Source organism: Ruegeria sp. AE4 (assembly GCF_056542185.1).
Genome location: NZ_JBQFZK010000021.1, coordinates 1 through 56,190, shown reverse-complemented (window position 1 = coordinate 56,190; position 56,190 = coordinate 1). Strand labels below are relative to the sequence as shown.

The window sequence follows — 56,190 nt, the reverse complement described above, 5'->3', positions numbered from 1 at the left end:
TCAACGGAGTTCTGCGTGACAGACCGCTCGCCTCGGACGGTCGTTTTCACCGCCTGCAAAGCCCATTCACGAGCCACATCAGCGTGCAACCGGGCGCCGCGTTTCCGAACACGCCCTGCCGGTACCACCTTTACCTGTCCAAAGCCTGCCCCTGGTGTCATGGCATCGATCTGATTCTAACTTTGAAAGGCTTACGCAATGCGTTCAGCATCACATGGATGGACCCGGTCATGTCGGAAAACGGCTGGGTCATCGACCAGACGCTGTTCAACGATCAAAGCGGTGTAGAACGCACCCGCTTCCTTTACGAAGTCTATCAGCACGCCAAGCCGGATTACACGGGTCCGATCAGCGTGCCTGTGCTACTGGACAAGGTTACGGGCCGGATCGTCAGCACCGAATCGGCCGAGATCATGCGCATGCTTCAGACGGAATTTCTCGATGCTGCGGGACCCGATCTTCGCCCGTCCCATCTTTGCGACGAAATCGACCGGATCGCCGAACAAATTCAGTCACCGATCCGCGAAGGCGTCTATCGCGCCGGGTTTGCAACCAGCCAGATCGCGTATGGCGAGGCCGTAACGGCGCTCTTTGCCTGCCTCGACGCGATTGAAGAAACGCTTGGCCAACGCCGGTTCCTAGCCGGAGACGTGCTGACAGAGGTTGACCTGAAGCTGTTTCCGACACTTCTGCGGTTTGACCCGGTCCATGTGACCCACTTCAAGACCGACTACAAACGCATCAGCGACTATGTTGCCCTGTCCCGCTATCTGGCCGACATCATGCGGTTGCCGGGCGTGGCTGACACTGTGGACATGGCCCATATCCGTCAGCACTACTTCCTCAGCCATCGGCACATCAACCCCAGCGGAATTATCCCGATCGGCCCGGCTTCTCTGCGCTTAACCGATGTGCCGGAAATGGGGGCCGCGTGATGCCTGATATTGTCAGAAGATCCCCTGTATCCGCGCTGATCTTGGCCATCGGTGTCCTGGTGGGGGTCAGTTTCACTTTGTCCAAATTCGTCTCGATGGCAGGAATATCAGCTCTGACCGCTTTGTTCTGGCAGGTTTTGCTGGCCAGCATCGCGCTGTTGGCGTTGTGTTTGCTGTCGCAGAAGCGCGTGGCGCTCAACGCGCGGCACATTCCCTATTATGTCGGCGCCGGAGTTTTCGGTGTCAGCGGCCCCGCTGTGATCGGGTTTCTGGTGCTGGAGCATGTGAGCCTTGGGTTCTATTCCGCCCTCGTCACGCTGTCACCGCTGTTTACCTTTGCGATAACGGCACTGATCGCGCGCAGGATGCTGCCGTTGCACCGCCTGGTTGGTATTCTGATCGGCCTTGCCGGGGTCAGCCTTGCCACCATGGGTGGGTTTGACCTGTCGGGAGTCGAGCCGGCGTGGATTGCCCTGTCGCTTTTGGGGCCCTTGTTTCTGGCCTGCGGCAACGTCTTTCGCAGCTATGCCTACCCGCCCGGCGGCGATCCGTTGGGGCTGGCGACCGGAACGCTTCTGTCACAGCTGTTGCTGATTTCCGCCCTAATACTGGGACGCGGCACCACAATCAGCGACGTCTCGGTGCCCCCTGCCCTGCTTGGCGCAATCTTCGGCATCGGATCCATCACTGCGCTCAGCTATGCGCTGACCTTCGAAGTACAGCGGCGCACGGATGGCGTTGGGTTCGCCCAGGTCGGCTATTTTGCCACGCTTTCCGGCATCGCAATCGGGGCAATTGTCTTTCGGGAACCTCTTGGCCTTGGGCTGCTGGGGTCCCTCGCAATCCTGTTCCTTGGGCTAGCCGTCACCAACGGTCACCTGAAACTCCCAACGGTCCTGCATCGAGGGTCACAGGCCAACCAGACTTAGACCCACCGATAACTTTCAAACAGAAAAGGAAACCAAAACATGCAAATCACTGCCCCCACCACAGCGGCCCACGCGCCCCGGATCGCGTCCCTTTATACCGCGGTTGACGCGCTCGACGAAGCGGGCGTTGTTGAGCATGTCACCGAAGACGTGCAATTCCAGCTTGGCAATTTTGAACAGATTGACGGGTGCATAGCCGTGCAAGCCGCGAACGCGGATTTCTTTGCCACGATCCAGGGTATGCAACATACCATCACCGGCATCTGGTCCAGCGGCGATACCGCGTTCTGCGACGGCACCGTACACTATACGCGCAAGGATCAAAGCACACACGACGTGCGCTTTGCTGCAAGGTTCAACTTTCGCGAGGATAGGATCGCGGAATACCGAGTGTATGTGGATATCTCGGGTCTTTGACGCCCCTGGTTAGGGCGGCGCGCATTGCCTGCCGCTCTGGCCGACACAGACAGAAACGGCCATAATTGCGATCCAGCTTCGGAAGAGGGTTCGATGACCGATCGCAGCATTCTGGAACAGCTCATGACGATGTCCGACGACGTCTGGGACCGGCACACAAACCCGTGGAGCGGCTGGAGCCGCCTGAGCATCCCTCCCCTGTTCGTTCTTGCCTTTTGGAGCCGGGTTTGGCTGGGCTGGTGGTGCCTTGTTCCAATCGGGATTGTTGTCTTCTGGACATGGTGGAACCCGCGCGCCTTCAGCAAAACGGGCAACGCGGATAACTGGATGTCAAAGGGAGTGCTTGGGGAACGGATTTGGCTTGCGCGGGCGAAATCGCCAATCCCTGCAAGGCATCGCTGGGTGCCTCTTATTCTGGCCGCTGGTAGTGCGGTTGGTATCGGCCCCTTGGTCTGGGGTCTTTGGCAACTGCAAATCTGGCCAACGCTCTTGGGGCTGCTGCTGACTATGGGTAGCAAACTGTGGTTTCTGGACCGCATGGTCTGGCTGTTTGAAGACACTCGGGCAGCAAGCACCTGGCAAGGAAAATAGCGGCGCTGTGAAAACGGAAAGCAGGAGCATCAGATGCCCCTGCCATTCCGGGTCTGCCAGGACACGCTTAAGCTTGTGGACCCCCATGCGCCGAGGACCGCTGCGACAGCCCCAAAGACATCAGGGACACACCGGCGAAAATCAGGTTCAGGCCGGCAAGAACCCCCAGCAGAACAAGGGACGAGCCATTGACGATACCGGTCAGGATCAGGCCGCCAAGCAGGATGGCCATCGCGCCGGACGCAATCATCAGCGCCATGGGCCGCTCCTGACGCGACCGAATGGCAATTACGATCCGCAACACACCTTCGGCCAGAAAAACCGCGCCAAGCGCAAGGGTCAGTGCCAGAACGCCGCCGAACGGATCAAGCAACAGAACAAGCCCCGCAAGCGCGTTCAGAACACCGATGGCCAACAGCCAGAAGAACCCTTTCCACGCCTTTTCCGCAAATGCCTGAATCGCTGTGACGATGCCGCCGCCCAGCAGGGCCACGCCGACAAAGGCTTCGACAGCGAGCGTGGACATCAGCGGGAAGGCTACGGCGCACAGCCCTACACAGAGCATGGCGACGCCGAGCACAATCAGCCAGACCGGTCGAGGCTGCCAACCGGCGACCTCTTCCATGAGCGCGGGTTTCGGCACGGTTTCATTAACTGAATCAGTCATGTCGACCTCCAGGATCAGGGTCAGGCGACCGACTTGTCGAGATGATCGCGATAGGCGGCAACGGCGGCGTGCAAGGCTTCCCAATGGTTCTTCGCCTGATCATGCGCGTCCGTCACAGCGTCTTCGCCTTCTTTCTGGATGCGATCGGCAAGGTCAGTGACCTTGTCTTTTGCTTCCTGCAGATCGGATTGCAGCTTTGTCACCTGCTCCTGGGTCCACTTGTCGGTCGCGTCGCCCGCGTCCTTGACCTTCTGTTCGAACGATTTCAGCTCGTCCTCGACACGGGTATAGTCGTCTTTGGCTTTCTGTACGAATTCGGAAAATGTTGTCATGGTTCAGTCCTTTCATGGGTCATATGTTTGCTGGGCTCTTTTGAGCGCCATGGCCCAGACCCTCGCAGATCCACGGCCCGCATCCGAGTGAGTCACGGTTAAACCGTCGCGCTGTCTTGTGGCGCTGCTCGTCATCGGACAAAGTTGAGCGACGGAGGGAAACATGCTTGCCGAAGTAAGCTCTGCCATCGATCCAAGCGCTATTCAGGAACAGTTGAAGCGCGTCCTCGTCAGTCCGCATTTCGCGGATACCACGCGCCTGAACCGCTTTCTGTCGCATATTGTCGGCGAAGCGCTAGCGGGTCGGTCCGAGACGCTGAAAGGCTATGCAATCGGCATTGACGTTTTCGACAAGCCCGAGGATTTCGACCCCACCATCGACACGATCGTTCGGGTTCAGGCCAATAAAATGCGCAGCCGGCTGGATCTCTATTACGCTCAGGAAGGGCGCGAGGACCCGGTTCGAATACATATTCCCAAGGGGTCCTACGCCCCGGTTTTTGAGATCGCGTTTGACCCCGAACGCCGGACCGATGCCGAAACGCCCCCGGCGGCAACCGGACGGGTCGCGGTGGCCGTGATGCCCTTTGACAACTTGAGCGGAGACCCGTCGCAGGAATATCTGGCCGATGGGTTTACCGAGGAAATCATCTCGGCCATCGCCCGGTTTCGCGAGGTGAGCGTGCTGTCCCGGCACGTCACCTTTCGCTTTCGCGGCCGCGGCCGCGATCCGCGCGCGGTCGGAAGCGAACTCGACGTCCAATATCTGGTCGAAGGCAGCGTGCGACATTGGGACAACAAGCTGCGCGTCACCGCCCAGCTTATTGACGCGGAAACCGGCCAACAGGTTTCCGCGGACACTTATGACCGCGACCTGAGCGCGGACAGCCTATTTGAAATTCAGGACGATATCGCCGCCCGGATCGCCACGGAAATCGCGGAACCCCACGGAGTGATCCATCGAACAGGTGCAGTGCAGCGCAGGGCACAGACGCACACGCTGGATGCCTATCAGTGCAGGTTGCTGGCCACCGAATACTGGCGTGAACCCACGGTTAAAAAACACAAGAAGGTCCGCGACCTGCTGGAGCGCGCCGTTGAGATTGATCCCGAATATGCCGGCGCCTGGGGGATGCTCGCGATTGTCTACGGCGACGAACTGCGCGGCGGGTTCAATTTTCGCAAGTCCCCCCCGCCCTTTGATCGCGCGCTGGAGGCCGCACAGCGGTCGGTCGCTCTGGATCCGCTGAACGCAACCGGCCAGCACGCGTTGTTTTTGACCCATTTTCATCGTGGAGAGTTCGAAAGCTTTGAAGAAGCGGCCGCTAAAGCATTGCGGGCCAATCCGAATTATCCAGACATGTTGGCCGATCTGGCGGCCTGCTTTGCGTTGCGCGGCGATCTTGAACAGGCCGCGAGACTGAGCGCCCGCGCGATCGAGCTGAGCCCCAACCCGCCCGGCTGGTACCACGCAAGCACGTTCCTGATCTGTTTCATGAAAGATGATTACAGCGGCGCGCGTTCAGCGGCGCGCAAAGTCGGTGGTGGCATGTGGAATGGTTCTGAAGTGCTTGAGCTTATGTGCATCCCTTACACGGAACCGGACGCCGACCTGGATTCAACCCTGTTGGCCCTGAAGACCAACATTCCCGATGTTGACCGTTTTATCCAGACGCTCTACGCGATCTGGCATGTGCCATCTGACATCTCACAGAAAATGACTGAGGCGCTGCGCGCAACCGGGGCGCTGGACTGAGGTCCGGCCGTCAGGAATTTAACGGTGACTCACTCTGCCCGTTCGACCACTGTGCGTAGGCTGGTCCTGACATCGCAAACAGACCCGGAACCAACCAATGCTAACTCTGCCTCAGCGCCTTGATCTTATGAAACTCGCAACGGACATCGCAAAAACCAAGGCCAGCTGGTCCGAAGAAAAGCCGACCAAACTGGAAGAGGAAATCCTATCCATTTATGAGAGGCTCAGGCCAGGTGTTGAAAGCGGCAGCGCCTTTGAGAACACCAGCATGTCCGATGTAAAAACCGCGGTTGATGTCGCCTCGACCATCGACGAATTTCTCGATTAGCCGGCCCTACTTCACAAACCCAATCCACGCCGACTCTCATCAGGATGTTGTATGTGTGCAATTCCAACAACTATCAAGTGCGATCGCCTCAACCCGAACCTTAAGCATAGTTCTCTTACACGACGGTAGCGGCACGCTTTCCTGTATTCGCTGCGATTGCGAAAGCTAGCACCAAGATCGGATTTGAGATTTTTGACCCACTTGAGGATGCCTTTATAGACAATAGACTGCGAACCTTGCGACCGAGCATCAATTCTGGACGACACAGCACAATGCCCCAGTTGCATCGCATACCAGACCCTTCTCAAAAGTATTTTTATTTTTCTGATGACGAGCAAGCACGGAACCTGAGCCTGAGTTGATCTTGCTGAGCGCGTTTTCGAGAAATTGGACGCGAACACCCGGCGCCCACGCAACGTTGTTGTTGGGAGCTGCAGGTTCCGCTGCACATATCGCCAACACGTCCTTATTCAAACTAATCAGTCTCTGTGACGAAGGTACGTTTCTAGCAGGTGAGAGATTCCATCCGAACATTTGGTGGTAGAAGTTGTCCGGGAATGCGCCGCCGCGAGATAGGTAGTGTTCGTGCGTAAACTGACGAGCGGGGACAGGATAGTCGTGACGCGAAACAGATATACCGAAGAACGCGCCAAGCGGATCACGCAAGAGGCAGTTCTGACCAACCCCTGGAACTTCAAAGGGCGGTTTCACTACCGATCCTTTGAGATGGGCGGCGAGCTTGGCAGCCTGATCTACGTCTTCGACCTCAATATAAGGAATCCAGCCTTCAAAGGACACCTGATTTTGAGAAACGACCCCGGCCCCTGCCTCTCCATCGAGAGTGGCGAGGACAAAATCTCGATGGCCGCCGCCCCATGCGAAATCTGTGGCGTGTTCGACAATATAGCTCCAACCTGCCACGCTTTCGTAAAATGACCTGGAAGCTTCCACATCAGGCGTGAAAAGATCGTGCCAGACAACTCGGCCAACTTTTTCTTTTGTCACCGCGACTTCATCCAAACTGCTTCCGTTCGCCATAACTCTCGTTTGCGGTCCAAATATTGATGCAGATCAATTTGCGCGGTTCTGGTCCGTGAAATCACTTAATTCAGTGGCTCCGTTGGCGGTCAGCCATTCTGCAAATTTACCCATAGCATCCGTTGCGGGGCGATCCGAAGGCTAGGCGAAGCAATATTTACCAGCGTTAACGGCTTCACTGAAGGGTTGTATCAGGCGGCCGTGTTCGGTGTAGCGTTCGAACATGGGCACAGATAATAAGGCCGCCCCAGTACCAAAGGTGGCCAACTCGGCAAAGGCCACTGATCTGTCCAGAATTGGTCGCTTTACACGCGGGCAAATCGTTCCAACTGCTTCGAACCAACCTGGCCATCCGGCACCCTGAATTACGACGGTACCGCGTCGGCTGCATATTGAGACAGGAATTCCTCTGAGGGTGGGATCTGAGTGATAACATCAATCAGTACCCCGTTTGGATCGCGATATATCGCATGGCGTTGGCCAAACGGCTCGCTCACAAGTGACTTTGCCACCGGAACTCCTTCCGACCGAAGTCGTTCATCCACTTTGTCGACATCCTCGACTTCAAAATTGAGGATCATGCCCTTAGACGCACCGCGGGAAACCTCCGGGATCGTCTCGTGGTCCGACTGGACGATCGCGAGATTGACCGACGGATCCGCTTCACTTTGTAGATGCACATACCAATCCGCCTCGAACGCTGCGCGGAAGCCAAAGTGACGTTTATAGAACTCTGCCGTCTCAGAAACCGTCTCAGACTGAATGACCGGATAATATTGAGTGAAACGCATTTTTGATCTCCTTAACTTACATGCACTTTGTATGTATCATCAATTTGCAAATACATGCAAGATGTATGTAAGGTGCTTGTAGTGATATTCGGAGCCGTTAAATTTGCCCCCAGAAAAACCCGCCCGACGCAGCCAGGCAGACCGACGCGCCGAAACGCGTGCCAAACTCGTAGAGGCTGCCCGCAAATTGTTTGTGGATTCGGGATTTGCCGACACTGCAACCCCAGACATCGTACGTAAAGCCAGCGTCACCCGCGGCGCGCTGTATCATCATTTCAAGGACAAGGCTGACCTTTTCCGCGCCGTCGCAGAAGAGGAGGCCAAAGCAATCTCACACCATATTGACCAGGAAACGCGCAGTGTGGCCGATCCCGAACAGGCCATGATGGCAGGATCGAATGCCTTTTTTGATGCGATGTTGGTTCCAGGTCGGGTGCGCCTCCTGATGGAAGAGGCCCCAGCGGTATTAGGGCACAGCACCGCTGTCGCGTTGACCCGGGCCAATGGAACAGAGGAACTTCGTGAAGGGCTTTCGCGGGCTCTTCCTAAGCATTCACCAAAACAGATCGATGCTTTGACTAATTTGTTGTCGGCCGCGTTTGATCGCGCCGCTCTTGAGATCGCCTATGGGGGCGATCCGGAGGTCTACAAGGAGGTTATGAACCATTTGATTGGTGAAGTACTCAAGGGCAACTAGCAGACCTCGGAAGCCCCGCGGTATGGGTCCCTACCCTTTCTTCCGTGAGTTACTCGGCCCAAACAGGTCATTCACCGGCCGGTCACATGCTGTGGTCGCAGCCCGCATTGCGGACATTGGCGCTCGCGCGAAGTTCTCAGAGCTTTTTGATGACCAAATCGCGCACCAAGCAGTCATCCGAACTAAGTAATTCCACTTTCATCCAGCACGAATTCAACCCGTTCGTTCACGGATACCTTTGGTAAAACTAAAACCTCGTAACCAAGGTCATTCAAAGCACATTCTATGCGATGATACTCTTCTACCGCAGCTTGAAAATCATGTTTGCGTTCAGCGTCACTTTCGAAAATCTCTTTCCAAGGTGGAAACAAGAATACAGGCTCGGAGTAAACACGGGCTTTTCCAATCGTTTCACCTAGCGATGGTCCGCGCGAGTATTCTAATGCAACCGCCGCATCAATGAGCCCCCTGTCAAAAAACACTGAACCTTGATGTTGTCGAGCCGCTTCTAAGTCAGATCGAGCGATTTCGACGGCGCGCATGGCGAAGGCTTTCATGTTTCTCCAAGGCAGGGCTTTGCCGTCACCAGCAATTTCTTCCTCTACGATACGCCGACCCGGTTCCGATACGGTCGCGAAACCACGCTCACTCAAGGCATCGAGAAGCGTGGATTTTCCACCACCTGAACAACCCGTCAGCAAGATGAACCCATTTCTCAAGGATCAAACCTCGTCATCTATTCAATTCATGATCACGTTTGAAAACGCAGTGATATTTCAGGCTATGATAAGGCTTTAGTCCCACCTACGACAGTGCGGCCCGATAAAGCTGTGAACTCATTTCCCTTAAATCCAAAGCTGTAGGATCGAAACCAATAGGAGTGTCGCCATTGCTCCATTGAAGATGTGCCAATGACGGTCAGTACGCAATAAATCTGCGATGAACCCTCCTGCTAAAACCCAAAGCGACAGGGAAACACAAGCGCACGCCAGAAACACAGCGGCAAGAATGCTGCCAAGCAAAAAGGGATCTGAGACCAAGTTGGAGAAAGATGAAGCGACTCCCACCGCCATCGCCCAAGCCTTTGGATTGACAAGCAACAGCGCCGCCCCGACGAGGAAACTCATGGGTTGTGCCTCGCTTAAGCGCGTGGCCGAAGGTGATCCGGCCAACCCAATTTTCAGTGCCAGCCAAACAAGGTACGCTGACCCGATTGCTTTGATAGCAGAACTCAGAAAAGGCGTAGATTGCAGCGTGGCCGCAAGACCGGTTCCGGACACGGCCACCAGCAGCGCGAGTGCAATGGCGATCCCCAAAATCAAAGGCAGGCTTTGCCGATAGCCAAACCGCGCGCCAGACGCTGTTGCAAGCGCTGTTGCCCCGCCGGGAGAGCCGGTGGCAATTAGCGCAAAGAGTATAAGAGCCCAAATCTGATCCGGCATGTGTCATCCAGGTCAACGGGCCGCAGTAACTTCGATTTCAACGAGAAGATCTGGTGCTGCGAGGGCAGCAACGACCAGCGTAGTCACCGCCGGCGGGTGCCCTCGGTTCCAACGGGCCTGACGCAATTTGGAAAGCTCGGGCAGGAAAACCGCGTCGGTGACATAGTAAACAACGCGCAGAATGTTGGACGTGTCCAGATCGCCGTCTTTGAGAAGTGCCTCAACATTGTCCATTGCCTGATGGCATTGCTGCTCGAATCCCGTATGAGTTTTGCCATCCGGAGAGACCCCGATTTGTCCTGACAAAAACAAAAACGACCGCGGAGCAGTGATCTGGGTGCCGTGCACATAGATACCTTGATACTGTTCCGGTACAACGCGCAGCGAGGCCGGAGCCAAACGTTTGATCATCTGAGTTCCTTTGCGTGTTCACAGTGTTGTCACCAAAACTTGGGGCAAGACGAACATCTGCGCCAACAAAACGTCAGTGCATGACATCAATGGATTTTTTGGCTCGCTCAGCTCTGATCGGTAACACTGACGATCCGACCGTCTTCGACGCGAAACGCAGATGCGCCTCGGAATCGCAGCTGCTGCCCTGCTTTCCACCCGTTGGGAAGATCGGCCGAAACCACTGCCGTGTAGTCGATCTCGACCAAGGTGACGGTCCCGACCGAAATCATGTTTGTTACCGTTTGCTGACGGGTTTTGAACGCTTGCACACCTGCAGCGGCCAACTCGGAAAAGGCCTGTTTCCCTGACGTTTCGATCGTTACATCTGCGTCGACGATGTTTCGAAACACCACGTCATCAGAAAGGCATGCGATCATACCAGCCACATCCATCTGGTTGTAGGCCTCGATGTAGGCTGCAATTGCGTCGGGAAGGTCGCTCATATTATGTCTCGCGCAGTACCGGATACCCGCACCGAGTTTCCTCTGACGTCATCCAACGACACTTTGATTAGTGAAGGACTTCCCATGTCTTCACCCTGGCGGATCGTGAATTCACCCCCATGTGGCCAGTTGCTATCACGCAGATACCCTGCAAAGGCCGCCGCCGCTGCGCCCGTTGCCGGGTCTTCCAGAACACCCCCCGAAGCGAATGCATTGCGCGCAACGAATGTCTGATCGGTCTCTATGAAGACAAGCATCACTGTGACCAGATCATGATCGCGCATCACCTGCCGTCCCTTATCGAGATCATATGTCATTGAAGCCAATCGGGTTCGACTTTTTAGTGGCAGCACGACATGATCGGCGCCGCCATGGATATGAGCCGGGGCTAGGCGTGGATCAAGGTCATCCACCGTCAGATCAAAGAGCGCCAGGATATCGCGCGTTTCTGCGTCTGTCAGTGCGCGGCTTTTGGTCGGTGGTGATGACAGGGTGGCCACCACGCCGTCGGGTGTCGTGTCCGTATCCACCGTGATCGTGGCGTCATTCAGGGTCAGGGAATAGGTGCCGGCCCCACTATGTCGCCCGAGCGCGGCGCCCAATGCAATTGTCGCATGGCCACAAAATGGAACCTCAGATTCAGGGGAGAAATAACGAACGCGCCAATTCTTTCCTCCGTCATCCTGCGCGACGGCAAACGCAGTCTCTGAATACCCGACCTCAGCTGCGACCCGGGCCATTTCCTCGGCACTGGCTTCACTTTCCAACAACACAACACCTGCCGGATTGCCGCCTTCCGATCCTTGGCTAAATGCCGCTATACGTTGGATATCCATGTTTGTCTCCTTAATTCTGCTTGCGGCAAACTATCGGAAGGAACTGGGTTCTGTCCCAGCACTGATGAAGGGCAAATTGAAAATCTTCTTTCACATCATTGTCCGATTCTCTAAACTTCCTTCATGTCGAAAGAACTGGACCAAACAGACTGCCGAATCGTAGAGCTTCTCGATTCTTATGGCCGTACCAGCCTCGCAAACATTGGAAAGAACGTAGATCTCTCCGGCCCTGCCGTCGGAGAACGCCTGCGCCACCTTCAGGAAAGCGGATACGTCACGGGCTTTGGTGCCCGGATCGATTTGAAACGTTTTGGCTATACAATCCAGGCTCTTGTCAGGATCAAACCAAGAAGTGGGCAGCTTCACATTGTAGAGAAGATGATCGAGGAGCAGCCTCGCTTTATGTCATGTGACAGGGTCACTGGCGACGATTGTTATGTCGCACGGCTACTTTTGAAAGAGATCAGCGAACTCGACGATATCCTTCTGCCCTTCCACGACCGGGCCGAGACCAATACATCGATCATAAAGTCTTCAATCTTCGAGCACAGGTTGCCGCCCCTCGACCAGCCCTAGATCTCGGAACGGCTTTTGGCACCTAGGATCGCCAGTCCTTGGTCTTTGCTTCCAGCCATTTCCTGAACCGCCGTATCTTCTGCGAATTGCGGTGGCTCTCGGGGTAGACAAGCCAATAGCCTGATCCATCTTCACAAGTCAGATCGAAAGGTTGGGTCAACCGCCCGCTTGCAAGCTCATCCTTGAAAAACGCAGGTGTTAGCATTGCGACACCCTGACCTGACATGGCGGCGTTGGCTTCCAATACCTGCGGGCCGAAATGTTGGCGGATTTCGTCTGACAGTTCCGGCCTCTCCAATCCCGCCTCTGCAAGCCAACGGTTCCACCAGGGATCAGACGGCGACAGAATGTGAAGACGCATTAGGTCCTTGGGATCATGAACGCCGCCTATGCTTTCAGCCAGATCCTTGCTCAGCATTGGGGTAAAACGGGTTTGGATTAGTAAATGGCTCGAAAGTCCACGCCAGTTGCCTTTGCCACCGCGAATGGCGACGTCGAAACCGCTGGAGACAAAATCTGTCAGGGTTTCACTCACTTCCACCCGCACCGCAATATTGGGATTTTCCACCTGAAATCCCCCCAAGTGCTGTGCCAGAAAATTGGTGGCAAATGTTGGAATGACGCTGATTGCAAGCGTTTCCTGAGAAACGCCTTTGGCCTCGGCAAATGCGTCACTCAGAACGTTGAGCGCGTCGGTCGCCTTTTCTGCGAAACCTGCCCCAATATCTGTCAGGGAAACTCCACGTGCCTCTCGATGGAAGAGTGGTGCGCCAACCCGCTCCTCAAGGATCTTGATCTGATAGCTGACAGCAGCCTGGGTCATCCCAAGCTTGTCTGCGGCAACCGTGAAGTTCTTGCTCCTCGCGGCCTCCTCAAAAACCCGAATTGCAGCCAGTGGCGGAAGATCACCTCGGGAAGCCATTCAATCTCCTTATGATCTTTGGCTCTGTTTTGTTTGTTTTAAGCCCATTCAACCGGTCAAACGTATGACAGCCATCAATTCAATGAATGTGGGGACCATATGAGACTGCTCACGTATTTTCAAAACTTTTTGACTCTGGTTAATGCAACCTACCGGGACAAAACTGTTCACCCAGGCGAGTTTCAACACTGGTCAGGCCACATGAAAAGGGACATTGGCATGGATTATCCAGCGCTCCCTGAAAGGTGTTACTTTCAACGATCATCCTGGTAGTGCGAAAGCGTTGTTAAGTTAGAGTGGTTGTTTCAACCTATTAAATTGGACAATTTATGGACGCAAAGATCGTATCGGCTGAACACGTCTCACTTGAGGATTTGCGCCTGGTAATGAACAGCGCGTTTTCGGACTACACAGTCCCAATGCAACTGACCCGGCAGTCATTTGCATTCATGTTGAAGCAGAGGGGATATGATCGCCAAGCCTCGCGGCTTGCGATTGTTGAAAGGCAAATCGCTGCCATTTGGTTGGTGTCTTTGCGCGGTCGCCGCGGCTATCTGGTTGCAAGCGGCACAGTTCCTGCGTTCCGACGGTTGAGATTGGCACGAAGATTGGCGGATGATTGCCTTGTGCACCTTCGACAACAAGACACGGAAAGTTTCCAGACCGAGGTAATGGCCGATAACAGCAAGGCATATGAGTTGTACGCTTCTCTGGGAATGAAAGCTGCCCGGACTCTGCAGTGTTATGACGTTCCACCGCTGCCGAGTACCGATGCTCCTGGTATGGTGCGAAAGGTACCCTGGAGGGAGATTCAGAGCGACGCCACCGCAATGATCGAATTGGAACCCTCCTGGCAAAACGACATCGCGTCCGTCAGCGCCGTAGCTTATGAAGCACAATGCTGGGCCATATCCGATAACCTTGGTCTGGCGGCCTATGCGGTCATTTTGCCAACAAACAATACCCTTGCCCAAATTTGCGTTCGCCAAGACCGAAGACGCGAAGGGATCGCCAGCTCATTGCTCCACACATGTCAGGCTGGCGGCACGCTTCGCCTACTCAACATCGACGTCACATCAACAGAGTTCCAGTCGTTTCTTGGAAGTGTCGTAGCTGTACCGACAGTCCGCCAATTTGAATTGAGCATGAACCTATGACGAATCGGAGCGGGAAAATGCCCGAAAGCCAGATTTTTCGCCCGGTTTCAGAGCAAATTCTGGCAAATGATTGGGGCGTTCTAACCAAATACGAGTTTGAATTTCGTCGCCAGAATGGCCAATGGCAGCGCCAAACACGAGAAGCCTATGATCGCGGCAACGGGGCGACTTGCCTGTTGCACAACCCGGATACAGATCAAGTATTGCTCACGCGTCAGTTCCGATTGCCAGTTTTCCTCAATGGAGGGATTGATGGGCTGATCGAAACCCCCGCTGGGTTGCTTGGCGGCGCTCAGGCCGATGAGCGAATGCGTAAAGAGCTTGAAGAAGAAACCGGTTATCAGATCGACAAACTCATCCACTTGTTTGACGTCTACATGAGCCCAGGCTCAGTCACGGAGTTTCTGTCTTTCTTCAAAGGTACGTATTCACGCTCTGATAAAAAGGGGCAAGGGGGTGGTTCTTTCGACGAAGGAGAGGACATTGAAGTTATGCACATTCCACTAATGGACGCGATGCAGATGATTACCGAGGGCGAAATTCGGGATGCAAAGACCATCATTCTTCTACAGCAACTGATGATCGAAAAGCTGACGAGGACTGGCGGCAGCTGAGAAGAATCCCCTGTTCTTAATCCAAACCCCAGGTCCTAAGACGGAAAATTCGAGCATTGCGAAGTTTTATGATTGCTCGCCCTGGAGGCTAAGCTGGCTCCCAGAGCTCTATTGGATTTCCTTCCGGATCATTGAGCCATGCGAATTTGCCATTCGGATAAGGTGAATTTGGATCTCGGCGGACTTCCACACCCTTAGATTCGAGCTGTGCGATCATTCTATCGATGTCACTAACACGAAAATTCAGCATAAATGCCTTTTCCTGATTCCCGAAATACTCTGTTACTTTTTCGAACGGGGCAAACACTGTCTCGCCTGCTTCTTGCGTCCAACACGGCGTTTCATAATCATTGGGAACGAGATCAATTCCCAAATTGTCACGATACCAAACGGCCAAGGTGGCAGGGTCTTCTGCCCGAAAGAAAAATCCTCCAAATCCTAATACTTTTTCCATCGTCGAATTCAAACCCGATCATGCCCTCGGAGCACACTACTACACACCGTGAGACTTGATTAGCGGCCCTTAACCGACATTCAGCACGGCACCGATTTTCTGCGGGTGCAGCCCGCATTCCGGCCATTCGCTGCAAGCGCGAAATCTAGATGGACCGCCGTTGAGGATCGCGTGAGAAAGGCGACAATTGGCTCCTGATCGTGAATGTCGATTTCATTTCTTCATTCTGAGTTGGTTATCGAATTTGACTATCCCGCGAAATATTGAAGCACTCACAGAAGAGCTCTTTCATTTAGTCAGAACGACGAGGGAGTGCAGGCGCTGATCACTTTGCATGGCGTATCACCGGCATTCCGAAACCTGTGTGGCAATATGCTTGAGAAGTAGTATGCGTCCCCGGGGCCCAGAACCCTGGACTGCCCATCTACCGTCACTTCAAGACGGCCCTCTATCACAACCGCACATTCCTCTCCTTCGTGCGACAGTTCAGATCGACCCGAGTCAGCACCGACATCGTACTCTTCTATGAGCATCTGGAGTTTTCTGTCTCGGCGCTCTCCTGCGACAAGCAAATAGGAGACTCCAGGTGATCCCAAGTCGCGCATTCTTTCGTGCGGGTAAAAAAACGACTCCTCGTTTTGCAATTCAAAACTGAAGAAGAAGCCCAAATTGACGTCTACCGAGGCAAGGATCTTCTTTAGCAACGCCACAGATGGTTGAGTCGAACCGCTTTCGATTTGAGAAATCGTCCCGCTACCCACTCCCGCGCGTTTGGCCATTTCACGTTGACTGAGGCCTTTGGTCGTCCGAATCAACTTTAGACGACGGGCTGTTTCGAGATCTGATGACAAAACCGTTACTCTAGTGCTTTCTTGCTTTAGATCGAAAGCATTCTAGGGGCGCAACGATTTTTTTCAATAACTTACAGATTAAGATAAAACTGGATGTGCGGAAGGTCTAAACTCTGCAAGGATTTGTCATCAAATGAAAATCTGCTTCGCGAGGAATGGACGTGCTCGATCAACCCAATACAATGTCATCGTTCTGGATGCCGTTTTCGGCCAATCGTGATTTCCTTCGCGAGCCCCGAATGATCCAAGCGGCCGAGGGGATGTATTACACCAGTTCTGATGGCCGGAAGGTCATGGATGGTACCGCCGGGCTGTGGTGCGTCAACGCGGGTCACCGGGATCCACTGATCGTAGAAGCCGTGCAAAAACAGGTGCACGAGTTGGATTACGCACCGAACTTCCAGTTCTCCCACCCTCAGGCGTTTGAGTTGTCGGCAAAGCTGACAGCGATGATGCCTGAGGGAATGAACCACGCCTTCTTCACCAACTCTGGCTCAGAGTCCGTCGATACTGCGCTCAAGATCGCGCTGCATTACCACCGGATGCGTGGTGACGGAACTCGCACCCGCTTGATCGGACGTGAGCGCGGGTATCATGGCACAGGGTTTGGGGGCATCTCGGTTGGCGGCATCGTCAAGAACCGCATGCATTTCGGCACGCTTCTGACCGGCGTTGATCACCTGCGTCACACGCATGATCTGGACAAAAACGCATTCTCCTGCGGTTGCCCTCAACACGGGGCAGAGCTAGCAGACGATCTGGAGCGATTGGTTGCTTTGCATGACGCCTCGACCATTGCGGCTGTGATCGTCGAACCAATGGCCGGTTCGACCGGTGTTCTCCTGCCGCCGAGAGGATACCTAAAGCGACTGCGTGAGATCTGCGACCGCCATGGCATTCTGTTGATCTTCGACGAGGTCATCACCGCTTTTGGTCGGTTGGGTGCTGCGACGGCATCAGAGTACTTTGATGTAAAGCCAGACATCATCACGACTGCCAAAGGCCTGACCAACGGTGTCATTCCAATGGGAGCGGTCATCGTATCCAACAAGGTATATGACTCGGCGATGGAAAATGCCGATGCGCCGATTGAACTGTTCCACGGTTATACCTATTCCGCCAACCCTGTGTCCTGCGCTGCGGCGTTGGCAACGCTGGAGAGTTACAAGCAGAATGATCTATTCCGCCGCGCTGCATTGCTGTCGCAGCCCTGGGAGGATCAGCTTCAAAGCTTAAAAGGTCTGCCGAACGTTATCGATATCCGCAATCTGGGACTGGTGGGCGCGGTCGAGCTGGCACCACGAGAAGGCGCGCCGGGCGCAAGGGGCTATGACGCGATGAAGCGTGCCTGGGACGCCGGAATAATGATCCGTGTCACCGGAGACATCATCGCCTTATCGCCGCCACTGATCATCTCGGAACCTGAAATAGCGACACTCTGTCAAACACTTGGAGAGGTATTGGCTGACCTGCCATAACCCCTGACTTCTAACCCCAAAAAGGACTGACATCATGAAAGATGCATCCCCGATCGCTTTGATCGGCCACTACATTAATGGCCAAATCACTGCTCCAGCTGGTGAGAATACGCAGCCGGTTTTCAATCCCGCAACCGGTGTGCAAACCGGCGAGGTGTCGCTGGCGAACGTCCAGACAGTCGACGACGCAGTGGCCGCGGCAAAAGCAGCGTTCCCGAACTGGTCGAACACACCGCCGATCCGCCGCGCCCGTCTTATGAACAACTTTCTGGCTCTGGTGCGCGAGCACAAAGACGATCTGGCGCGTGCCATCACCGTCGAACATGGCAAGGTGTTCACGGACGCCCAAGGTGAAGTTGAGCGCGGTATTGATATCATCGAGTTTGCCTGCGGTATTCCGCAACTCCTCAAGGGCGATTATACGGAGCAGGTTTCCACTGGCATGGACAACTGGACCACGCGTCAGGCATTGGGCGTTGTCGCCGGGATCACGCCGTTTAACTTCCCGGTCATGGTGCCGATGTGGATGTTCCCGATCGCCATCGCCGCGGGCAATACCTTTATCCTGAAACCGTCACCAACCGATCCGTCCGCTGCGCTGCTGTACGCGGATCTGATGCAAAAAGCCGGTTTCCCTGATGGCGTGTTCAACGTCGTACAAGGTGACAAGGTCGCCGTGGATGCGTTGCTGGAGAACGACGACGTCAAGGCCGTGTCTTTCGTCGGTTCGACCCCGATTGCGAACTACATCTATGAAGTTGGCGCGCGGCATGGCAAACGCGTTCAGGCTCTGGGTGGCGCGAAGAACCACATGCTGGTTATGCCCGATGCCGACATGAACAAGACTGCGGACGCATTGATCGGCGCAGCCTTTGGTTCGGCGGGCGAACGCTGCATGGCGATCTCGGTTGCCCTGCTGGTTGGCGATGCCGCCGACAAGCTGATGCCGGTCCTGAAAGAACGTGCCGAAACCCTGAAGGTCAAAAACGGCCTCGAACTGGACGCCGAGATGGGTCCGATTGTCACCGCAGCCGCGCGGGACCGGGTCAAAGGGTACATCGACTCTGGCGTCGAAGAAGGTGCGGATCTGCTGGTCGATGGCCGCGACTATACCGTCGAAGGGCACGAGGAAGGCTATTTCCTTGGCGGCACCCTGTTCGACAACGTCACCCCCGACATGAAGATCTACAAGGAAGAGATCTTTGGCCCCGTCTTGTCCTGCGTCCGCGTCTCGAACTTTGCCGAAGGTCTTCAACTGATCAACGACCACGAATTCGGAAACGGCGTGTCACTGTTCACCCGAGACGGCAACGTCGCGCGCGAATTCGGTAAGCAGGTTCAGGTCGGCATGGTCGGGGTCAATGTTCCGATCCCGGTTCCGATGGCCTGGCATGGCTTTGGCGGCTGGAAGAAAAGCCTGTTCGGCGACATGCACGCCTATGGCGAAGAAGGCGTTCGTTTCTACACCAAGCAGAAATCCATCATGCAGCGCTGGCCCGAAAGCATCTCGGAAGGTGCCGAGTTCGTCATGCCAACCGCAAAATGATCATCCGTTCCAAGGAGTGAAAAATATGTTCATTGGTGTTCCCAAGGAAATCAAGAACCACGAATACCGTGTTGGCCTGACCCCTGAAAGCGTCGCCGAACTGGTTTCTCATGGTCACAACGTCATCGTCGAGACCAATGCCGGCACAGGCATTGGGGCTGATGATGATGCCTATCGTGCCGCTGGCGCGGAGATTGCCGAAACCGCAGCGGATATCTTTGCCAATGCGGAGATGATTGTGAAGGTGAAGGAACCTCAGGCCGTTGAACGCGCTATGCTGCGGGAAGGTCAGATCCTTTACACCTATCTGCATCTGGCCCCCGACCCGGAACAGACCAAAGATCTGGTCGACTCGGGCGCTGTCTGCATCGCTTATGAGACCGTCACCGACGACAACGGCGGTCTGCCCCTGCTGAAACCGATGAGCCAGGTTGCCGGTCGCATGTCGATCCAGGCGGGTGCCGGCGCTTTGGAGAAAGCAAAGGGTGGTCTGGGTGTCTTGCTGGGCGGCGTGCCCGGCGTGAAGCCCGGCAAAGTTGTGGTCATCGGCGGTGGAGTTGTTGGGTTCAACGCAGCTCAGATGGCTGTTGGCTTGCACGCGGACGTGACCATTCTGGACCGCAATCCGGCAGTGCTTGAGAAGCTGGAGAACCATTTCGAGGCGTCCGCCAAGGTTGTCTATTCAACCAAAGCCGCATTGGAGGAAGAAGTCACCAATGCCGATCTGGTTGTCGGCGCTGTTCTGATCCCGGGTGCTGCCGCACCCAAGCTAGTCTCACGCGAACTGATCTCAAAAATGAAATCCGGTGCGGTCGTCGTGGACGTGGCGATTGACCAGGGCGGCTGCTTTGAAACGTCCAAAGCCACCACTCACTCAGAGCCCACCTATGTTGTCGACGATGTTGTTCATTACTGCGTCGCCAACATGCCGGGCGCAGTCGCCCGAACCTCGACCTATGCACTGAACAACGTCACGCTGCCGCACGCTCTGGCTATTGCCAACAACGGCTGGAAGCAGGCGCTTGCAGACAATCGTCACCTGATGAACGGCCTGAACGTGGCCCACGGGAAGGTGACTTACAAGGCTGTGGCCGATGATCTTGGATACGAGTTCATCGCCCCGGAACTTTGCTGACTTGAAGCAAAGAAATGTCCCGCCGCGCGTAATGCGGCGGGACACCCACCACTGAGGAGGAAACCTTAATGAATACCAAGATTAACCGCCGCGCCCTCGGCGCGATGGGTGGCGCTGCTTTGCTTGCTGCAACCACACTCTCAACAGCAGCCGCAGCGGAAGACATGACACTGCGCTTTGCCGGCGTATTCCCGATTGACCATCAGGGCACGAGAATGATGGAGCAGGTCGCAGCAGATGTCGCGGCAGCAGATGTCGGCCTGAAGATCGAAGTATTCCCGGCAAACCAACTGGGTTCGGGTGAGGCGCTGTTCGAAGATGTTGCACGCGGCAATATCGATCTGGCATCGGCGTTCATCTATGCCGATACCGATCCACGCCTGGAATTCCTGTCAATGCCGTTCCTGCTGGGCGGCTGGGATGACATGGAGAGCACTCTGCTCAACATGGATTCCGAGTTCAACACCATCTTGCAAGAGATCACGGACGAATATGGTGTGCGCGTCATGGCTCAGAACCCTGAAGGGTTCATCGGCATCGTTTCGTCGCAAGAGCCCGAGAACTGGAATACTTTCGACGAAAAGGGCATGAACATTCGCGTCTGGTCTTCCAGCGTCGTTAAGTCGATGGTCGAAGAACTGGGTTACCAGGCGACAACAATGGCATGGGGCGATATCTTCCCAGCACTTCAAGCCGGTATCGTCGATGGGGCGATCTGCTGCACCAAGACTGCAACCTACTCAATCTTCGCCAAGTCGGATGTTGGCACTCACTTTGTCGAGTACAACTCGATCTCAGAGCTGACAACTTTCTATGCGTCGCAGCGGACACTCGACAAGCTGAACGACGACCAGCGCGCCGCGCTGCAAGCCGCGATGACGAAGGCGTCCGAAGACTTCTTCGCCTACAACCGTGAGAATGACGAAGTGTTCGGCCAGAAATTGCTCGACAAAGGCTACACCATCCTGCGCCTGAGCGACGAAGAACAAGCTGCGATGGCCGCTCATGTTCAGGAAACGGTCTGGCCCGCGATGGCACAAAACGTCGGTCAGGACATCATCGACCGCCTGCTGGCAGCAAAAGAACAGCAATAAACACCGAGAAGAAGGGCCAGCAAATCAGCTGGCCCTTTTTTGGTCTTTGGCTCAACTAAGGGAGGGAGAAAGATGTCTAGTTCTGAAGCTGAACGCCCATTGGTCGTCGAAAGCGCAGAAAAGAAGAGCTCGCAAAAAATCACTGACGAGTTGCCAATCATTATTGGGTATCCGCTGAAAGCAGTGGCTTTTGTCATGAGGCAGATCGTCATGTTTGCCGGTTTCCTGATGGCATTCACGTTTGGAGCCGTTGTTGTCATCCGATATGGATTTGGCGGTGATCTCTTTGCCTACGAAGAATGGCTTTTGGGTATCAGCATCATCGGCTTTTTTGCAGGTGCTGTTCTGGCCTCTGCCCGCAACCTGCACATCAACGCGGACATTCTTGGCATCGTGATCCAAAACCCTCGGTTGATTTGGTGGCGCGGCTTTGTGGTCCTGACAGTCGAGGTGTTGGTGATCCTGTTCCTCATGTACGCCTGCTATGTCTCGCTGCTTGATGACTTCTCATTCCCCCGGCTGCGCGCAACCCCGGTGCTGCGCATTCCGTTTGTGACCTGGCGGATTGCGATCATGATTGCCTTTGGCCTCATGGCTACGTTCACGGCGGCATACTTGTACGTACACATCCGCAAGGGGCTCGGGCTTCCCCTGAGATCAGAAATGCAAAAAGGAGAAACCCAATGATCATCGGAGGAAGTCTCCTAATTGTCTGCTTTATGCTGCTGTTGGGCGTCAGCGTTTATGTGGCATTCGGATCTGTATTGATTTTCATCGCGCTTGTCGGAGATCAATCCATCACCGGTTACTTGCCCACCGGTTCTACAGGTATCCGATCACTTGTACTTCTGGCGATCCCACTCTTCATGATCGCCGGTGGCATCATGGAAAAAGGTAAAATCGCGGCCCCTCTTGTCTCTCTGGCTGAAATGTTCATTGGCCACATCAAAGGAGGACTGAGCGCTGCTGGAGTGCTGGCCTGCGGTGTGTTCGGCTCCATTTCCGGCAGCGCCAATGCAACGCTGACCTGCATTGGCGGCATCATGATGCCCCACCTGAAAAAGGCCAACTATCCGGGTGGGCAATCGGCGGCTCTGATCGTGGCGGCCAGCCCCTTGGGTCTGTTGATCCCACCGAGTTCGTCTCACATCCTTTATGGCTGGGTTGCACAGCAGCACGTACTGAAGTGCTTTTTGTCCACGGTCATTCCGGCGATCATCCTGATCACGCTATTGATAATCGTTAATCAGTTCATGCTGCGGAAGTATGACGACATCAACCTGACGGAACGTCCTAAACCGTTCCTGCCGACATTCGGAGTTCAGGCGCGCCTGGCCGGACCTGCGCTTATGATGCCGTTGATCATCCTCGGCGGTATCTATGGTGGTATCATGACACCGACCGAAGCCGCCGGTATCGCAGTGGTCTACTCGATCCCAATCGCGATCTACTTCTATCGTGGCCTGACCTGGAAAACCCTGGCCCAGACGATCCAGAATTCCGGTGTTACGATTGGTGTGGTCATGGTCATGATCTTCATGGTTCTGATCGTGTCGGACAACCTGATCTCGCAGGGTGCACCTCAGTTGGCCAAAGATCTGGTCTATTCCGTTTCGGACAATCCGGTCGTCATCCTTCTGATGATCAACGTCGTGATGATCCTGATCGGAATGCTGATGGACGATATTTCGGGTCTGCTTCTGGCGACGCCGATCTTGCTGCCCATCGCGCAGAGCACTGGTATGGATCCGATCCACTTTGCGGCTGTGATTGGCGTGAACCTTGGTATGGCGAACATCACCCCACCAACTGCGCCGCTGCTTTACCTTGGTGCTCAGGTCTGTGATGAGCCGGTTTCGCGCATGTTATGGCCGACTTTGATCTTCATAGTCTTTGCCTGGCTTCCGACGCTTATGTTGACAACTTTCGTACCAGAGTTGGCCCTGTTCCTGCCTGAGCTCCTGCTCAGCCGGTAGTGGCAAGAAAGAGCAAAAGCCCAAGACGAAATAGCACGCACCCCAACCTTACGGCTGGGGTGCCTGAGCGCCCTCCTAAAGATGAAGTGGGAGAGGCCAGTTCGCAGAAGAAAACTGAAAACCTAAATACGGAGGTTTAAAATGTACAAAAATATTCTAGTCGCACTGTCTCTGGAGCATGGCATCAGTGAACACGCGCTTGCGGCGGCACATGCCCTTGTATCCGAAGGTGGAAAAATCACTGCCGCACATATCCATGAGCCCCCAAATAGACAGATAATGTACTATATGGATGAAGGGATCGCAGAAAAATCTCTCCAAAAAGCAAAGGCGCGCTTGGCCGAGCGTCTAACAAGTGAGACCGACGTGTCGTCTATCTTGCTCGAGAGCCAATCGGCAGGTCGCGCAATCACCGAATACGCCAACAAACATGGCATCGACTGTATCGTCCTCGCTTCACATAAACCTGGGATGAAAGAGTTCTTTTTGGGTTCCACGGCTGCTCTCGTTGTTCGCCATGCTCAGTGTTCGGTGCATGTACTCCGTCTGTGACGCTGTTACCCGCAACATGTTCGTAACTTCGCCCAGTGAAATCTGCGATGATAAGCACGTCTCACAGTGACCAAGGTCTAATTTTGGCGTACCTAAAAGAGTTTCACTTTGCAGCATTTGGGAGGTAGGACTCGCAGCCGATCTCGGCGACAACGCGGCATCCTGTGATATCCTCTTTCGTCAACGTCGGGTTGTCGTTGTGGGCGGGAATGGCGGAAAGGAGGATCAGTTATGGATACACCAAACTTACCTGCCATTCGCGCACTTCGGCCAGCCTGGAACAAGGGCCGCATCGTCGGTCAGAAGCGGCCACTGAAACCTAAGCATGTCTGGGCAATCCGGGTGCGGCTTGAATTGGCAGAGAAATATCGTGATCTAGCTCTGTTCAATATGGCAATCGACAGCAAGCTTCGCGGGTGCGACCTTGTGAAGATGAAAGTTGTGGATGTGATGGCGTCTGGCCAGATCAAGGAACGCGCCTCAGTGCTGCAGAGCAAGACGCAGAAACCAGTCAGGTTTGAGATATCGGAAGGCACCCGCGCATCCGTCGAGAAATGGATGGAAGACGAACTGATGGTCGGATCAGAGTTTCTTTGGCCAGGCCGTTTTCATGAGCGACTTCACATATCGACACGACAGTATGCGCGGATTGTTCGGTACTGGGTCACGTCGATCGGACTGGAAGCTAGTGCATATGGCACGCATTCGATGCGGCGCACGAAAGTCACTCAGATCTACAAGAAGACTGGCAATCTTCGCGCCGTTCAGCTTCTATTGGGGCACACAAAGATGGACAGTACGGTCAGATATCTTGGTGTTGAACTTGAGGATGCTTTGGCCATTGCTGAAGCCATTGAAATCTAACATCTCTGGGCCGCCTACACGGGCGGCCCATAGCTGCCTTTCACCGGTTGGTCGAGACACTGCGACCGCGCCCGCATTCCGGTCATTCGCTGCAAGTGCAAATTTTGGCGCTGCACAAACTCACAGGTTGCGGACAATCCTGCCGTTAGCTCATCTTCAGTTGTAGAGTCGATCAGGTCGCACCGATCATCACCCTAGCCGGTGTGCTTTCTCCCGCCCTGTACGTCATCTGAATAGAACCAGTCGTCGGGATATGGATACCACCAGTCCGCCTCCTTCGCCTTCGGATCAATCACGACCATCTTGGGTCGTCTGAAAGCCTCGAGGCCTTGAAGGCCTAGCGTACGCCCAAGCCCAGAATTCTTGACGCCGCCAAAAGGCAAGGCATCGTTGTCCACGAGCGGGTTGTTGACCCAGACCATCCCCACCTGTAGCTTGTTCACCCCTTGAAATGCCTCGTCCAAGTCGCCGGTAAACAGGCATCCGCCAAGACCGAATTGTGACGCGTTTGCCAGTTCAAGCGCTTGGTCAAAGTCGCTCACCCGAATGACCGAGGCGACTGGCCCAAAAACCTCTTCCTGAGTTAGCGCCATGTCCGTCGTCACGCCGGTCAGGATCGTTGGTTCGAAAAACCAACCCGGCCCGACGTGATCCGGGGTACCGCCTCCTACCTCAACCACCGCGCCTTTCTCAGTTGCATCGCGCACCAGACGCTCGACCTTGTCGCGTGCCTCCTTGGAGGCCAAAGGTCCGATTTCCGCCACCCCCATTCCGTCGCCGATGCGCAGTTTCCGGGTTCGGGTCACGAATTCATCGACAAAATCGTCGTACACGTCATCCACTACAAAAATCCGTTCAGACGATGTGCAAACCTGGCCCGACTGCAAAAATGCAGCGGTAACCGCCCCGGCAGCAGCGACCGCGATGTCGGCGTGTTTACTGACGATCAGTGGATCGCTTCCCCCAGCCTCGATCACTGCGGGTTTCAGGTTCTCCGCTGCGGCCACTGCGACTGCACGACCTGTCGGCACGGACCCTGTAAATGCGACCACATGGGTTTTGGGGCTGGCAATCAGCTGTTTGCCCACGTCTGCACCACCCGGCAGGCAAGCAATCAGGTCTTGGGGCAACGCCCGAAAAAACTCCATGAACGCCATCGTGCACAAAGTTCCTGCAGGTGAGGCTTTCAACACTACACCGTTACCTGCCGCAAGTGATGCGGCCATCGACCAGCAGCCAAGAATGAGGGGGAAATTGTACGGAACCACATGCACGGACACGCCGTAGGGCTCGTATGTCTGATACTGAAAAGATCCAGTTTGCATCGTGCCGGCAATCTTGCCCGCGTCATTGCGCGCCATCTCGGCATAGTAGCGGAAAACCGGCGGGATGTTCGCAATCTCGCCGATCGATTCAGGGTAAGGTTTGCCCGTTTCCAATGTCATCAAGCGGGCGATCTCAGTCATGTCGCCGCTTTCGATGTCGTTGGCGATCTGGTGCAATACCCGCGCGCGAGATTTGCAGTCCATCGCGGACCACCTCCTTTGCGCCGCATTTACCCGGTCCAGGACCTGGTTCACGATCTGCGGCGACGGCTCACCAAAAACCCCGACGGGCTGCAAGGTAGACGGGTTGACCAGAGTGGTCCCACCACCCTCCAATGGCACATGCTTGGGGTTGAGGTAGTAGGTAGATTTGAACGGGTCACGCATTGGGCAGCCCCCTTGTTTGACAGGCATTGCGCCGTTAGCGGATCATGTACACTTTCTTGACCGTCTCGTGGACAGTGCAAACGCCTTTCCAGTCCTGCGGAAAAAAGGCCGCCGTATCGGGCGTAATCTCAATTACCTCGCCGCTTTCATGGATATAGGTACAGCGGCCTTCCAGAAAGTGGCAGAACTCGTCCTTGGTGACGTGACATTCCCACTTACCGGGAGTGCAGACCCAAAGGCCGCATTCGGACTGGCCGTCAGGCCCCTTGTGGATCAGCTTTCCCGAGGTGCGGGATTGCCCTTCAATCATCGTCGGGATTACCCCCCAATCGACAAGATCAGTCTGCTGGAGCGGGTTTTGCATACGTGGCGTGGTCATGTTTCAGGTTCGCGATCCGTTAGGTAGTAGGTGTTGCGCAATGTTTCCTCGACCGTGCATTCCCCTACCCAACCGGCGAGGAATAGTACGGCCGTTCCGGGCGTAACTTCGATGCTTTCGCCTGCATCCGACCGATAGACCGCGCGGCCCTGCACAAAATAGCAGAACTCGTCACGCGGTATCGTTAGGCGCCAGCGGCCTGGAGTGCAGACCCATGCGCCGATCTCCGGCCGGTTGTCAGGACCCTTGTGAACCAGCATACCCGATGAATGCGACTGGCCTTCAATCATGTCCGGCTGTAGCCCCCAGTCTGTGAGGTCGGTGCGGGTCGAGATTTCCGAAAGATGCGGGGCGCTGCTCATTCCGCGGCTTTCAGGATTTCGTCGAGAATGCCAGCTGCCTTGGTCGGGCCATGCCGTGACTGCATGTGAGCAGAGGTTGCCGCCATCTTCGCCTGCATTCCTGGATCGTTGATACATTTGTCGAGGGCAATAGCCAATTCATCATCGGTCCAGTCGTATCGGTGAAACCCGAACCCGTGGCCGGTTTCCTGAACACGGGTGGCGTTATCGTGGCCGTCCCAGACATAGGGCATAATGATTGCTGTTTTGCCGAAATATAGGCACTCTGTGAACGAGTTGTTACCGCCATGATGTATCACCGCGTCAACCTGCGGAATTACCGAAGGCTGGGGATACCAGCTCTGTATGTGCACGTTGTCGGGAATGTCTGTGTATTCGTCAATGTAATCCCCGACATTTACGAGCGCCCGGTAGGGCAACCTGGAAATGGTCGAAATGATCCTCTTTAGCAGGTCGGTGTCGCCTGCGCCAAGCGACCCGAAAGATACATAGAGAAGTGGTTTGTCATTGTTGGACTTAAACGTTGGCACCTCAAAGGGTTCTTCTTCGCGCACGCAACCTTCAAGATACTGAAACCGGTTTGGGTCCAGTGGGTTCTGTCGTTCGTACTTTGCCGGCTCGGGATAAAGCAGAAGGTTCATTGTGGGCGACGCTTCGAAAAACTCTCCAATCGGATAGGGGTCTTCGTTGCATCTGGCTAGGAACGCATTGTAGTCGTCGTGGATCGGCTTGATCACATCGTGGAGCTTTGCCTCATAGGCCTCCATGCCCTCGCGGTCATCCACCCGACAGCCCGATAAGTGCGGCGGCACAATCGGGTCCGGGATTTCGTTTTCGGAACATGAGATGATCCGCACCCACGGTACGCCGAACTGCTTGATGGCTGGGAACATAATGACATTATCCACGCAGATCATATCTGGTTTGATTTTTGCCAATACCTCGGGCAGATCTTTTTGCGCCCATTTTGCGCTGTCGACGATCGCCTCCCAGCAATCCTTGACGTAGTTATCGATTTGGTCAATCGGGGCTTTGCGAAAATTTGGGATGTGACCGTTGATGAAATCCTCCCAGAACTTTGCCATCGCCTCGGGTTCCATCGGCTCGGACAGGGCAACAGGATGCGCCTCAAACCCATAACCTTCATATACCTCGACAAAGCCGGGATCGCTTAGAAATACAGCCTTATGGCCCAGTTTCTCGCAGGCCTGCGCGATGCCAACCGAATTCAGCGCAGGGCCAAAGGCAGCTTCGGGGAAGAAGGCGATGGTTTTCTGTGACATTGTAGGTCTCCGGTTAGATTTGGCTTAGCAGTTGGGAAGGATGCGGGAATGTTTCGCGTCCCATACGCAGTGGACATCCTGACCCGGCTGGATATTTTCACGGTCGGCTTGGCTGGCGGGAACGCGGGCGGAAAGGGTGCTCCTCCCACCGCGAACGCGCACATGCACACCCAGGTCTGATCCGTGATAGGCGACTTCTTCGACAGTGCCTGGAAGGCAGTTGCGCCCATCTCGAGGGGCGGTCTGCATCAGGCTGACCCGTTCCGGGCGCACAGCAATCGTGGCAGCACCGCGCAGCTCGGAAACGCCCCTCAGCATTCCCGCCCCGTGGACATCGACACCGCCGTCGACGGCGTTACCATCCAGAAAGTTCATCACGCCTATAAAATCTGCAACAAAGCGCGATCCGGGGTGTTCGTAGAGCTCGTGAGGAGTACCGACCTGCGCCAGCTTACCATCATGCAAGACCGCGATCCGGTCGGCCATGACCAAGGCCTCTTCCTGGTCATGGGTCACAATTAGAAATGTAATCCCCACCTCGTGTTGCAACCGTTTGAGCTCCAGCTGCATCTCTTCTCGTAGTTTCTTGTCCAGAGCTGAAAGGGGCTCATCCAGCAACAGGACTTTTGGCCTTTTGACCAGCGCGCGCGCCAAAGCAACCCGCTGTCGCTGCCCACCAGAAAGCTGATCCGGCTTGCGCCCGGCAAATCCCGAAAGTTTCGCACTTTCCAGAACCTCGGCCACTCTCGTGGCAATTTCGTCCTTAGGCAATTTCTCCATTTCTAACCCATAGGCGATGTTTTTTTCGACGCTCATGTGCGGAAACAAGGCATAGGATTGGAACATCAGGTTCAGGGGCCGCCTGCTGGGACGTATGTTTGTCACGTTCTGCCCGGCAACGATTACCTGTCCTTCCTGTGGCGTTTCGAATCCCGCCAGCGTCCGCAATAGTGTGGTCTTGCCGCAGCCCGATGGGCCCAAAAGTGCAAAGAACTCGTTATCGCGAATATCCAGTGAAACATTGTCGATCGCGGTCACCAAACCGTATCGCTTGGTTATATTCCTGAGTTGAACCCCTTGGTTCATCGGCTGAAAACCTCTTTGTCGGTACGCTGTGCGAAGAAGACCAGCGTGAATGAAACGAACATGACGATGGTAGCCATCGCATTGATTTCCGGCGTGACGCCAAATCGGATCATTGCGTAAATCTGCATCGGCAACGTGGTCGAGGATTGCCCAGCACCGGCGGTAAAGAAGGCAATAATGAATTCGTCCACAGACAGGGTGAAAGACAACAGCGCCCCGGCGATAACCCCCGGCGCGATGGCGGGCAGCAGGATGCGGCGAAAGGTGGTGAATTCGCTGGCCCCAAGATCGGCACTGGCCTCAAGTATCGAATGGTCGAAATTGCGCATCCGCGTACGCACCACGGCGACAACAAAGGCTATGTTAAATACGACATGGCTGAGGATGATCGAATGAAGCCCCAACGTCATGTTGAGTAGGGTGAAAAAGGACAAGAGCGCGATGGCCAGAACTATGTCGGGGATGATCATCGGTGCGAACAGAACCGCGTCTAGAACTGAAGAATTACGCCGTGTCTCGACACCGACCGCCAAAAGCGTGCCGATTATAGTCGCCAGAACGGTCGAGATTAAGGCCACGATTAGCGTGTTGCGCGCCGCCGACAGTATTGGATCCGCGGTAAACAACTTGCCGTACCATTCCAACGAAAACCCGGTCCATACAGTTGGAAGTCCGGCCCGGTTAAAGCTTAACGCCATGAGCACAAGGATCGGCACATAGAGAAAGGTGTAAAACAAAACCAGGTGCAGCTTCAGGCCCATGTTGGATCGGTCCCGCATCAGTCCTGCCCTCTCTGTCCCGCTGCGCGATTGGCCAATACCGCCTGTGCGAACAAAAGCCCCATCATAATCGCAATCAGGAACATCGACAGCGTTGCTCCGAATGGCCAGTCGCGGGCGCTCAGGAACTGGTCATAGATCAGGTTTCCAACCATCTGAAGTCGCCCGCCGCCAAGCAAATCGGGCGTAATGAAATTGCCGATCGACAATACAAAAACAAAGACACCACCTGCCGCAATCCCGGGAACGGTCTGTGGCAGTATCACCCGGTAGAAAGTGGTCCAAGCGGGCGCTCCAAGATCTTCCGAGGCTTCTATGGTTTCGACATTTATGCGGTTCAGCGACGAATAGATCGCCAGAACCACAAAGGGGGTGTAGTTGTAGACAAGCCCAACGATCACCGCGAAATTGTTATAAAGCAGAGACAGCGGCTCATCGATCAAGCCTGCCCCCTGGAGAGTATTATTGATCAAGCCCTCGCGGTTAAGCATCACGATCCAGGCGTAAGTGCGGATTAGGTAGTTGGACCAGAACGGCAAGATCACCAAGATCAGCAAACCGGTCTGCCAACGGCGCGGCGCCAGCGTGATGGCATAGGCCGCCGGATAGGCGATCAGGATCGCGATTATCGTGGCCAGAAACGCGATCTTGGCCGAGCGTAAGAAGATCCCGAGGTAAAGAGGATCGGCGGCCCGCACAAAATTTTCAAACGTAAAGACGTGGTCGATGCCGCCATAGATACCGCGTTCAAAGAACGCATAGGTAAAAATAAGGCCACACGGCACCACCATAAGAAGCGCAAGCCAGCCCAGGCCCGGCCCCAGCAAGATCACCGATTTCAGTCGATTGGTCATATACTTGGCAATCTGTGGAATGATGTCGTACAGGCCCGACCCTTTGTTCGGGTCGGGTTTTGCTCAGGGTTTGATCACTTACTGTGCGGCCATGATTTCGGTCACGGTCCGTGCAAAGGGTTTCTGGCCATTGCCGAGATCGCGCAACTGCTCGTACTTGGTAAGGTCTGCAGGCGACATTCCCATGTTCGGGAAGGTTTCGATCAAGGACGGGTCCAGCGCCTCCATCGCAGCCTTGTTCGGCGTTTTGTAAAGGATATTGCTGGCAACCCAGACACCGACGTCCGCGCCCAAGACATAGTTCACAAAGGCATGCGCCGCATCTTTGTTTTCAGATGCATCCGCGATGACTAGCGCATCTACCCACAGATCCGATCCTTCTGATGGTATCGTGTACTTGATGTCCGCGTTTTCACCGATGCCGTAGTTGCACCAGCCATCCCAGGCGTGAACCATCGTTGCCTCGCCCGATACCAACTTCAGATAAAAAGTTGCGTCATCGTAGGCCAGCAGATCCTGCTTCGCCGCAACCAACAGGTCCTTTGCAGCCGCCAACGTCTCATCCGACGTATCGTTAAGCGACTTTCCGAGGGCTAGCGCAGCAGCCCCCATCAGCCAGCGATCCGTCGAGAGCATTGTCACTTTGCCTTTAAGGTCTTCAGAGGGTTTGAGCAGATCGTTCCACGAAGTTGGCTCTGCCATCAGGTCAGACCGGTAGCATAAGCCCGTCGTGCCCCAAGCGTATGGCATTGAATAGTTGTTGCCCGGATCATGGGCTAGTTCTTTAGCTTCGTCATACAGGTTAGAGGCATTCGGAACCTTGTCGTGGTCGATTGCAGCCACCAGCCCCAGGTTGTTTAACGCCTCGGCAAAAGGCGACGAGACGAAAAGAACGTCGTAGCCCTTGCCTCCACCGGCTACGACCTTGCCCATGATTTCTTCGTTAGTGCTATGCACCGAGAGCTCGGCCTCGATACCTGTTTCCTTGGTGAAATTCTCCAGCAGGTCCGGCGGCATGTAGCCGTCCCAGTTCGAGATCACGATTTTTTCTGCTTGGGCCGCTCCGGCGAATAAGCTGAGTGCGCAGGCCGCCCCGGTGGTGAGCCAAGCAAATGGCAAACGGAACGAATTGGTGAACTTGTTGGTCATGTCTTCCTCCCTTGACATCCGCGCTCGCTTCTGGGGCGAGATATATGATGCAATCACGGTATTTTTTGATGAAATAAAACTCAACATTTTTTTGAATCATTTTTGTATGGCCCGGAGAAGCCATTTAAGATACCGTTTTTATTGTATATTAACTAGGTATGACGAAAGCCGTCTTCTTATGCCACCAAGCAAATACTTGAAACTTGCTCAAAAAATACTGGATGTTGCGATGGATCTCGATTTGCATCAGGGCGACAGACTGGTGGAAAAAACCCTTGCTGATTCGTGCAGCGTCTCTCGCACTCCGGTTAGATCCGCATTGAGGCTGCTGGAAAAGGAGGGGATGGCACGCAAAGCGGCAGAAGGCGGGTTTGTCCTAGAATGCGAACCCGAAAAGGGGCATTCGATACTCAACCAGCATGCGGTCGGAGCAGGTGTGGATCTCGCTGGTGCCATCCTACGAGATCGCGGCGCCCGACGCCTGGACGGTGCCATCAATGTCACAGACCTGATCCGCAGATATTCGGTTTCCCGCAGCGCTGCACAGCGTGCGCTCGAAGCCCTCCTGGCCCAAGGCGTGATTCAGAAAGCCGAAGGTCAATCCTGGGTTTTCACGCGCATGCCGGGAGACCGCTCCGGACGAATAGAGAGCTACGAATTTCGTCTGATACTGGAACCGCAGGCCATTCTGTCCGACGGTTTCAAGTTGGACACCAAGCGCGCCGATCTGGTCCGCAGCCAGACCGAAGCGCTTCTGGCGCAGTCGGAAAACTCTTTCAATAGCCAGGATTTTCAAGACGCGGATCTTGCCTTTCACAAGCTCATCGCTCGATCGTCCGGAAACCAGTATCTAGCTTCTGCTCTCATGGCCCATCATGGGTTGCGCCACCTGCCGGGCGGATCATTCGGTATGATCGACTTTCGGATGAGGCAGGCGCTCGATGAACATCTGCGTATACTTGATTTCATCGAACAAGATCATTTCGATCTTGCGGCGGATCAGATGAGGGTGCACTTGCGGCTTTCAATGCACCAAAGGCCCAGCGTCGCCAATCGTGGTGCTCCGGCGCTAGTCCAAGCAACCTGCGGGTCAATCCGGTGAGTGAATGATGAACCGCAAGGAAGCACCCGTAATCGCGTTTTTCCCCGAAGCTAGTTTTGGGGCTGCACTGAATTGTGTGGGGATCGCTCAGGAACTTCGCGCAATGGGTGCACACCCCGTTTTCCTGACCCACGGTGGCTTTGGTGGCGTATTCGCAGATTACGGTTTTGACGAGTTCGCCGTCCCTGTTCAATCAGAGTTGACAGAAGAGGAAACCCAGACCTACTGGCAGGAATTCCTGAGCCATCATCTGCCGCATTTTAACATGCATCCAACTGACCAACTGACCACCTATGTAGAGCCCGTTTGGAACGCAATCGTCGAGACAGCGGAATCGGTCGAACAGGGGTTGGAAACGGCGCTAGAGCGGACCAACCCAGATGTCGTCGTCCTCGACAACGTCATCATGTTCCCGGCCATCGTACGATCCGAGCGCCCATGGGTCAGGGTTATTTCTTGCGCGGAAACCGAGTTGCCAGACAACTGCCTACCGCCGTACCTGTCCGGTCTGCCGGCATCTGACGCCGCCGGGTGTGCGGCATTCCGAGACCAGTACCTGGAGACCCTTGGCCCAATTCATGCTCGCTACAACAAATTTCGCCTGGATAAGGGGCTTGAGCTATTGCCTGAAGGTGAGTTCCTAGAAACATCACCGCATCAAAACCTTCTTTTAGCGCCATCTATCATTCGCCATGATCGTGATCAGGTACTGGACTCTGGACAATTCACCTTTCTCGAAGGCTGCGTTCGCCAGGAAGGTCCTTACCGTGTACCTCAAATGCCCCGTAACGACGGGCCTCTGGTGTACGTGAGTTTTGGCAGTCTGGGTGCCATGGATGTCCCATTCTTTGAGAGCCTGTTCGACGTATTCAAGACAATGGACATGAGGTTTCTGGTCAATGTCGGGGCCCAAATCGACGCCTATTCCAGAGTCCCAGACAATGTTCATCTGCAGGAATGGTTCCCGCAGCCTTCCGTGGTTGAACAATGCGATCTGTTTATTCACCACGGCGGCAACAACAGCTTTTGCGAAGCGCTGTATTTCGGGGTCCCGTCGCTGATCCTTCCCTATTGCTGGGACGGACACGATAACGCCCAGCGGGCAGTTGAGACCAGTGTCGGACTCAGGGTAAATCGATGGGATTGGACACCGGAGCAGTTGGATAATTCGATTAACCAACTCCTTGGGGACGCGGAGATGAAGGCCCGGCTGGCTGCGAACTCAGAGATCATGCAGTTGAGAAAGTCGGTTCAGTTAGCTGCTCAGAAAATTCTGGATTGTGTAAATCCTAACCGAATCTAGGTTATTCCCGTCGGTCATCCGTTTTGTCATGAAGGATGGAAGGGTGCATCGCAATGACCTCTAAATCACTGAACCTAAAGTGTCGGTTTGGGCTCGAGACAGACGCTCGCTGAAATGTCGCGAGCGGCAGCAATACGGGCAAAGCGGTCTATGGTTATCCAAACAAATCGGCCATCCTTGGGTTTACAGTACACGGTTGTGGAGAGTGAGAAGGACTAGTAGTCTTCACTTTCGGAAGTATAGGGTCTCAATTGGCACCCTCATTGCATGCTGAGCAGTCCTTTATGGCTCACGAGCGTCTAGATACCCTCCGGTTAAGCCCTTTTGGGTGTCAGACGGTATCGTCCGCAAAATTAGGTTGTTGGTTGCTCGGGTGCGTCACCCAGAGCCAGCAGCAAAAGGATAGCCAAAAGGGGTGATCCAACCAAACCGATCAGGAACCAGATAAAACTAGATCGGTTGCGCCGTCCCGCCATCGTGATCGGCAGGATATAAAGCCAGATCACGACAACCAGCAAGATGAACATAAAAATCAACTGGATAACTGGTGCGTCCATGAAATTTTGCCTTTCGAATCTTGACGCCATTTTTAAAACGGCTGATCCGGTTAGATAGACAATGGCCCGAAAGCGTTTTCGGGTATTAATTTAGCCCGACACGGGTCCCGGGCGTCCCAATCCTCTCACTTTGGGTTCCTTGGCTATCAGACAGTGCCGTCCAAATGTTTGGTGCTTTCCGGGTCACAAGGTAGCAAGGTCGGCAAAACGGATAAAGTGGGTGTTCAAGGAACCTTTTAAAGAGCCTTTTCAATGAACTTTGAAAAAAGCTCACCCTGCGAGTTGATCCTAAGTTTCGCGTAAATGTTGCGTCTGTGGATGCGGACTGTGCCTGGAGAGATGCCGAGAATTGTGCCAACAGCTTCTGCCGAATGGCCCTTCAATGTGAACTCAACGACTTCTCGTTCTCGTGGCGTCAGAACGCCATCGCCAAATGCCTGGAATGCTAGATCAACGCGACGACTAACGCCATTCGCTGCGGCGCCGCGGGCCATCGTTGGAAAGTCACTCCAATGTTTGCAACAGGCTGCCCGAACGAGCGGCCATAGAGCGTGCAAATGACGAATTTCCTTGGCTGAAAAAGGCTTCGCTGATCGCATGAGCGAGACCACAACCATCCCAGTGCTTGGGATATCGATAAAGTAGCCAATCTCCTCTGCTAACCCAGTCCTTTTGTAATAGCTGCGATAGTATTCGCCCTGATAGAACCTGTCCGGTGCGATATCGCGCATGCGGTACAGACCCGGTGTTATCGGTTTTGTCGCGGCCAAAAAAAATGGATCAAGTACGTAGGGCCCTGCTTGGTAATCCTCAACAAAAATACGCCGTTTGCTTTTGGGAAAATCGTCGTGAAGGTCTATTGGTGCTTCGGTTCCGACATGGCCAAACACCACCGTAAAATCAAATGGTGCGACCTGCCGTAAGCCATCTGCCAAAGCACATGGAAATTCTGGGGTTCCGATCTTCTCTACGACCCTGCCGGCCTCTTCCATCCAATCGTACACACGCCGCTCCAGATTTTCGAAAAGCACCTCTATACCCCAATTGTGGTATATACAGTTAATCCGAGTTATTGTTACTTTTTCCTTGTTTGAGTGGTATGCCAGCAAATGCCAAAAAATCAAGCAAAAGGAAAACAGCAGTATATGAGCTTTGACATGAGCGTCACCATGCAGACGATTGCGGAACTCAGAGGAGTGACCAAGACCTTCGGGAATGTGGTCGCCGCCAAAGACCTGAATCTTTCCATTGGGAAAGGAGAGTTCCTGTCGTTCTTAGGCCCATCTGGTTGCGGCAAAACCACTGCACTTAGGATGCTGGCGGGTTTCGAGAAACCAACCGAAGGTCAGGTGTTGCTCGATGGCGAAGTCGTCAACGACTTGGATGCGCACCATCGCCCAGTCAACATGGTGTTTCAGCACTACGCTCTTTTTCCTCACCTAAGCGTGTTCGACAACATCGCGTACGGCCTGCGCCAACGACGACCACGCGTAGACAAACAAACAATCGCGACAAAGGTTGAGCAAGCGCTGGAAACTGTCCGTCTTGGTGGGTTTGGCCCACGTCGCATCTGGGAGATGTCTGGTGGTCAGCAGCAACGCGTCGCTTTGGCGCGTGCGATCGTAAACGAGCCCAAGCTTTTGCTGCTTGATGAACCAATGGCTGCTCTGGATCGAAAGCTTCGAAAAGAAATGCAGTTTGAACTGCAGAACCTGCAACGACAACTGGGAATAACTTTTGTCCTCGTCACGCACGACCAAGAAGAAGCGCTTTCAATGTCCGACCGAATTTGTGTGATGGAAGGCGGCAGTATTGTGCAGGTTGGCAGCCCACGCGAACTCTATGACATGCCCCGCAGCCGCTACGTGGCTGGATTTGTAGGCACCTCAAATTTCTTTGATGCAACTGTAACTGACGCAGTAGCCGACCAAATCACTGTGCGTTTAGCGAGTGGCCAAAAGGTGCACGGAACTCCGGAGATTCCAATAGATGCAGGGCAGGAAGTTTGCGTCAGTATCCGTCCTGAACAGATCACGCTGACCCGCGCGCTGCCCGCAGCTGAAATTGCTTTGCCAGTTACCATTCAAAATCGGATCTTCCTTGGGGAGCACACAGAATACCTTGCGCGCAACGAAGCACTGGGTGATTTCCACGTACTTGTGCCAAGGCAAGCGGAATTGAACGAGGGGACGTTCAATGCAGGAGAACAGGCCTTTGTTTCATGGGGCGAAGGCGCACTGCTGATCCTGGAAAATTAACAGATCCCGCAATCCAACAACAGAGAGGTTCACAATGACTAAGGATAATGGGACTATTTCCAAGCAAAAGTTCATGGAAGAGCTTCGCCGGTACCAAAAGGGTTCGGTCACACGGCGACATTTTTTGGGCGTGACAGGTCTTGGGATGGCAACGGCCGTTCTGGGCACGGCTATGCTTGGGTTGCGTCCACGCCCGGCATTTGCTGCCGGAGACATTGGCGACCGAGTGATCCTCGCCACGTGGCCGAACTACCATGACGAGATGAACTTCGAAGCCTTCACGGAAGCCACTGGCGCCCACGTTCAGGTCAATGTTTTTGGCTCGAACGAAGAGATGTTGGCAAAACTGCAAGCCGGAGGGTCTGGCTGGGACGTGTTCGTTCCAACCAATTACACGATCACTACGTATGTGGGCGAAGATCTGATCATCCCGCTCGATACGTCCAAACTGCCAAACTACGACGCAGGTTCATTCGAACAGCGCTTTTCAGATGCCGGCTCTGTCGATGGCCAGCTTTACGCGGTGCCGAAAAACTGGGGCACGACCGGCTTTGCAGTGAATACTAGTAAGCTTGACGGCGCTCCGACTCCAACCACTTGGAAAGAGTTCTGGGACCTTACTATGGAAGGTTACTCAGGTCGGACAATGGTGCATGATTACCAACTCACCACCATCGGTAATGCCCTGAAATACTTCGGCTACTCCTTCAACTCGGTCGATGAGAAGGAACTGGCGGATGCCGAGAAATTGTTGCTGGATGCTAAACCGCATCTGTTTGCAATCTCGTCGGATTATCAGCCACCGATGCGTAACGGTGACGCGTGGATGACGATGTGCTGGACAGGTGACGGCAAGCAGATGAATGTCGACATGCCTGAAATCGCCTACGTTCTGGGAGCCGAGGGCGGTGAACTCTGGTCCGACTACTACGCTATTCCTAAGGGCGCACCCCATATGGATGCCGCTTATGCCTTGATCGACTTCCTGCTGAACCCGGAAGTTAATGCGAAAGAAGTCCTCGCTCATGGCTATCCATCGGCTGATGCTCGCACCAATGCGTTGCTGCCGAAGGAATTGCTGGAAGATCCGATCCTTTATCCGGCAGCTGACCTTCTGAATGCGCTCGAGTTTGGCGCGGCGGCTACGCTAACCGATCCAAACCGTGCCGAGTTGCTCGCCCGCTTCAAGTCGGCCTAAGCGGCAAGGCCGCAATATCGGAAAAGACGAGGACAATATGACCGAACGAGGCAGAAAAGCACTGTTGCTGGCACCGGCAGGAATATGGCTTTTGGTAATGCTTGCCCTTCCACTACTGGTCGTCTTCGTCTTTTCCTTTGGCGAACGGGGTGCCGCCGGAGGCTATGTTCCAGCGTTCACTTTGGAACAATATGCCAACCTTCCTGCGCGATGGACGGCGTTTAAGAACACTTTGATCCTTGCACCTCTGGGGACTATCGCTGCGTTGGTAATTGCCTACCCGCTCGCCTACTTTCTTGCGGTGCGTTGTTCACCAAAGTGGAGAACTTCGCTGTTGATCCTGGTGATCGTGCCGTTCTGGACATCGATCCTGATCCGATCATACGCATGGATTTTCATCCTTGGGGGGCGTGGCTTGCCCGCTTTACTAGAGTCGATCGGCATCGATGATGTCCGCCTGATAAATACGCCGTTCTCTGTGCTTGTGGGGATTGTCTATGGGTATCTACCGTTGATGGTTTTCCCAATTTTTGTAAGCTTGGACAAACTGGATAAACGCCTTCTGGAAGCCTCAGCGGATCTCGGCTCTACTCCGTGGCGTACGTTCCGTCAGGTAACACTTCCTCTGTCAATACCAGGTATCGCAACTGGCTGCATGCTGGTCTTCATCCTACTCATGGGCGAATTTCTGATCCCAGCGATCTTAGGTGGCGGAAAAGTGTTTTTCGTCGGAAATGCGCTGGTGGACCTGTTCCTGCAGTCTCGAAACTGGGCGTACGGATCGGCGGTCGCAATGACGCTGGTTGTCGTAATGCTTGTCACTGTCTCAATTTACATGAAATTCATCTCGCGCCTGGGTGGCCAGCGCGAAGATGTCTCGCTGATGTGAGGGTCCGATGCGCTTATACGCGATTTGCGTCTACCTTTTTCTCTATATTCCAATCGGCATCATCGCGCTTTTCAGCTTTAATGCCGGACGACACGCAAGCCAGTTCATGGGGTTCTCGACCCGATGGTATGGCAAAGCGCTCAACAACCCATTTGTTATGGACGCGCTCGAGACCAGTCTGCTTGCGGCATTCATAACTGCTTGCCTCGCATCCACACTCGGAACCATGGCGGCCATCGCTTTACAAGGGGTTAAGGGATGGCTCCGAACTTTATTCGATGCGATGATTTATGTTGCGATAATGATACCAGGTATCGTCATCGGTATCGCGACACTCATTGCCCTGGTCACCGTATTTGGCTGGCTAAACCCGCTTCTTGCGAGCCTATGGCCCGATGGAGCAAATCCCCCGCAACTTTCCATGGGGATGCCCACGCTTGTCGCCGCACACACCATGTTCACAATGGCGCTGGTCATAATCATCGTACGTGCAAGGCTATCGGGTATGGACCGTGCCCTCATGGAAGCATCGGCTGACCTCTTTGCGACGCCCTGGGGCACCTTTCGGCAGGTGACCCTGCCGTTGATAGCACCGGCAATTTTGGCGGGCTTCCTGCTCAGCTTCACTTTCTCATTTGATGATTTCATCATAGCGTTCTTCGTAGCTGGCTCAGAAACAACCCTGCCTATCTACATATTCTCATCCATCCGGCGCGGCGTAACGCCCGAGATCAATGCCATCGGCACTATGGTTATGGGCGCGTCGCTCTTGTTGCTCGTTGCAGCGCAACTGCTTTTGCGCCGAGGCGCCTCAAAATCGAATAGTTAAATAAAGGAGCCAAGTGAAATGCGGCTTGCAGGTAAAGTCGCGCTCGTGACGGGCGCGGGATCAGGAATTGGTCGGGCGGGTTCAATGGCAATGGCACAAGAGGGTGCGCATGTTGTGGTAACGGATCGCGATGCAACACTTGCTGAAGCCACTGTGGCCGCGATCGTTGCGCAGGGGAATCAAGCATCTGCCATACAGCTTGATGTGACCGATGACGATGCCCTTACCAAAGCCATAGACGAAGCAGTAAAAAACTTCGGTCGGCTTGACGTGTTGCACTCTCATGCTGGGTTGCAGATCGAAGGAACGCTGGAAGAAGTGGAACCAGATGGAATGGATGCTTCTTGGGCATTGAATGTCCGCGCTCACTTCATTGCCGCGCGCGCAGCCGTCCCCCATATGAAATCACAAGGTGGAGGCAGCGTGATCGTCACGGCCTCCAATTCTGGGGTTCAATACGACCGGGGCATGATCGCCTATGCGACTACAAAGCACGCAGCTGTTGCGATGGTCCGGCAGATGGCAGCCGACTACGCTGTCCATGCAATCCGTTTCAATGCCCTTTGTCCAGGATTTGTAGACACCCCCTTCAATGCAGGCTTCGAAAAGCAGATGGGTGGCCGTGCCAAACTGGAAAGCTACATCGAGCAGGCGATCCCTATGAGTCGGTGGGCGACAGTTGAAGAGATTGGCCATGGGATCGTCTATTTAGCTTCAGATGAATCCGCTTTTATGACGGGGCAAGCCTTGGTTATCGATGGCGGTGAATGCATTTAGTGATGGGTTAGACCGCTCAAGAGAATGTCTATCGCCGCACTTCATTTTTGGTGAGCACATTTCAGTCCGCTTTGGGCTCACAAAGGACCTCGGGGCCGATGCAGAAAGGGTCCCTGCCCTGCCAATAACGGTTCACGCAGGCGGCCCATTCCGGACATAGAACACCCAGGCAAGGTTCTGCGGTCGCAGCCCGCTTTGCGGTCATTCGCTGCAAGCGCAAAATCCTGTTCAAACCTAACTCACACTGTGCGGGACAGACCGGCCGTTTGCTTTTGCGGCTATCGTTAACGCAGCATCTGTTCGCAAGTGCGGCGTACCTTTCGCTGCGTTGTATCCAAGTCGCCAGAGCGGTCGTTCGCTGGCTCAGATTTCACCCAGACGGAAACCGTACTTTCGCCGCAGCCGGGTCCTACAATCCAGACGCGGGATAAACCGGACTTGTGCAATCGAAGCCATTGCTGATGCAGCATTCGTTCACACAAAAAGCGGGGGTGTTGCGGCGTCGCAACCTAAATCACCGAAGCGGTCATCGCTCATAGGCTTTGGACCCATTCTGCAAACAGCAATAGACCACGCAGCATGCCCTAAAATTCCCTGTTCTCTGCCGCACATTGCTAGGCCAGCTGGCCGTATTCGTTGTTGAAGGTTGGCAGGTGCTACTTCTTTAGATGATGCTGTCACCGGGCTTGAGGTGCATTGGCTATGCCGCCGCTCTTGGCATCAGCGTCACTGTATCCACGAGAATTACAGTTTTAACCGGCGGCTTAGAGCATGAAGTCCTTCATCCAATGAGCGCTCTGCACCAGCGTCCTGCATATGCGTTCTAAGCTGCGCATTCAGTCCACCCTCTGTCGCGAGGGAGCCAAGCGCTTCGTCGATCCGGTCATTTCCGTCTTTTGGCAGGCTCGAAAAGGTGCCCGCCATCAGACTGAGCAAATAGGTTTCGGCGCCATTGTTTGACCCAGTGTGCTCACCTAACCATTCGGCCGCCACAGCGAGCTGTGACAATATTGTTGAAAGCATAGCAGTTGCTCCGAAATGCGGAGTTAAAGCGGCTTCATTGGCCACCTCAATTAACAGGTTGCTGCGTCCAAACAAAGCGTCCAGCGCTGGACTGGCGGGATATACAGGAAGCGGACAACCTCCAGTCGCGATCATCGGTAAAGGAATAGTGATGCAGATGTCGGTTACGGGTGCGCAGAGAATGCGAAGTTGACCGAGATTCACCCCGAGCATGAATGAGATCACGCTTTGATTTTCGCGAAAAGTAACCTCTCTCAGAACTTCGCTGGCAACATCATCCATCAACGCCAGACAAACAGTATCTGAACCATCGACAACGCCTTGCACCGAGGAAATGCAGACATCGGTGTGGTTGCTGGCAAGCTTATTGGCAATTTGACGGTTACGCTCGGTAACCAGAATTTGATGACCTTGTCCAACGAGGCCCCTAACACAAGCCTCAGTAATGCGTCCGGTTCCGATGAAGCCAATGCGCATGCAAGTTCTCTCCCCAAGTTTTTTTGGTTATATGAAACCAGCTTCTGGCAGGTAGCGATGCGGTTTCAAGCCTTTGGCACCCCAGGGGAAGCTTTGGTTGGTTTCGAGTTCGGATTCCGTTTTGAATCTATTGGCTCAACATAACTGGACGCTGTTCATTCAACTCTTTCGCGGCAATTTTCATGAAGTTTCGCATCAAACCAGCGCCATCCTGATCATCCGAATAGTTCCCGACATGCTCTGGTTCGGTCTGTTCATACATGCAGGACCAGACAGTTCGGCGGGACTCCGGATGGAACTGTGTTGTGTACCAGTGGTTGCCATGGTCGATGCAGATAGCACTACTTTCACCGATGCGGGCCAGTACCTTTGCTTTCTGCGCTTCTGACGGAATCACATGCAGATAGTTGGCGAAGTTGAAACGGGGGGATGTGGACAGGCCTTCAAACAGGGGGTGCTGGCGCCCAAGGTCTGTCAGCTCAATCTCATAGGTTCCGGCAAGTGTCCCTCCGGCGCGGCCATCAAGTATTCCATCCTCGAACTGTGTCGACACCAGTTGGTGTCCGCCACAAATGCCGAGCAGTGGTTTCCCTGCCTCACGATACCGGCGTAGCCAGGCATAAAGCGCGTGCAGCCAGGGACGATCCTCCGTAACCACATGCATCGTGCCGCCGAGGATGACACAGTCGATTTCATCCACTGCAGGCAGTGCGTCACCGCGACAAATGTCGACGCCGGATAGTGAAAAACCCGTTTCCTGCGCCACGGGGCCAAACCAGTCCACGATCCAGTCTTTTTCCTGGCCGGATGAACATAAGCTTCCAAAGTGATCGGGGTTGAAAAGTTCATTTTCGCCCAACATGGAAATGAACAGCAAGGAGTGTACAGCTTTTTCTGTCATGTCGTTTCTTTCTCTGTCTTGGATGGACCAGTTTCGAACAATGTGCCGCCTTCCTCTTGGATGGCATCCAGGCGCGACACGACCACCCTGAGATAGGTTTTGTGAATCGAGGCCGTCAGCTTGACATCGCCGATCTCCAGACTGCGGCGCAACATTCGGATCTCATCCTTCAAATCCTCGACTTGGACGCGCATATCGACGCGATCCAGCAACAGGAACCAAAAGCGCGCGGACTGATAGAACAATGTGTCGTTGATGTCCTCAAGCACAGCGTTGGTGGTCAGTTCATGCAGGATTTTGTGCAGGCGCAGAAGCACCCGAGCGAATTCGCGTTTGTCGTGATTGTGCAGCATAGCATCGCACCGCGCTTCCAGGTCGCGCATTTCGTCCAGTCTGGCCGGGTTCCGAGGGGCCGGAGTGGAATCGCCCATCGCATCCATGAGCCGCATGCGCACGATATAGATATCGCGCATGGATTTCAGATCGACCGATGTAACGATGGTGCCATGCCCGTGCTGGCTGGAGATCAGGCCGTTGTGTTCAAGCTTTCGCAGCACGTCCCGCATCGGTGTGCGGCTGATGCCGAATTCCGCTGCCAGTTCCCGTTCGTTCAGACGCGTACCAGGCTGATAATCAAGAAGGCAGATACGCCTGCGCATTTCGAGATAAATATCATTTTTGGTCATGCGCTGCTCACTATCTGTCGCGGGTAATCGCCAACTTGTGCCATCCACCCAAGAAAACTGTCCATATCGACGTTGCCGCCCGATACCAGAGCAACGATGGTCTGCCCTTGCAAGGCGTCATTGTTCGACAAGGCGGCGGCCACAGACACCGCGCCGCCGGGTTCGGCAACAACCTTGTGCTCAGTGAACAGAACCCGCATTGCGGCGACAACGTCTGGCTCGTTGACGGAATAGCCACCAGACAGGGTTTTCAGGTTGATTGGAAAGGTCAACTTCCCGGGTCGCGCTGTCACGATCGAGTCGCAAATCGAGCTGTGACCCGGCTCAATCGACAGGGCCGTTCCCGCCGCCAATGAGCGCTTGGTGTCGTCGAAATTTCGGGGTTCAGCCGCCCAGATTTCAGTGTCCGCATGGCGCGCAAGCATGGCCGTGGACAACCCGGCGATCAGCCCACCGCCTCCGACCGGGCAAATGACCCTGTCCGCTTGCGCGCCAAGAGCGTCCAACTGCTCAGCAATTTCCAGCCCGGCTGTGCCTTGCCCGGCCATCAGGTGGTAGTCGTCATAAGGTGGCACCAGCGTTGCGCCGGTTTTTTCAGCGATGTCCCGGGCGATTTCGGCCCGGTCACCCGTCTGTCGGTCATAGGTGATAACCTCGGCCCCCCACTGGGCGGTGTTGTCCAGCTTTATGCGGGGCGCATCGGAGGGCATCACGATTTTTGCCGCAACCCCCATCGCGTTGGCCGCTGCGGCGACACCTTGCGCGTGGTTGCCGGAGGAATAGGCCACGACCCCCGCCTTGCGCTGTCCTCCGTCCAGCGACGCAATCTTGTTGTAGGCCCCGCGAATTTTGAACGAGCCGGTCTTTTGCAGGCATTCCGATTTGATCAGCAACCGGAACCCAAGCGCGTTGTTCAGCAGAGGAGATTCCAGCAACGGGGTTCGGATCACGACATCCCGTAGCCGCTCGGCTGCTTGCGCAATCATGTCGAAAGTCAACATGGGGTCACGTCCCTACTTGCAAGGTTGCATGGAAACGCCGCAACAGGGCAATCACGCTTCGGGCGGTAATGATACCGGTGGCAGGGTTTTCAGCGCTCGGACGGCCCTGAATGGACATTGTGAAATCCGAGCTGTCGGACGTTACCTCTACCGAATGCGTGTTTCGCGTCAGGGATGGATCAGCCCAGACCTCCATGTGGGTCCTGTCCGGGCCAAGCCCTGCCAGGCTGATCGCTGCCGCGACATTCACGTTGGCGGGAAACTCGCGTGCCACTTCGGTGACACTGCCCGCAATGACCTGCATCGGCTCACGTGACGCGGTCAAATCAATCCCTGACCGCGCAACAAACGGCGCCTTCACCAAGCCATCGACTGGTTTGCGGGTAACAATCTTGACTGTATGGATATTCCCGACGTTCGCCGCATTCAACGCGTCCAGCCCCAGCATCGCCCCTGATGCGACAAGGATGCGGCCTCCGCTCTTGTCCGCAAGCGAGATCAGGTCATCCCGGCCAAGAAGCTGACTTGCCGAAAGGACGATCAGGTGCTTGCCCGCCCGCAACACGGGTGCGGCCAAATCACCGAACAACGCAGGCGGCAACGCCTCGACAACGCAATCGCTTGCCTCCGCCAAAGCGGTGAAGTCGAGCACGGGCACCGGCTGTCTCAGAGTTTCATTCAACGCGGCTGCTTTCTCGACCGTGCGCGCCGCTATGCCGCTCAACCCGCATCTGGGAACATCGCCACGATCCAATGACCGCGCAACCTCGGCGCCAACGGCACCGATACCGGCAACTCCAATCCTCATAGCGCGCCTTTCCTGAGTAACGGGTCTTCTTGTGGCAGGTGTGATCGCATACTCAATCCGCCGCCTTCACGGCGGACAGGAATTGTTGCGTCCGTTCGCGTTGGGGATTGCCGAACAGGCTTTCAGGGGCACCCTGTTCTTCGATTTTCCCCTGATAGAAGAAACAGACCCGGTCCGAGATATCACGCGCAAATCCCATCTGGTGTGTCACCATCAACATTGTGAGGTTATGCTCGGCCACCAGTTTGCGGATGACACCGGTCACCTCGCCGATCACCTCGGGATCCAGCGCCGAGGTGACTTCGTCAAACAGCATCACCTTGGGGCGCATGGCCAGCGCCCGGGCGATAGCGACACGTTGCTGCTGACCGCCTGACAGGCGTGACGGATGCTGATCCTTCTTGTCGATCATGCCGACCATAGACAGTAACTCTTCGGAGCGGTCTCGGGCCTCGGCCTTTGGCAAACCCAGCACCTGCACAGGCCCTTCCATGCAGTTCTGAATGGCAGTCATGTGCGGGAACAGGTTGAAATGCTGGAAACACATGCCGATTGAGGACCGGGCCCGGCGCAGGTATTTCGCGTCGGCCCGCACCAGAACCCCGTTCTTTTCCATATGCGTAAGCGGTTTGCCGTCGACATAGATCACACCACCATTGATGGTCTCCAGCGTCATCAGCATGCGCAGAACGGTTGTTTTGCCCGAACCGGACGGGCCGATCACGGTGACCATCTCACCCACCGAAACATCCAGGTCCAAACTGTCCAGAACGGTAAGTGCCCCATAGCTCTTGGTCACGTTCATGAACCGCACCATTGGCACGTCGGGCCCACTCAACTCCGTAGGGTATTGAGACATATCTTCCATCAGTTCATTCCCAGTTTCTTGCGCACCCAGGCCTCAAAGAGTTTGATCAACCCGGCTGCGGGCAGTGAAATCGCCAGGAAGATGATCCCGACCATGGTATAGGGTTCCAAGTACCTGTAAGTTGACCCACCGATGGCATTCGCCGCCTGCATCAGTTCGGCCACGCCGATAACCGACAGCATCGGTGTGTCCTTGAATATCCCAACCAGGTAATTGCCCATCCCGGCCATTGAGGGCGGCAGGGCCTGGGGAATGATAACGCGGAAATAGGTCTTGGTAGTGCTCAGGTTCAGTGCGGTACAAGCCTCCCACTGTCCTTTAGGCACGGAATCGAGGCCGCCGCGATAAACCTCGGACAGGTACGCCGAATAATGCAGCCCGATCGCGATCATCCCCGCCACCCAGGGACTGAGGCGTATCCCGAATTGCGGGCCGACAAAGAACACAAAGAAAATCTGCAGCACCAAAGGGGTAGAGCGGATGAATTCGACGCATTCCCGCACTACCATTGTGACGATGCGCGAAGGCGTCCGTTGCGCAAGTGCAAAAACCAGCCCCAGTACCACTGCGATTCCATAGCCGACACCCGCAGCGGCCAGCGTGTTCAGCGTCGCCTGCAAAAGCCGGGGGAGAATTTCAAAGGCAAAATCCCAACGCCAGTCAAACATGGCCTAAGCCCTTCCCAACTTGCTCGCCATGAAGCGTTCGAGCCATCGCATGAACGGGGTCACGATCAGCCGCGCAAGGAAATAGTAGATGATCAGCGCCGTCCCAAAGGCTTGCGCGGACAGGAAGGTCGACCCGTTTATCTGCTTGGCTTCAAACATCAGGTCGGTGACGGAGATCAGCGACACCAGCGCGGTTGCCTTCAGCAACTCGATCATCAGGTTGCCCCATGGCGGCAGCATGTTCAAAAGCGCTTGTGGCAGGATGATGCGATACATCCGTTTGGCCGGGGACATCGAAATCGCATAGGCCGCTTCCCACTGCCCTTTGGGGACCGACTGAATGCCGCCGCGAACGAGCTCGGCACCATAAGCCCCAAGGTTCAGCCCGACGGCGACGAAACCGGCATAGAACTTGTCCAGCGTCAATCCGAACAGCGGCAGGACAAAGAAGATCCAGTAGAGCTGGATAAGAAGAGACGTGCCCCGGAAGATTTCAATGTAAACCCCGGCCGTCCAGCGCACGGCGACATTGCGTGACAGTTTCATCAACCCTGCGGTCAGCGCGAGCAGGATGGCAAGCATGGCCGACAAGAAAAATTGCGCGATCGTGACGAGCGTTCCGTCCAGATACCGCGGTGCGTTCTGGGCGAGGAATTCCCAATATGACATGACGTATCCCGGATGGCGGACGTAAAAGGCGGGCCGAACCTGACCCGCCTGCTAAAGGAATACCGTCAGCGGTTCTGGCAAATCCATTCGGTTTTCACGCTTGGATCCGGAACCTGCAGTTTGGTGTATTCGAATGGCGCGACGGCCGCGAGCATCTCTTCGGAACCAAGGTAATCCGCCTGGGCGGCGTTGAAAGCCTCAAGAAAGTCGCTGTCTTCCGGACGGAATCCGATACCAACCCAGTTCTGGGTCCATTCGGGCAACGCGTTGGGATCGGTGACCTCAAGCTCACCATCAGATTGGGCCGCCAGATTTTTCCCGGTGAAGAATGTTACTGCGCCTGCATCAGCGCGACCAACACGCATTGCGGCAAGTATCTCGGTTGGTCCCGGCACTTCGAGGATCTGCCCGGCTTCCACGCCTTCGCGTTTGGCCGCCTCGACCGTGTTGTAACCGGCACCGGTGACCATCGTGGCCCCCTGATCCTTGATGTCAGCATAAGAGGTTATGTTTTTCGGGTTGCCCGCAGGAACCACGAAAGCGTCGCCGAAAATCCCCATCGGTTCGGAGAAATCAATGCTCTCACACCGAGCTTCAAGAATGTACATGCCGCCCGTGATGATATCAAAACGATTGGCTTTGAGGCCCGGGATCAATCCACCCCAATCTGTCACGACTGGCTCGATGTTGTCGTAGCCCATCGCCTTCAGGACACCCAGCGTGTGTACGTTTGCAAATCCAAGTGGTGCATCATTGTCACCGGGGTAAGCCCATGGCACTTCATTAGAGAAACCAATCCGAATGGTCTCACCACTTTCGATACGGTCCATGAGTGGACCCGCCAGCGCCGATGTCGCGACACCCACAATCGTTGTGGCGGCGATAATGGTAGTTCTTAGTATCCGGCTCATTGAACTCTCCCTGAGTTGTTTTTCCGATTCATAGCTTATTGGTATACCTTAAAATGAAATCTGCGGTAACACAAACGCAATAAGTGCGATGATCGGCGATTTTAGTTGCTATAAAATATCCTTGACTGATTAATGGTATACCTTATCAGTCAATACTGAGAATTCAACTTTAGTGCGGAGTTACAGATGATCGAACATGCCCCGTTCCCCAAAGACGAGCTGGACCGTCGAATCAACCGGGTAAAGGCCGCCTTGGCCGAGCAGGACCTCGACGGGGTTGTGATCGCATCTCCCGAAAACATCTATTATCTGACCGGCATGGACCACTGGGGGTTCTTTGCGGCTCATGTTCTCGTTGTGAACCGAGATGGCGAGATGGCGCTCGTTTGCCGGGCAATGGAAAAGATCACGTTTGACAATCAGGTGAGAAACGCCCGGTTCTACGGTCATCAGGATCACGAAGAGCTTTCTGATTACGTCGTGCAAGCGATGAAAGACTTGCGGCTTTCCGGTGGTCGCGTCGCGCTCGAACGGCGCAGCCTGTTCTTGCACCTGCATCATGCCGAAGGAATATTGGCAAAGGCGGAGGGCGTGGAATGGGCGGACGGGTCCGGTCTGGTCGACAACCTGCGACAGGCAAAATCCCCACTGGAAATCGAATACACACGCAGGGCCGCCAAGGCCGCAGATGTCGGCATGAGCGCTTGCATTGACCTGATCCGCGACGGCGCGACAGATTATGAGATTGCCGCTGAGTACATGCGCGCCTCGACACTGGCGGGTAGCGAGCCGACCGGCTTTGGCCCGTTCATTCGCCCAACGACACGTCTGGGGGAAGAGCATACGACCTGGCGCGGGGAAACCTTCCGCAATGGCGATGCGGTGTTTCTGGAAAACGCCGCATCCTACCGCAAATACCAAGCACCCATGGGCCGACTGGTGTATGTCGGCAGCGCGCCGGAAGGGGCCGAGAAATCGGCAGAGTTGGCCATGGACGGCATGAAGGCAATCTGCGGTGCTTTGAAAGTGGGCGGTAAGGCCGGGGACGCATATGCCGCCTGGCGTGAGGTCGCGGCAAGCGCCGGATTGGCGGACTACGAACGGCACCATTGCGGCTATATGGTAGGCATCGGATTCCCGCCCAGTTGGACAGGTGGGTCCATGGTAACCAGCCTCTTCCCCGGGTCAGAACGCACGCTGGAGGTCGGCATGGTGTTCCACGCCCACAGTTGGTTCACGAACACTGATGTCGTCGACTATTTCATCTCGAACACGGTCATCCTCACCGAAGATGGTGCCGAAGTGCTGACCGCCACAACACCTGAAAACCTTGTCATAAAGTGATGACACGAACCGAAAGGCACACAATGCTGACCCAAGAGCACATAGCCGCTTATCAAAACGATGGCGTGATTCGGATCAAAAACGCATTTTCGCAGGAATGGCTGGACGAAGTTCGAAGTTCGATTGAATTTGGTCGCGCCAATCCGGGGCCGATGTATCTGGATTATTCCAAAGACACCAAACCGGGCACCTATTGCACGGATATGTGGATCTGGCGCGAAAATGCCCACATGAAGAATTTCATTTTCAATTCTCCAGCGGCGGAACTTGCAGGCGAAGCTATGGAGGCCAGTTCAGTTGCACTCGTGACTGACAATTGGTTGGTGCGCGAGGCCGGCGCGGTGAACCGAGCGCCCTGGCACCAGGACAACCCGTATTTCGATGTCAGCGGCGAATGGTGTGTGCTGTGGATGGGACTTGAGCCGGTGCGTGAGGGTGAGGGCGTGGTTTTTCTCAAAGGTTCTCACAAATGGGGGCGCAAATTCATGCCTCTCAGCTTTGCCGGCACCGGACAAAAGGCCGCACTGCAAGAACCCTATGAGCCCACACCGGACTTTACTGAAAATCTGGCTGATTATGACGTGCTGGAATTTGATCTGGACCCCGGTGATTGCCTGATCTTCGATTCCCATGCGTTACATGGCGCGCCCAATCCCGTACCGCCTGAACGTACCGTCAACCGTCTGACAATGCGCTTTGCCCACGGGAATGCAGCGTTTGAAAAACGAGGCAGTTGGACCGACGCACAGACTGAATACTGGCAGGCTCATGGCATGAAAGAGGGCGAACCTATTGTGGGCGATCTGCTGCCGCTTGTGTGGAGCCGGTAGCTGTATTTGACAGGCTTATGTGTTTGCAACCACATGGGCAAAGACAATACATAAATCGATCAATCTTTAATTCACTCTTCAACGAGAGAGAAGAAGATAGGCGCCCCAAGGTTGGATCAGAGCTTGCATTAACGACCGGTTTTTCCGCTGTGACACGGCACCAGGTTTAATGCGATGGCACCATCTTCCTGCTGCGAGCGCGCGCAGCACGAACTAGAAAAGGCAAGGTTGGGCTCCTTGCTGACCTCGGTGCTGTTGCAGCAAAGCCCCCTGCCCCGCCAATAGCTGATCACGAGGACGGCCCCAACCGGACGCTGAGTGTGCGGTTCAATGCTGCATCGCAGCGTTACCGTAAGCAGACATTGACCGATGGTAGCGGACGCCCCTCCTCAACCCAGACAAAAACCTGCCAAAACTGCAAAGGTTTTGCCGGGGGTTTTTGTCCTAGCTAAGCGGTTGATCCTGGGGGGTGCATGGGGCTTGGACAATAACGACCGTTTTTGACAAAATAATTACGCTAATGGGCTATCCTTGATCTGCTTTTCAACGCGCCTGCGATTATCTCGCGCAGATCTCCCACGTTGTGAGCTGCCCCAACTGCTCATGTACCGTCGCTACCCTACTGGATTCACACAGTGAAGCCCTTAACGCACTCGTACAACAAAACCGCCGTGGCTGAGCCGCCGCAAGAAGATCTTCAGGAATCGCGATGTGAAGAAACTAGTAATTGACAAAGCCCAGGCACTTTCAGCAATGTGCACAAGCACACCTAGAAGTAGATTTTCCTTTGAACATGCAACTAAAATTAAGTTTACGTACTGGTATCCGCGCCATTGCAATTGTAGTAGCCACATTTTCAGTTGGTTGGGCATCTTATCTACAGTTTTCCAATAATGATCAGTCGCATACGTTCGAGGCTCTCAACGCTCTCTGTATGGATGATAGTGCTGATCCGAATGTTGTAATTGATGCTTGCACACAACTTATGCTGGCTGAGAACGCTTCACCGGCCAGAATAGCTTCCTTAAATTTGAAGCGTGCTTGGGCAAACAAGCGTGGGGGCAATCTTGACCGTGCTCTGTCTGATGTCAGTGAATCTATCAGGCTTGAGCCACATAACCCACTTCCATGGGTGTATCGTGCATACATCAACGATGCGCTCAGCAGTGAAAGTGAAGTTCTATCAGACATCGCGAATGCGCGAAGGTTAGCGCCTGATGATCCAAATACGCTCGCTAGAATTGCGCGATTCAATTTTAAGAGAGGCGATCTCGAAAGATCGCTTGGCGACTATCGCGAGTTACTCAGAAAAAAACCTGACGATAAGTACGCAAGCCAGTACGAGATAGCAATTTTAATTAAGCTAGAACAATATGATGCCGCGACTGACCGCTTACAGCGACATCTCGAACTTTGGCCCGACCACTACTCGGCCCACCGAACGCTTGGCCTTCTGCACTTGTACCATACAAAGGATATGCCCAAGGCGCTTAGCGCTTTTTCCACACTAGCCGACCTAAAACCACATGAAATTGATAAGTATCTCTTTCCGGCAATGGTCTATTTTGCTTCTGGTGAAGATCAAAGAGGGCAGGATCTGATCACAAAACTTGGACGGCAACTGGCCAGCGAAACAGTGAACAACAAAAGTTTATCAAGGCAGCTTCTTGAAAAGATCAACACAAACGCATCCGCTGAATCGAACGAAGAACTCGTCTTCAAGGCAATAGGCTTCGCCCTGGCGGGGCAGAAGGAACAGGCAAGGGCTTCATTTGACGAATATCTCGAATTCGGCGGCGGACACGCGGCAGTGCATTTGGGTGATATCATAGATTCTGCTGGTGTTGACGTTGATGCTTCCCAGAGCCCTCACTCACAGGAACATTTGGATCGTAAAATAGATAATTACATCAAATACTTAGAACACGTCTGGTCCTTCGATAATATGAAAAACCTGTTGTAGAAACGGCAGATTGAGCCGGTTCTATTTTTAAGCACTGGGCTCGCTACATTTCAGAACAATAGACACTAAACAATTGAGAGAAATATAATCATGTCCTGTCATAACGATTCCAACCAAACACCGGCACCCGACCAAAACCCGGAGGTAATCCCGCTAGAAGATTTGGGCCAACACGCCCAAGACACTATGAGAGATGTACTGACAGGTACACAGCGGGACCTCGGACAGGGCATAATGGATAACATTGTCGGGCCCGCTGCTGTAGGTGGAGTAATAGGTTTTGCTGGGCGCGCAACTGGCCATTTGGATAACTTTGCCGCTGCGATAACTGCCGCTCTAGTAGCGGGGTCGGGGTACATTTGGAACAAAATCAATCCGTTCGACTGCCCTCCCACTTCTCCTCTTGTTATTGACCTAGATGGGGACGGAATTGAACTAACATCATTGAATGGCTCCAATACTTTCTTTGATCTGAATGTTGACGGATTCGCCGAGCGCACAGGATGGGTCAATCCTGATGATGGTCTCCTCGCGATGGATATCAATGGCAACGGCCAGATTGACGACAACTCGGAGCTTTTTGGAAATGCGACGGGATTTGACAACGGTTTTCTGCAGCTTGCTCAGCTTGACACTAATAATGACGGGTTGATTGATGCCAATGACGCCCAATTTTCTGAACTGAAGATCTGGCGCGATTTCAATCAAGACGGAAATTCTGATAACGGGGAGCTGCAATCCCTGGACGAAGCGGGTATTTCTTCAATTTCACTGAATGCGGTTGAAGTGAACGAAACGAACTTGGAGCATTTAGTTTCAGATAGAAGCTCAGTGACATTCTCAGATGGCACATCCGGCTTGATTGAGGATATTCATTTTCAGAATGACACAACCCAATCCTACCAGATACTTGGAGATGATTTTGAATTTAATTCGACTGCCCTCGCCCTTCCATTGCTGTGGGGATACGGTCAAATTGCTTCTACATGGGTTTCATTTTCAGAAGACGAATCTCTACGCTTAGAGGCCATTGAGCTCATTGACATATTAGCAACCGGAGACGTTGCGCAGTTCATCGCAGATTTTCCAGAGTTTATCCTGAATTGGGCCGGTGTGGCTGACGTAGCTGCCGACAGTCGAGGTGAGTATGTTGATGCTCGCGAACTTGCTTTTCTCGAAAAGATGCACGGTTCTACCTACTTAGATCAGTATGGTGGATCAGATCCACGCGTCAATGCAGGCCAAGAATTAGGAGAGTATTTTGATCAAACGATGCAGAGTCTTGCAGGGAGATTTATAGCCCAATCAGCGATGTCAAAAGCCTTCCTTGACTCCTATGAAGCCGACACACTTGCTGCGTTCCAAACAAGCTTCGATGACCACCCGTTCGAAAGTTTGGCCACTCTTTTCTCAGGAGCGAGGGAACTAAGCGGCGACCTATCTGAAGTCCTTTCCGGTCTGCAAGGTTCAATCGACAGCGGCTCACTGACAGTCACCAGCGCTATCGCGGTCATGGACTTGTTACGGCACGACCTCAGCGAAAACCAGGCAGAATACAACTCGCTTCTTTACGTGGCAGCAGTGGACGCAGGGCTCGACGTTGAAGCGCCCCTGGTCATTGGAATAGTGCAATATGGTGACTACGAAGTTGTCACAGGAACCGAGACCAACGACATCCTGAGCAATGATGGTGCAACCTATTATCTGGGAGCCGCTGGTGATGACACTATCAATGGTGGCGACGACGGAAACATAATTGTCGGTGGTACAGGAAACGATACGTTAAACAGCGGAAGCGGTTCAGATACCTATATTTATCGTCTGGGTGATGGGTCAGACGTCATCTCGGACTATGGACCAGGTTCGCAAAACGGATTTGATACATTACACTTCTCCGATGTGAACTTCGAAGATGTGACCTTTGCCCAAGTGGCCAATGATCTGGTCATTACTTTGAATGACGGGGCTACCGTTACAATCAATAGCTATTTTGACACCGACCAAGATTATCTGATCGAGGCCATTTCTTTCGCAGATGGCAGCGCACTGAATCTACAGGATGTTCGGGTTGAGCTGTTCCGAGGATCTGAGGCCGATGACATCTTTGTAGAGACCAGCACCAATGATATCTTCCATTTTAGCGCGGGACTAGGCAATGATCAGATTGTTACCAGCAGCGCCAACTACCAGGAAAACGACCGGCTGGTATTCGGGGAGGGCATTACCGTTGATGACCTGTATTCCGTCAACGCCCATGTCGGCGGCAACGGCAGTGCCTATGACTTCCAGATCGGTCTGAAGGCGGGCGACGGCACCATCACCATCCTCGACGATGGCGACAACGGTGGCAATGCCGGTCGATACCATATCAACGAGTTTGTCTTCTCCGACGGCACGGTTCTGGACCGCAACGCATTCCGCGTCGCAACACTGGGCACCGACGGGGACGATCACTTCGACGGGTCCGGGGCGAGCGACGACTATGTGTTCCGGGGTGGCGAAGGCAACGACACCATCAGCGAGTACTCCACCAACTACCAGGAAAACGACCGGCTGGTGTTCGGGGAGGGCATTACCGTTGATGACCTGTATTCCGTCAACGCCCATGTCGGCGGCAACGGCAGTGCCTATGACTTCCAGATCGGTCTGA

The 56,190-nt window shown here is 54.4% G+C and carries 60 protein-coding genes (1 of these 60 only partly in view); 29 read left to right on the top strand and 31 right to left on the bottom strand.

Translation table 11 applies throughout. The features are described from left to right. The 4 genes from ACR0EK_RS18465 to ACR0EK_RS18450 form a co-directional block, all read left to right on the top strand. On the top strand, window positions 1-935 hold the 3' portion of the coding sequence (locus ACR0EK_RS18465; RefSeq protein ID WP_480898897.1) for a glutathione S-transferase family protein. 16 nt of this gene lie to the left of the window's left edge; 935 of the gene's 951 nt are visible here — the last part of the coding sequence; its start codon lies beyond the left edge, outside the window; the stop codon is at window positions 933-935. Beyond that, a complete protein-coding gene (locus ACR0EK_RS18460; protein ID WP_480506372.1) occupies window positions 935-1,864 on the top strand; it encodes a DMT family transporter in 930 nt (309 codons plus the stop codon). The genes ACR0EK_RS18465 and ACR0EK_RS18460 overlap by 1 nt, the downstream gene beginning before the upstream one ends. Before the next feature lie 39 nt (window positions 1,865-1,903). Beyond that, a complete protein-coding gene (locus ACR0EK_RS18455) occupies window positions 1,904-2,281 on the top strand; it encodes a nuclear transport factor 2 family protein (RefSeq protein WP_480506371.1) in 378 nt (125 codons plus the stop codon). A 93-nt stretch (window positions 2,282-2,374) separates the two neighbouring features. Beyond that, window positions 2,375-2,872 carry a DUF6653 family protein gene (locus tag ACR0EK_RS18450; RefSeq protein WP_480898900.1) on the top strand — a complete coding sequence of 166 codons (498 nt, stop codon included), beginning with the start codon at window positions 2,375-2,377 and terminating at the stop codon, window positions 2,870-2,872. A gap of 67 nt (window positions 2,873-2,939) precedes the next feature. Here the strand turns inward: ACR0EK_RS18450 and ACR0EK_RS18445 are convergent, their stop codons facing one another. Together ACR0EK_RS18445 and ACR0EK_RS18440 are read right to left on the bottom strand one after the other, a co-directional pair. Then, window positions 2,940-3,539 (bottom strand): HdeD family acid-resistance protein, encoded by a 600-nt coding sequence (locus ACR0EK_RS18445; protein ID WP_170451070.1) that lies wholly within the window; start codon window positions 3,537-3,539, stop codon window positions 2,940-2,942. Window positions 3,540-3,559: 20 nt separating this feature from the next. Further along, a complete protein-coding gene (locus ACR0EK_RS18440) occupies window positions 3,560-3,871 on the bottom strand; it encodes a hypothetical protein (protein ID WP_170451072.1) in 312 nt (103 codons plus the stop codon). A 163-nt stretch (window positions 3,872-4,034) separates the two neighbouring features. Here ACR0EK_RS18440 and ACR0EK_RS18435 point away from each other — a divergent pair, with 163 nt between their 5' ends. Both ACR0EK_RS18435 and ACR0EK_RS18430 read left to right on the top strand, forming a co-directional pair. Next, window positions 4,035-5,627, top strand: coding sequence for a tetratricopeptide repeat protein (locus ACR0EK_RS18435; RefSeq protein ID WP_170683955.1), 1,593 nt, complete (start codon window positions 4,035-4,037; stop codon window positions 5,625-5,627). Window positions 5,628-5,724: 97 nt separating this feature from the next. Then, window positions 5,725-5,955, top strand: coding sequence for a hypothetical protein (locus tag ACR0EK_RS18430; protein WP_480489035.1), 231 nt, complete (start codon window positions 5,725-5,727; stop codon window positions 5,953-5,955). 249 nt (window positions 5,956-6,204) lie between these two features. Here the strand turns inward: ACR0EK_RS18430 and ACR0EK_RS18425 are convergent, their stop codons facing one another. Continuing rightward, a complete protein-coding gene (locus ACR0EK_RS18425) occupies window positions 6,205-6,975 on the bottom strand; it encodes a VOC family protein (RefSeq protein ID WP_480489033.1) in 771 nt (256 codons plus the stop codon). Between the two features lie 383 nt (window positions 6,976-7,358). Beyond that, window positions 7,359-7,784 (bottom strand): VOC family protein, encoded by a 426-nt coding sequence (locus tag ACR0EK_RS18420; protein ID WP_480898903.1) that lies wholly within the window; start codon window positions 7,782-7,784, stop codon window positions 7,359-7,361. 103 nt (window positions 7,785-7,887) lie between these two features. Here ACR0EK_RS18420 and ACR0EK_RS18415 point away from each other — a divergent pair, with 103 nt between their 5' ends. After that, window positions 7,888-8,481, top strand: coding sequence for a TetR/AcrR family transcriptional regulator (locus ACR0EK_RS18415; RefSeq protein ID WP_480898906.1), 594 nt, complete (start codon window positions 7,888-7,890; stop codon window positions 8,479-8,481). 182 nt (window positions 8,482-8,663) lie between these two features. On the opposite strand, the gene ACR0EK_RS18410 is transcribed toward ACR0EK_RS18415, so the two are convergent. From ACR0EK_RS18410 to ACR0EK_RS18390, 5 genes are all read right to left on the bottom strand, one after another. After that, the gene (locus tag ACR0EK_RS18410; protein WP_480506368.1) at window positions 8,664-9,200 is read right to left on the bottom strand and encodes an AAA family ATPase; all 537 of its coding nucleotides are present in this window, start codon (window positions 9,198-9,200) and stop codon (window positions 8,664-8,666) included. Between the two features lie 126 nt (window positions 9,201-9,326). Next, window positions 9,327-9,923, bottom strand: a complete 597-nt coding sequence (locus tag ACR0EK_RS18405) for a LysE family translocator (RefSeq protein ID WP_480506367.1) — start codon at window positions 9,921-9,923, stop codon at window positions 9,327-9,329. Between the two features lie 12 nt (window positions 9,924-9,935). Continuing rightward, window positions 9,936-10,334 (bottom strand): RidA family protein, encoded by a 399-nt coding sequence (locus tag ACR0EK_RS18400; protein WP_480537483.1) that lies wholly within the window; start codon window positions 10,332-10,334, stop codon window positions 9,936-9,938. A 107-nt stretch (window positions 10,335-10,441) separates the two neighbouring features. Then, a complete protein-coding gene (locus ACR0EK_RS18395; RefSeq protein WP_480506365.1) occupies window positions 10,442-10,819 on the bottom strand; it encodes a nuclear transport factor 2 family protein in 378 nt (125 codons plus the stop codon). Beyond that, window positions 10,816-11,655 carry a PhzF family phenazine biosynthesis protein gene (locus ACR0EK_RS18390; RefSeq protein ID WP_480506364.1) on the bottom strand — a complete coding sequence of 280 codons (840 nt, stop codon included), beginning with the start codon at window positions 11,653-11,655 and terminating at the stop codon, window positions 10,816-10,818. Before ACR0EK_RS18390 ends, ACR0EK_RS18395 begins: the two co-directional genes overlap by 4 nt. Window positions 11,656-11,778: 123 nt before the next feature. On the opposite strand from ACR0EK_RS18390, the gene ACR0EK_RS18385 reads away from it, so the two are divergent. Beyond that, window positions 11,779-12,231, top strand: a complete 453-nt coding sequence (locus ACR0EK_RS18385; RefSeq protein WP_480506363.1) for an Lrp/AsnC family transcriptional regulator — start codon at window positions 11,779-11,781, stop codon at window positions 12,229-12,231. Between the two features lie 22 nt (window positions 12,232-12,253). Here the strand turns inward: ACR0EK_RS18385 and ACR0EK_RS18380 are convergent, their stop codons facing one another. Beyond that, a complete protein-coding gene (locus tag ACR0EK_RS18380; protein ID WP_480506362.1) occupies window positions 12,254-13,153 on the bottom strand; it encodes a LysR substrate-binding domain-containing protein in 900 nt (299 codons plus the stop codon). A gap of 329 nt (window positions 13,154-13,482) precedes the next feature. Between ACR0EK_RS18380 and ACR0EK_RS18375 the strand changes: the two genes are divergently transcribed. Together ACR0EK_RS18375 and ACR0EK_RS18370 are read left to right on the top strand one after the other, a co-directional pair. Then, the gene (locus ACR0EK_RS18375) at window positions 13,483-14,310 is read left to right on the top strand and encodes a GNAT family N-acetyltransferase (protein WP_480506361.1); all 828 of its coding nucleotides are present in this window, start codon (window positions 13,483-13,485) and stop codon (window positions 14,308-14,310) included. 17 nt (window positions 14,311-14,327) lie between these two features. Next, entirely contained in the window at window positions 14,328-14,924 is a 597-nt protein-coding gene (locus ACR0EK_RS18370) for an NUDIX domain-containing protein (protein WP_480537482.1), read from the top strand. A gap of 88 nt (window positions 14,925-15,012) precedes the next feature. Here ACR0EK_RS18370 and ACR0EK_RS18365 read toward each other — a convergent pair whose 3' ends face one another. Both ACR0EK_RS18365 and ACR0EK_RS18360 read right to left on the bottom strand, forming a co-directional pair. Next, entirely contained in the window at window positions 15,013-15,378 is a 366-nt protein-coding gene (locus ACR0EK_RS18365) for a VOC family protein (RefSeq protein WP_480506359.1), read from the bottom strand. Between the two features lie 296 nt (window positions 15,379-15,674). Continuing rightward, the gene (locus ACR0EK_RS18360) at window positions 15,675-16,229 is read right to left on the bottom strand and encodes a cupin domain-containing protein (protein WP_170417168.1); all 555 of its coding nucleotides are present in this window, start codon (window positions 16,227-16,229) and stop codon (window positions 15,675-15,677) included. A 155-nt stretch (window positions 16,230-16,384) separates the two neighbouring features. Between ACR0EK_RS18360 and aptA the strand changes: the two genes are divergently transcribed. From aptA to ACR0EK_RS18320, 8 genes are all read left to right on the top strand, one after another. Then, a complete protein-coding gene (gene aptA, locus ACR0EK_RS18355) occupies window positions 16,385-17,707 on the top strand; it encodes an omega-aminotransferase AptA (protein WP_480871400.1) in 1,323 nt (440 codons plus the stop codon). Window positions 17,708-17,741: 34 nt separating this feature from the next. Then, complete coding sequence (locus ACR0EK_RS18350; RefSeq protein WP_480871401.1) at window positions 17,742-19,253, top strand: CoA-acylating methylmalonate-semialdehyde dehydrogenase; 1,512 nt, start codon at window positions 17,742-17,744, stop codon at window positions 19,251-19,253. A gap of 25 nt (window positions 19,254-19,278) precedes the next feature. Continuing rightward, a complete protein-coding gene (gene ald, locus ACR0EK_RS18345; protein ID WP_480898917.1) occupies window positions 19,279-20,388 on the top strand; it encodes an alanine dehydrogenase in 1,110 nt (369 codons plus the stop codon). Window positions 20,389-20,456: 68 nt separating this feature from the next. Then, on the top strand, window positions 20,457-21,482 hold the full coding sequence (gene dctP / locus ACR0EK_RS18340; protein ID WP_480898920.1) for a TRAP transporter substrate-binding protein DctP: 1,026 nt from the start codon (window positions 20,457-20,459) through the stop codon (window positions 21,480-21,482). Window positions 21,483-21,521: 39 nt separating this feature from the next. Continuing rightward, the gene (locus tag ACR0EK_RS18335; protein ID WP_480508846.1) at window positions 21,522-22,169 is read left to right on the top strand and encodes a TRAP transporter small permease; all 648 of its coding nucleotides are present in this window, start codon (window positions 21,522-21,524) and stop codon (window positions 22,167-22,169) included. Next, window positions 22,166-23,458, top strand: a complete 1,293-nt coding sequence (locus ACR0EK_RS18330) for a TRAP transporter large permease (RefSeq protein ID WP_480898923.1) — start codon at window positions 22,166-22,168, stop codon at window positions 23,456-23,458. Before ACR0EK_RS18335 ends, ACR0EK_RS18330 begins: the two co-directional genes overlap by 4 nt. Window positions 23,459-23,599: 141 nt before the next feature. Next, entirely contained in the window at window positions 23,600-24,010 is a 411-nt protein-coding gene (locus tag ACR0EK_RS18325) for a universal stress protein (RefSeq protein ID WP_171176310.1), read from the top strand. Window positions 24,011-24,241: 231 nt separating this feature from the next. Continuing rightward, window positions 24,242-24,874: a tyrosine-type recombinase/integrase gene (locus ACR0EK_RS18320; protein WP_480871402.1), complete on the top strand. Its 633-nt coding sequence runs from the start codon at window positions 24,242-24,244 to the stop codon at window positions 24,872-24,874. Window positions 24,875-25,068: 194 nt separating this feature from the next. On the opposite strand, the gene ACR0EK_RS18315 is transcribed toward ACR0EK_RS18320, so the two are convergent. The 8 genes from ACR0EK_RS18315 to ACR0EK_RS18280 all read right to left on the bottom strand — a co-directional run bounded on the left by ACR0EK_RS18315 (window position 25,069) and on the right by ACR0EK_RS18280 (window position 32,478). Then, on the bottom strand, window positions 25,069-26,586 hold the full coding sequence (locus ACR0EK_RS18315) for an aldehyde dehydrogenase family protein (protein ID WP_170463253.1): 1,518 nt from the start codon (window positions 26,584-26,586) through the stop codon (window positions 25,069-25,071). Between the two features lie 34 nt (window positions 26,587-26,620). Beyond that, window positions 26,621-26,965, bottom strand: a complete 345-nt coding sequence (locus ACR0EK_RS18310) for a cupin domain-containing protein (protein ID WP_170463252.1) — start codon at window positions 26,963-26,965, stop codon at window positions 26,621-26,623. Beyond that, the gene (locus ACR0EK_RS18305; protein WP_170463251.1) at window positions 26,962-27,327 is read right to left on the bottom strand and encodes a cupin domain-containing protein; all 366 of its coding nucleotides are present in this window, start codon (window positions 27,325-27,327) and stop codon (window positions 26,962-26,964) included. Before ACR0EK_RS18305 ends, ACR0EK_RS18310 begins: the two co-directional genes overlap by 4 nt. Continuing rightward, on the bottom strand, window positions 27,324-28,610 hold the full coding sequence (locus ACR0EK_RS18300) for a glycosyltransferase (protein ID WP_480508400.1): 1,287 nt from the start codon (window positions 28,608-28,610) through the stop codon (window positions 27,324-27,326). Before ACR0EK_RS18300 ends, ACR0EK_RS18305 begins: the two co-directional genes overlap by 4 nt. Before the next feature lie 24 nt (window positions 28,611-28,634). Continuing rightward, entirely contained in the window at window positions 28,635-29,648 is a 1,014-nt protein-coding gene (locus tag ACR0EK_RS18295; RefSeq protein WP_480484407.1) for an ABC transporter ATP-binding protein, read from the bottom strand. Window positions 29,649-29,692: 44 nt separating this feature from the next. After that, the gene (locus ACR0EK_RS18290; protein ID WP_170666106.1) at window positions 29,693-30,475 is read right to left on the bottom strand and encodes an ABC transporter permease; all 783 of its coding nucleotides are present in this window, start codon (window positions 30,473-30,475) and stop codon (window positions 29,693-29,695) included. After that, a complete protein-coding gene (locus ACR0EK_RS18285; protein WP_170463247.1) occupies window positions 30,475-31,329 on the bottom strand; it encodes an ABC transporter permease in 855 nt (284 codons plus the stop codon). Before ACR0EK_RS18285 ends, ACR0EK_RS18290 begins: the two co-directional genes overlap by 1 nt. Before the next feature lie 78 nt (window positions 31,330-31,407). Then, window positions 31,408-32,478: a polyamine ABC transporter substrate-binding protein gene (locus ACR0EK_RS18280; RefSeq protein ID WP_480968021.1), complete on the bottom strand. Its 1,071-nt coding sequence runs from the start codon at window positions 32,476-32,478 to the stop codon at window positions 31,408-31,410. Between ACR0EK_RS18280 and ACR0EK_RS18275 the strand changes: the two genes are divergently transcribed. Together ACR0EK_RS18275 and ACR0EK_RS18270 are read left to right on the top strand one after the other, a co-directional pair. After that, complete coding sequence (locus ACR0EK_RS18275) at window positions 32,462-33,580, top strand: GntR family transcriptional regulator (RefSeq protein ID WP_170666104.1); 1,119 nt, start codon at window positions 32,462-32,464, stop codon at window positions 33,578-33,580. The two genes, ACR0EK_RS18280 and ACR0EK_RS18275, sit on opposite strands and share 17 nt — an antisense overlap. 4 nt (window positions 33,581-33,584) lie before the next feature. Beyond that, a complete protein-coding gene (locus ACR0EK_RS18270) occupies window positions 33,585-34,883 on the top strand; it encodes a nucleotide disphospho-sugar-binding domain-containing protein (protein WP_480484405.1) in 1,299 nt (432 codons plus the stop codon). A 353-nt stretch (window positions 34,884-35,236) separates the two neighbouring features. On the opposite strand, the gene ACR0EK_RS18265 is transcribed toward ACR0EK_RS18270, so the two are convergent. Next, complete coding sequence (locus ACR0EK_RS18265) at window positions 35,237-35,440, bottom strand: hypothetical protein (protein ID WP_170666102.1); 204 nt, start codon at window positions 35,438-35,440, stop codon at window positions 35,237-35,239. Window positions 35,441-35,676: 236 nt separating this feature from the next. Beyond that, the gene (locus tag ACR0EK_RS18260; protein WP_371810850.1) at window positions 35,677-36,444 is read right to left on the bottom strand and encodes a helix-turn-helix transcriptional regulator; all 768 of its coding nucleotides are present in this window, start codon (window positions 36,442-36,444) and stop codon (window positions 35,677-35,679) included. A gap of 153 nt (window positions 36,445-36,597) precedes the next feature. On the opposite strand from ACR0EK_RS18260, the gene ACR0EK_RS18255 reads away from it, so the two are divergent. The 5 genes from ACR0EK_RS18255 to ACR0EK_RS18235 are packed head-to-tail and all read left to right on the top strand — an operon-like array spanning window position 36,598 to window position 41,391. Next, window positions 36,598-37,698: an ABC transporter ATP-binding protein gene (locus tag ACR0EK_RS18255; protein WP_253282989.1), complete on the top strand. Its 1,101-nt coding sequence runs from the start codon at window positions 36,598-36,600 to the stop codon at window positions 37,696-37,698. A 34-nt stretch (window positions 37,699-37,732) separates the two neighbouring features. Beyond that, window positions 37,733-38,896 carry an ABC transporter substrate-binding protein gene (locus ACR0EK_RS18250; protein ID WP_480871404.1) on the top strand — a complete coding sequence of 388 codons (1,164 nt, stop codon included), beginning with the start codon at window positions 37,733-37,735 and terminating at the stop codon, window positions 38,894-38,896. Window positions 38,897-38,933: 37 nt separating this feature from the next. Then, the gene (locus ACR0EK_RS18245; protein WP_171176820.1) at window positions 38,934-39,785 is read left to right on the top strand and encodes an ABC transporter permease; all 852 of its coding nucleotides are present in this window, start codon (window positions 38,934-38,936) and stop codon (window positions 39,783-39,785) included. Between the two features lie 7 nt (window positions 39,786-39,792). Then, on the top strand, window positions 39,793-40,614 hold the full coding sequence (locus ACR0EK_RS18240) for an ABC transporter permease (RefSeq protein ID WP_480898931.1): 822 nt from the start codon (window positions 39,793-39,795) through the stop codon (window positions 40,612-40,614). 18 nt (window positions 40,615-40,632) lie between these two features. Further along, on the top strand, window positions 40,633-41,391 hold the full coding sequence (locus ACR0EK_RS18235) for an SDR family NAD(P)-dependent oxidoreductase (protein WP_170463241.1): 759 nt from the start codon (window positions 40,633-40,635) through the stop codon (window positions 41,389-41,391). 744 nt (window positions 41,392-42,135) lie between these two features. Here the strand turns inward: ACR0EK_RS18235 and ACR0EK_RS18230 are convergent. The 9 genes from ACR0EK_RS18230 to ACR0EK_RS18190 form a co-directional block, all read right to left on the bottom strand. Continuing rightward, window positions 42,136-42,891, bottom strand: coding sequence for an NAD(P)-binding domain-containing protein (locus ACR0EK_RS18230; RefSeq protein ID WP_480968020.1), 756 nt, complete (start codon window positions 42,889-42,891; stop codon window positions 42,136-42,138). 127 nt (window positions 42,892-43,018) lie between these two features. Continuing rightward, the gene (locus ACR0EK_RS18225) at window positions 43,019-43,792 is read right to left on the bottom strand and encodes a type 1 glutamine amidotransferase (protein ID WP_480968019.1); all 774 of its coding nucleotides are present in this window, start codon (window positions 43,790-43,792) and stop codon (window positions 43,019-43,021) included. Continuing rightward, the gene (locus ACR0EK_RS18220; RefSeq protein ID WP_480968018.1) at window positions 43,789-44,478 is read right to left on the bottom strand and encodes a GntR family transcriptional regulator; all 690 of its coding nucleotides are present in this window, start codon (window positions 44,476-44,478) and stop codon (window positions 43,789-43,791) included. Before ACR0EK_RS18220 ends, ACR0EK_RS18225 begins: the two co-directional genes overlap by 4 nt. Continuing rightward, window positions 44,475-45,479, bottom strand: coding sequence for a threonine ammonia-lyase (locus ACR0EK_RS18215; protein ID WP_480968017.1), 1,005 nt, complete (start codon window positions 45,477-45,479; stop codon window positions 44,475-44,477). The genes ACR0EK_RS18220 and ACR0EK_RS18215 overlap by 4 nt, the downstream gene beginning before the upstream one ends. Window positions 45,480-45,483: 4 nt before the next feature. Then, window positions 45,484-46,287, bottom strand: coding sequence for an aspartate dehydrogenase (locus ACR0EK_RS18210; protein WP_480968016.1), 804 nt, complete (start codon window positions 46,285-46,287; stop codon window positions 45,484-45,486). Window positions 46,288-46,339: 52 nt separating this feature from the next. Next, window positions 46,340-47,155 (bottom strand): ectoine/hydroxyectoine ABC transporter ATP-binding protein EhuA, encoded by an 816-nt coding sequence (gene ehuA, locus ACR0EK_RS18205; protein ID WP_480968015.1) that lies wholly within the window; start codon window positions 47,153-47,155, stop codon window positions 46,340-46,342. Then, window positions 47,155-47,823 carry an ectoine/hydroxyectoine ABC transporter permease subunit EhuD gene (gene ehuD / locus ACR0EK_RS18200; RefSeq protein ID WP_480968014.1) on the bottom strand — a complete coding sequence of 223 codons (669 nt, stop codon included), beginning with the start codon at window positions 47,821-47,823 and terminating at the stop codon, window positions 47,155-47,157. The genes ehuA and ehuD overlap by 1 nt, the downstream gene beginning before the upstream one ends. A gap of 3 nt (window positions 47,824-47,826) precedes the next feature. After that, window positions 47,827-48,492, bottom strand: coding sequence for an ectoine/hydroxyectoine ABC transporter permease subunit EhuC (ehuC, locus tag ACR0EK_RS18195; protein WP_480968013.1), 666 nt, complete (start codon window positions 48,490-48,492; stop codon window positions 47,827-47,829). A 65-nt stretch (window positions 48,493-48,557) separates the two neighbouring features. After that, the gene (locus tag ACR0EK_RS18190) at window positions 48,558-49,403 is read right to left on the bottom strand and encodes a transporter substrate-binding domain-containing protein (RefSeq protein WP_480968012.1); all 846 of its coding nucleotides are present in this window, start codon (window positions 49,401-49,403) and stop codon (window positions 48,558-48,560) included. A gap of 186 nt (window positions 49,404-49,589) precedes the next feature. Between ACR0EK_RS18190 and ACR0EK_RS18185 the strand changes: the two genes are divergently transcribed. The 4 genes from ACR0EK_RS18185 to ACR0EK_RS18170 all read left to right on the top strand — a co-directional run. After that, window positions 49,590-50,747: a M24 family metallopeptidase gene (locus ACR0EK_RS18185; protein WP_480968011.1), complete on the top strand. Its 1,158-nt coding sequence runs from the start codon at window positions 49,590-49,592 to the stop codon at window positions 50,745-50,747. A 23-nt stretch (window positions 50,748-50,770) separates the two neighbouring features. Next, the gene (locus tag ACR0EK_RS18180) at window positions 50,771-51,577 is read left to right on the top strand and encodes a phytanoyl-CoA dioxygenase family protein (protein ID WP_480968010.1); all 807 of its coding nucleotides are present in this window, start codon (window positions 50,771-50,773) and stop codon (window positions 51,575-51,577) included. Between the two features lie 727 nt (window positions 51,578-52,304). Further along, window positions 52,305-53,540, top strand: coding sequence for a tetratricopeptide repeat protein (locus tag ACR0EK_RS18175; RefSeq protein ID WP_480968009.1), 1,236 nt, complete (start codon window positions 52,305-52,307; stop codon window positions 53,538-53,540). A gap of 234 nt (window positions 53,541-53,774) precedes the next feature. Next, window positions 53,775-56,190, top strand: a 2,416-nt coding sequence (locus tag ACR0EK_RS18170) for a calcium-binding protein (protein WP_480968008.1), incomplete at its 3' end; no start/stop codon positions are given.

Coding starts and splice junctions, on each gene's coding strand:
- ehuD (WP_480968014.1), bottom strand. CDS start 47,823: ATGTTTGACTGGCGTTGGGATTTTGCCTTTGAAATTCTCCCCCGGCTT.
- ACR0EK_RS18450 (WP_480898900.1), top strand. CDS start 2,375: ATGACCGATCGCAGCATTCTGGAACAGCTCATGACGATGTCCGACGAC.
- ACR0EK_RS18270 (WP_480484405.1), top strand. CDS start 33,585: ATGATGAACCGCAAGGAAGCACCCGTAATCGCGTTTTTCCCCGAAGCT.
- ACR0EK_RS18380 (WP_480506362.1), bottom strand. CDS start 13,153: ATGGCTTCCCGAGGTGATCTTCCGCCACTGGCTGCAATTCGGGTTTTT.
- ACR0EK_RS18395 (WP_480506365.1), bottom strand. CDS start 10,819: ATGAGCGACCTTCCCGACGCAATTGCAGCCTACATCGAGGCCTACAAC.
- ACR0EK_RS18420 (WP_480898903.1), bottom strand. CDS start 7,784: ATGCGTTTCACTCAATATTATCCGGTCATTCAGTCTGAGACGGTTTCT.
- ACR0EK_RS18350 (WP_480871401.1), top strand. CDS start 17,742: ATGAAAGATGCATCCCCGATCGCTTTGATCGGCCACTACATTAATGGC.
- ACR0EK_RS18365 (WP_480506359.1), bottom strand. CDS start 15,378: ATGGAAAAAGTATTAGGATTTGGAGGATTTTTCTTTCGGGCAGAAGAC.
- ACR0EK_RS18385 (WP_480506363.1), top strand. CDS start 11,779: ATGTCGAAAGAACTGGACCAAACAGACTGCCGAATCGTAGAGCTTCTC.
- ACR0EK_RS18190 (WP_480968012.1), bottom strand. CDS start 49,403: ATGAGCCGGATACTAAGAACTACCATTATCGCCGCCACAACGATTGTG.
- ACR0EK_RS18285 (WP_170463247.1), bottom strand. CDS start 31,329: ATGACCAATCGACTGAAATCGGTGATCTTGCTGGGGCCGGGCCTGGGC.
- ACR0EK_RS18440 (WP_170451072.1), bottom strand. CDS start 3,871: ATGACAACATTTTCCGAATTCGTACAGAAAGCCAAAGACGACTATACC.
- ACR0EK_RS18390 (WP_480506364.1), bottom strand. CDS start 11,655: ATGGATATCCAACGTATAGCGGCATTTAGCCAAGGATCGGAAGGCGGC.
- ehuC (WP_480968013.1), bottom strand. CDS start 48,492: ATGTCATATTGGGAATTCCTCGCCCAGAACGCACCGCGGTATCTGGAC.
- ehuA (WP_480968015.1), bottom strand. CDS start 47,155: ATGGAAGATATGTCTCAATACCCTACGGAGTTGAGTGGGCCCGACGTG.
- aptA (WP_480871400.1), top strand. CDS start 16,385: ATGGACGTGCTCGATCAACCCAATACAATGTCATCGTTCTGGATGCCG.
- ACR0EK_RS18310 (WP_170463252.1), bottom strand. CDS start 26,965: ATGACCACGCCACGTATGCAAAACCCGCTCCAGCAGACTGATCTTGTC.
- ald (WP_480898917.1), top strand. CDS start 19,279: ATGTTCATTGGTGTTCCCAAGGAAATCAAGAACCACGAATACCGTGTT.
- ACR0EK_RS18250 (WP_480871404.1), top strand. CDS start 37,733: ATGACTAAGGATAATGGGACTATTTCCAAGCAAAAGTTCATGGAAGAG.
- ACR0EK_RS18290 (WP_170666106.1), bottom strand. CDS start 30,475: ATGCGGGACCGATCCAACATGGGCCTGAAGCTGCACCTGGTTTTGTTT.
- ACR0EK_RS18455 (WP_480506371.1), top strand. CDS start 1,904: ATGCAAATCACTGCCCCCACCACAGCGGCCCACGCGCCCCGGATCGCG.
- ACR0EK_RS18185 (WP_480968011.1), top strand. CDS start 49,590: ATGATCGAACATGCCCCGTTCCCCAAAGACGAGCTGGACCGTCGAATC.
- ACR0EK_RS18320 (WP_480871402.1), top strand. CDS start 24,242: ATGGATACACCAAACTTACCTGCCATTCGCGCACTTCGGCCAGCCTGG.
- ACR0EK_RS18230 (WP_480968020.1), bottom strand. CDS start 42,891: ATGCGCATTGGCTTCATCGGAACCGGACGCATTACTGAGGCTTGTGTT.
- ACR0EK_RS18240 (WP_480898931.1), top strand. CDS start 39,793: ATGCGCTTATACGCGATTTGCGTCTACCTTTTTCTCTATATTCCAATC.
- ACR0EK_RS18375 (WP_480506361.1), top strand. CDS start 13,483: ATGGACGCAAAGATCGTATCGGCTGAACACGTCTCACTTGAGGATTTG.
- ACR0EK_RS18180 (WP_480968010.1), top strand. CDS start 50,771: ATGCTGACCCAAGAGCACATAGCCGCTTATCAAAACGATGGCGTGATT.
- ACR0EK_RS18435 (WP_170683955.1), top strand. CDS start 4,035: ATGCTTGCCGAAGTAAGCTCTGCCATCGATCCAAGCGCTATTCAGGAA.
- ACR0EK_RS18220 (WP_480968018.1), bottom strand. CDS start 44,478: ATGACCAAAAATGATATTTATCTCGAAATGCGCAGGCGTATCTGCCTT.
- ACR0EK_RS18325 (WP_171176310.1), top strand. CDS start 23,600: ATGTACAAAAATATTCTAGTCGCACTGTCTCTGGAGCATGGCATCAGT.
- ACR0EK_RS18460 (WP_480506372.1), top strand. CDS start 935: ATGCCTGATATTGTCAGAAGATCCCCTGTATCCGCGCTGATCTTGGCC.
- ACR0EK_RS18305 (WP_170463251.1), bottom strand. CDS start 27,327: ATGAGCAGCGCCCCGCATCTTTCGGAAATCTCGACCCGCACCGACCTC.
- ACR0EK_RS18330 (WP_480898923.1), top strand. CDS start 22,166: ATGATCATCGGAGGAAGTCTCCTAATTGTCTGCTTTATGCTGCTGTTG.
- ACR0EK_RS18245 (WP_171176820.1), top strand. CDS start 38,934: ATGACCGAACGAGGCAGAAAAGCACTGTTGCTGGCACCGGCAGGAATA.
- ACR0EK_RS18255 (WP_253282989.1), top strand. CDS start 36,598: ATGAGCGTCACCATGCAGACGATTGCGGAACTCAGAGGAGTGACCAAG.
- ACR0EK_RS18405 (WP_480506367.1), bottom strand. CDS start 9,923: ATGCCGGATCAGATTTGGGCTCTTATACTCTTTGCGCTAATTGCCACC.
- ACR0EK_RS18300 (WP_480508400.1), bottom strand. CDS start 28,610: ATGTCACAGAAAACCATCGCCTTCTTCCCCGAAGCTGCCTTTGGCCCT.
- dctP (WP_480898920.1), top strand. CDS start 20,457: ATGAATACCAAGATTAACCGCCGCGCCCTCGGCGCGATGGGTGGCGCT.
- ACR0EK_RS18370 (WP_480537482.1), top strand. CDS start 14,328: ATGCCCGAAAGCCAGATTTTTCGCCCGGTTTCAGAGCAAATTCTGGCA.
- ACR0EK_RS18430 (WP_480489035.1), top strand. CDS start 5,725: ATGCTAACTCTGCCTCAGCGCCTTGATCTTATGAAACTCGCAACGGAC.
- ACR0EK_RS18235 (WP_170463241.1), top strand. CDS start 40,633: ATGCGGCTTGCAGGTAAAGTCGCGCTCGTGACGGGCGCGGGATCAGGA.
- ACR0EK_RS18400 (WP_480537483.1), bottom strand. CDS start 10,334: ATGATCAAACGTTTGGCTCCGGCCTCGCTGCGCGTTGTACCGGAACAG.
- ACR0EK_RS18280 (WP_480968021.1), bottom strand. CDS start 32,478: ATGACCAACAAGTTCACCAATTCGTTCCGTTTGCCATTTGCTTGGCTC.
- ACR0EK_RS18265 (WP_170666102.1), bottom strand. CDS start 35,440: ATGGACGCACCAGTTATCCAGTTGATTTTTATGTTCATCTTGCTGGTT.
- ACR0EK_RS18315 (WP_170463253.1), bottom strand. CDS start 26,586: ATGCGTGACCCGTTCAAATCTACCTACTACCTCAACCCCAAGCATGTG.
- ACR0EK_RS18225 (WP_480968019.1), bottom strand. CDS start 43,792: ATGACAGAAAAAGCTGTACACTCCTTGCTGTTCATTTCCATGTTGGGC.
- ACR0EK_RS18445 (WP_170451070.1), bottom strand. CDS start 3,539: ATGACTGATTCAGTTAATGAAACCGTGCCGAAACCCGCGCTCATGGAA.
- ACR0EK_RS18215 (WP_480968017.1), bottom strand. CDS start 45,479: ATGTTGACTTTCGACATGATTGCGCAAGCAGCCGAGCGGCTACGGGAT.
- ACR0EK_RS18210 (WP_480968016.1), bottom strand. CDS start 46,287: ATGAGGATTGGAGTTGCCGGTATCGGTGCCGTTGGCGCCGAGGTTGCG.